Source organism: Serratia sp. M24T3 (genome assembly GCF_000257645.1).
Lineage (GTDB): Bacteria > Pseudomonadota > Gammaproteobacteria > Enterobacterales > Enterobacteriaceae > Rouxiella.
Window position 1 is genome coordinate 1 of sequence record NZ_AJHJ01000032.1, and the last position, 53,410, is coordinate 53,410.

Sequence of the window (53,410 nt, forward strand, 5' to 3'; positions counted from 1 at the left end):
TGCCTTTACTTACCCCAGTCACTGACTTATGTCGCTTCTGGGGATGCGCGCAGGTGCCGCCTACCTGTAACTCGAATGCCTTTAGATTTACTCGTTTGTTCTAGCCCTCGCTCGTGCGGGCGAGGCTGTGATAACATAACGCTACAGACCCCTCGACTTCTCCGGTATTAATGAGCTATCAGGTTCTTGCCCGTAAGTGGCGCCCCCAAACTTTCACTGACGTTGTTGGTCAGGAACATGTGCTGACGGCACTGGCTAATGGCCTGTCGCTGGGGCGGATCCATCACGCCTATCTTTTCTCTGGTACTCGTGGCGTGGGTAAAACTTCCATTGCCCGCCTGTTGGCCAAAGGCCTGAACTGCGAAACCGGCATTACTTCTACGCCGTGCGGCGTTTGCGATAACTGCCGTGAAATCGAGCAAGGGCGCTTTGTTGACCTGATCGAGATAGACGCCGCCTCGCGAACCAAAGTCGAAGATACCCGTGAATTGCTCGACAATGTGCAGTACGCCCCGGCTCGTGGGCGTTTCAAAGTTTATCTGATTGACGAAGTGCACATGCTTTCGCGCCACAGCTTTAACGCGCTGTTGAAAACGCTTGAAGAACCGCCTTCGCACGTCAAATTCCTGCTGGCAACCACCGATCCGCAAAAGCTGCCGGTGACAATTCTGTCGCGCTGTCTGCAATTTCATCTTAAGGCGCTGGACGTCGAACAGATCCGCAAACAGCTTGATAAGGTGTTGAACGCCGAGCAGATCACCAGTGAAGCGCGAGCACTGCAATTGCTGGCCCGTGCTGCCGATGGCAGTATGCGCGATGCGCTGAGTCTGACCGATCAGGCGATCGCCATGGGGCAGGGGCAGGTTACTACCGAAACCGTATCGCAGATGCTCGGAACGCTCGACGACGAGCAGCCGCTGGCGATTCTTGAAGCACTGGTCAGTGCAGATGGCGCAACGGTAATGGCGCAGGTTGAACACGCTGCTTCACGGGGTGTTGACTGGGAAACCTTGCTGGTGGAAACGCTGGCACTGCTGCACCGCATCGCCATGGTTCAGCTTTTGCCGTCGGTTCTCGACAACCATTACGCTTCAATTGAACAACGTTTGCGTGAGTTGGCGCGAGTTATTCCGCCAACCGACGTGCAGCTGTATTATCAAACTTTGCTGATTGGCCGCAAAGAGCTGCCGTTTGCGCCAGACAAACGCATGGGGGTCGAAATGACTCTGCTGCGCGCGCTGGCTTTTCATCCAAAAGTGTTGATCGCAGAACCGGAAATCACTACACCACGCGCGTCCGCTGCGCAACAGCAGCCAGTGCAAAACAGCGCGCCGCCGTCCGCCGTAGCGCCGTCTCGCCATGCTCCGCCACAGTCAGAAGCTGCCATCCCGGATTCCACCGCGCAGCTGCTACAGGCGCGAACACAGCTACATCGGCAGCAGGGAAGCTCTTCCCCAAAAAAAGCTGAGCCGGCCGCGCCTGGAAAAGCGCAGCCGGCAAATACGGTGCTGGAGCGACTGGCTTCAGTTACCGAGCGTTCGCTAGAGCGCAAGGGCGCGACTGCTCAGAAGAAAGCACCGGCAGTACCGGTCAAGGAAGAAGCCTATCGCTGGAAAACGGTTAACGAGCCGGAGGCTGCGCCTGAACCTGTTGCGACTCCCAAGGCTCTGCGCGCCGCGTTAGAACATGAAAAATCGCCTGAGCTGGCCTCGCGTCTGGCTGAGGAAGCCATTGAACGCGACGAGTGGGCGGCGATTATCCAGCAGCTGACTATTCCGAAACTGGTTCAGCAATTAGCGCTTAACGCTTTCCTTGAACGCCCTGATTCGGCTACCCTCTGTCTACATTTGCGTTCGGCGCAGCGTCATTTAAACTCGCCGACGGCACATAAAACGTTGGCAGACGCACTGGCAGCGCTTTATGAGCAACAAATTACGCTAAGCGTGGTTGAAGACGACAATCTGGCGACCCGCACGCCGCTGGAATGGCGGCAGGCAATTTATGAAGAAAAACTGGCGCAGGCGCGTCAGTCGATTATCGCGGATAATAATATCCAGACTCTGCGTCGTTTCTTTGATGCCGAGCTGGACGAAGAAAGTATTCGCCCCATTTAACCGCCGCAGTAGGAGCATGGTGCACATACGCGGCCCGACGCAAAGAGAGAAGATTATGTTTGGAAAAGGCGGCATTGGTAACCTGATGAAACAGGCCCAGCAAATGCAGGAAAAAATGCAGCAGGCACAAGCTGAGATAGCGACCATTGAAGTTACCGGCGAATCTGGCGCAGGTCTGGTTAAAATTACTATCAACGGAGCGCACAACGTTCGTCGCGTTGAGATCGATCCAAGCCTGTTTGAAGATGACAAAGACATGCTGGAAGACCTGATCGCTGCAGCATTCAACGATGCGGCTCGTCGTATCGATGAAACGCAGAAAGAGAAAATGGCAGCAGTTTCTGGCGGCATGCAGTTGCCACCGGGCTTTAAGATGCCATTCTGATGCAAACCAGCCCACTCCTTGAATCATTAATGGAGGCGTTACGCTGCCTGCCGGGCGTTGGTCCGAAGTCAGCGCAACGTATGGCATTCCAGCTGCTGCAGCGCGATCGCAGTGGCGGAATGCGGCTGGCGCAGTCTCTGACCCGGGCAATGTCCGAAATTGGCCACTGTGCCGATTGCCGGACCTTTACCGAGCAGGATATTTGCACCATTTGTGCCAACCCAAGGCGCAAGGAAAATGGTCAGATTTGTGTGGTAGAAAGTCCGGCGGACATTCACGCTATCGAGCAAACTGGTCAGTTTTCAGGGCGTTATTTTGTGCTGATGGGGCATTTATCCCCGCTGGACGGCATTGGTCCTGATGACATTGGTTTGGGCAGGCTTGAACAACGTCTTGAAAGCGAAAGCATTCAGGAAGTGATCCTCGCGACTAACCCGACAGTCGAAGGGGACGCGACCGCAAACTATATCGCCGAAATGTGTGGTCAGTACGGCGTTGTTGCCAGCCGCATCGCTCATGGTGTGCCGGTCGGCGGAGAGTTGGAGATGGTCGACGGCACTACGCTAGCCCACTCTCTTGCTGGGCGTCATCTGTTTAAGTATTGATCCGTCGTCGTATTTAAAGCTGTAGCTGCGTTGGCTTCACTCGCTTACCCCGGTCACTGACTTCAGTCAGCTCTCGGGGCTAAACTTACTTGCCGCCTTGCTACAGCAGCAACTACTTAGACGGTCTGTTTTTTAAACCCGACCCAGTGCCGACAATACGTTCTGTTTTTTAAATCCCTCCTACTGTTCAAAGCATTTAACTAGCTGGCCTATTCGATTCTTAAATAATCAAATAGCGCTTGTTTTTATCTTTCCTTGTCCTTTCCTCTTGAATATTTCCCTTTAGCACCCCATTTCATTCTCAGTCTGTTTTGAACACAGTTTCGTTTTAACCACTCAAACGGTTTGATTGAGGTATTTGATGAGTATGAAAGGACAAGAGACCCGCGGATTCCAGTCGGAAGTAAAACAGTTACTCCACCTGATGATCCACTCGCTATATTCGAATAAAGAAATTTTCTTGCGTGAGTTGATCTCCAACGCCTCGGATGCGGCGGACAAACTGCGTTTCTGCGCGCTGTCAAAACCTGATCTCTATGAAGGCGACGCCGATCTTCACGTCCGCCTGGCGTTTGACAAAGAAAAACGTACCCTGACACTCAGCGATAACGGCATCGGCATGACCCGCGACGAGGTGATTGATAATCTCGGGACTATCGCCAAATCAGGCACCAAGGCTTTCCTGCAGTCCGTAGGCTCCGAGCAGGCCAAGGATAGCCAACTGATTGGTCAGTTCGGCGTGGGCTTCTATTCAGCGTTTATCGTGGCTGATAAAGTCACCGTTCGGACCCGTGCAGCAGGCGTAAGCGCCTCAGAGGGCGTATTCTGGGAATCTGCCGGTGAAGGCGAATACACTCTGGCAGATATCGAGAAAGCCGATCGCGGCACTGAAATCACCCTGCATCTGCGCGAAGATCAGGACGAGTTTCTGGATGACTGGCGTGTGCGTTCGATCATCAGCAAATATTCCGACCACATTGCGCTGCCGGTTGAAATTGAAACCCGCAACGAAGAAGACGACACCACTACCTGGGACCAAATCAACAAGGCTCAAGCCCTGTGGACCCGCAGTCGCTCTGAAGTCACCGACGAAGAATACACTGAGTTTTACAAGCATATCTCCCATGATTTCAGCGATCCGCTGAGCTGGAGCCACAACCGCGTCGAGGGTAAGCAAGAATATACCAGCCTGCTGTATATTCCTTCGCAGGCGCCGTGGGACATGTGGAACCGTGACCACAAGCATGGCCTGAAACTGTACGTGCAGCGCGTCTTTATCATGGACGAAGCCGAGCAGTTTATGCCGAACTACCTGCGCTTTGTGCGCGGCCTGATAGATTCCAACGATCTTCCGCTGAACGTTTCGCGTGAAATTCTGCAAGATAGCCGCGTAACCCAGAATCTGCGCAGTGCCCTGAGCAAGCGCGCCTTGCAAATGCTGGAAAAACTGGCCAAAGACGACGCAGAAAAATATCTACAGTTCTGGAAACAGTTTGGTCTGGTATTGAAAGAAGGCCCTGCAGAAGACAGCAGCAACAAAGAAACCATTGCCAAACTGCTGCGCTTTGCCAGCACTCGTAACGACTCTTCCGAGCAAACACTGTCTCTGGAAGATTACGTTGCCAGCATGGTGGAAGGTCAGGACAAGATTTATTACATCACTGCCGACAGCTATGCTGCAGCCAAGAACAGCCCGCACCTTGAGTTATTCCGTAAAAAGGGTATCGAGGTTCTGCTGCTTTCCGACCGCATTGATGAATGGATGATGAGCTATCTGACTGAATTCGATGGTAAGTCGTTGCAGTCTGTCAGCAAAGCCGACGAGTCTCTGGACAAGCTGGCCGATGAGAAGAGTGAAGAGCAGCAAGATGCTGACAAGGCACTTGAGCCATTCGTCGAGCGCGTGAAAACGCTGTTGGGAGATCGCGTCAAAGAAGTCCGCCTGACGCACCGTTTGACCGATACTCCGGCAATTGTCACCACCGGTGCCGATGAAATGAGCACGCAGATGGCCAAGCTCTTTGCCGCAGCGGGTCAGGATGCGCCAGAGGTGAAATACATCTTCGAACTGAACCCTGAACACGCGCTGGTTAAACGTGCCGCTGATGAAATTCAGGAAGATCAGTTCTCTGAATGGGTAGAGCTGTTGCTCGATCAGGCACTGTTCGCCGAGCGCGGTACGCTGGAAGATCCTAACCAGTTTATTCGCCGCATGAATACCCTGCTGCAGGCTTAAAGTCTTCTTTCAGGCAGTTATTAAGGCAGGCGTTGATTAGCGCCTGCCAACATCAGAGGCCAGTCGCTAACCCCGGCTGGCCTCTTCTAATAACCAGTGTCGAAACAATGTTATCTCACGTTCATGGCTGCGCACACGCTTAACCAGCATATAAGTGGCTCTGTCGACCTCGGTGAAGCCTAGCGGTGCAATCAAACTCCCTTCCTGAATTTCTTTTTTCACCAAAATCTGCGGCGTCATAATAATCCCTAAACCGTTTTTAGCGGCCTGGATTGCTAACGTAAGATTGTCGAAATGCTTACCGGAAATAAAGTCTCCCCGTGTATTGGTTTTACGCGCCCATTCCTGCCAGGCATTGATTTTAGTATCAGCATGCAGCAGCGGTTGGGTCGTAAAATCGGTCTCATAAGTGAAGCGGTGGCGAAATTCTGGCGAACACACCGGGCCGATATAATCGACAGTAATAAGCGTCGCTTCAATTTCCTCTGGCAATAATGTTTCATTACTTTTGATTAAAATATCAGTCCTCTCATCCTGAACATTTTCAATGTTTACATGGGTCTGAAAGGTGAGGGCAATATTTTCATGCAGCTGTGAGAAACGATTGATTCGCGGAATTAACCACTGTGACAAAAAACTTGGTGCACAGGAAATAATAAGGCTGTTTTCTTCTCGAGTTTTAATTTCTTTGCAGGTCGCCTCTATATTTCTAAATACCTGTTCGCAGCATTTTTTTAATGTCTCGCCATCCTGAGTTAAATAAACCCGTCCGGCAGTACGTTTAAATAAAGGCGTGCCTAACCAGGTTTCCAGATTCTTTATTTGGTGGCTGATTGCGCTGTGGGTGACATTCAAAGATTCTGCTGCTGCGCTGAAGCTTTCGAACATCGCGGCTTGTTTAAAGTAGTGCAATGCGCGCAGTGAAGGGAGATCTGACATAGCGCCACCTTGTTAGTTAATTTCAACTCGTCTGTCTGTTTATATCATTTTCTAAGCTAAAAAAAACCCTTTAGTCTCGACCTTGTCCCGACACGAAGCGCCAGGATGGCGAAGTTAATCTCCAGGTTGGCGTGGCGGGACAACCTTACACAGCAGCCATGAGTGCCTTGCACCCGAGTATCCCAGTAAATATTAAGGATCAATATGAAAAATACTTACGTAAAAACTCAACTTGTGATGTTTACCGGTGGTCGTGACAGTACCTTAGCAGCCTGTTATCTGATGTTACAGGGTATACCGGTTCACCTGTATTCAGCGAACAGCGGATGTTCCCTACATCGTGGCATTCTTTCTCATCGTGTTGATGAACTTAAAACCCGTTTTGGGGATTTGGTAGTAGAACACACAGTCGAAGATATTAGTGGAACCTTCCGTAGCATCGCTATCGAAAATATCGAAGGCGATATTTTAAAGTATAGAAAGAATTTAGTATTGCTTGGCGAAAAATTAGCAATTCACGCACATCTAATTGATTTCTGTCGCCGTCATGACATTGACGTCATCAATGACGGGATCACCCATTATCAGCAAGAGTTCCCTGAGCAACGTCAGGTTGCCAAAGATTATCTCGTCGATTTAATGAAAGAGTTTGGTATTCAATATCACTCACCAATATATGAATTTGCCCAGTCATCCGATGATGTGAAATATCGCCTGCTACAACTGGGTATTTCTACCAAGTCACTGGAAGGCGTGAGTATTTTTGGCGACAGTTTCTCTACTCCGAGTGACGATACCATTATGGCCTACCTGCGTGAAAAAACGCCGTTGGCTCTGAACATCGTCAAATTCCTGTCTGGTGAATCCCTGAGCCTGGCGAAAAAAGTTGCCACCTCTCCTGCTGAAGCTGCCTGAGTGGAGCCTGTGATGAAAACCATCATCAAGTGTTCGGCCATTATTATCCGTAACCGTTCGCTGCTGTTGACGCGCAAAGAAGGCACGGACGTGTTCATCTCCCCGGGCGGTAAGCCGTTGCAGGGGGAGGACCATCTGTCCTGCCTGCGTCGCGAGCTCAAGGAGGAGCTCAACGTTGAAGCGGCGGAGATTAAGCCTTTTGGCCTGTTTCACGGCATCGCCGAGTTTGAATCCGTGGCGATAGAAAATCACGTGTATCAGGTTGAGGTCGTGGGCCAACCGGTAGCCAGCTCTGAAATCGCCGAGATTGCCTGGGTTAACTACCGCAAGCCTCCTTGCGAAGTCGGTGTCGGTTCTGTGTTTCGCGACAACGTCTTGCCACTGCTTTATCAGAAGGAGTTAATCGACTAATGGACCCTTCAGCATTGTCACCCCAACTCCAGATGCAGCACGGTGGTGGACACTTTTACAAGAAAGTGAACCAGTTACGTGAAGCAGTCAGGGAGAGACTTACCGAGGTTTACCGTCTCGAGCAGTATGATGTGTTTATGGTCCAGTCGGTCAGCGTCGGGTTGGCGATGCTGTCCCACTTGCTACATAAGCAGAATATTTCTTTGAGCCTGGCAAACCATCAGCATTATGAGCCGATCGATATGCTATTTCGGCCTTTTGTTGCCGAAGGTACGGAAAACAGCGGCGTACAGATTGTCACTCACGTCAATCCCTACACCGGCCAATTGAACAGTCTGCCAAGGTCGCAAAACCGTTTTGTTGTCGATGCGTCGCACAGTTTTGCTACCAATATGCACGATGACTTGATCGAACACGGCTCGCTGTTTTTGGCACCGCTGCACAAGCACGCCTCGGTGGCAGTTGGACTGACGCTTATTGCTGTGCGCCCGGAAGACTACAGCATGCTGCTGCGAAGCGAGCTGCGTTTGTTCGAGCACTCTACGGTCTCGGAAGCGCCATTGGAAAGGGCGCTGGAAACGATTAATGCGCCAGGATGGCAGCCGTTTAACGTTGCCAGTGTCGATCCCATCGATATCTGGTTGCCTGACGGCCAGCATTTGCAGTCTTTGGGTGAACCAGGATTGCCTTTCAGCTGCTTCCACGTGCCGTCATTTACCGAGCAGCAGCGTCAGACCACCAAAGAGCTTAACGGCAGTTATTTTGAACACAGTAATACCCTTCGCCTGTCCCGCTGGACGCGCGGACAGAATGGACGTCCGGTCAACTGTACCGGTAGCGTTTTTGAAGATATTTCAAAACTATGGAATATAAGATGAGTAAATCAAGCGCAGTTAACGGCAACCTGATCGGCATTCTAGGTGGCGTCATTCTCAGTTCAGATTCGGTGTTTATCCGTTTGATGGCAGTGGAAGACTCCTGGCTTATTGTGGTTTTACGTGGATTATTGATGTGGGCGGTAGTCTTTGCCATCTGGCTATTGGTGCCGAAAAGCCGTTCGGTGCTGGGTGTGCCGTGGATTACTCGCCAAAATCTGCTGTCGGTGCTGTTTTTTTGCGCTTCATCGGCCTGCTTCGTGAATGCGCTTAACCGCGGCAATATTGCGACGGTATTAGTGATTATTTCTTCGACGCCGTTTGTTTCCGCCATCATCTCACGGCTGTTTTTCAGTACTAAAATCGATCGTTCTTTGATGGTTGCGGCAGTGATTGGCATGCTCGGCGTGGTGATTGTCATGTCAGGGCGACAGGCGGGCGTTGATGGAACAGCGAACTACTTCGCATTGGCAACCGCGGTATTTATGGCATTGGCCTTTATTTTCGCCTCACGGGTCGAAAACGGAACTCTGGCTTTGCCATCGTTGGGCGGCGTGCTGGCGTCAGTGATTGTGCCAATGTTCGCCGGGGCAGGGATGGTTTCGACACTTAGTGAGCTGCACGCGCAGCAGTGGTTGTGGCTGGTTATTGAAGGGGCGATGATTATGCCGTTGGCAATGGGGCTGATTTCCTTGTCAACACGCTACGTTGCACCGGCCAACGCAGGTCTGTTTTTATTGCTCGAAACGGCGCTGGCCCCGCTGTGGATCTATCTGTTCTTGCATGAAGCTCCCACTGCAAATGCAGTGATTGGCGGCTGTATCATCATTGTTGCTGTTGTCTCACAAACCTTGCAGGCGAAAAAACAGGCAGCCATCGCTTTGTAGTTATTCTTAAATAGCTAACTAGCCGTCCCCCTTTCTTGAGGAAGGGGGCGCAGAATGGTATGGTTGACCGTTTTCGACTTTTAATAAAATTACAATGCAAGGGGATTTACGCAATGCGTATCATTCTGCTGGGCGCTCCGGGCGCAGGTAAGGGTACTCAGGCTCAATTCATCATGGAGAATTACGGTATTCCGCAAATCTCTACTGGTGATATGTTGCGCGCAGCTGTTAAGGCCGGAAGTGATCTTGGCAAGAAAGCTAAAGAGATTATGGACGCCGGTAAACTGGTTACCGACGAACTGGTTATTGCCCTGGTTAAAGAACGTATTACTCAGGAAGATTGCCGTAACGGTTTCCTGCTGGATGGTTTCCCACGCACCATTCCACAGGCAGACGCCATGAAAGAAGCTGGCATCAGCGTTGATTTCGTTTTGGAATTTGACGTTCCTGATGAACTGATCGTTGACCGTATCGTTGGCCGTCGCGTTCACGCACCATCGGGTCGCGTTTACCACATTAAATTTAACCCACCTAAGGTTGAAGGCAAAGACGACGCCACTGGCGAAGAGTTGACTACCCGTAAAGACGATCAGGAAGAAACTGTTCGTAAACGTCTGGTGGAATACCACGAGCTGACCGAGCCGCTGGTTTCTTACTACGGTAAAGAAGCCGAAGCCGGTAACACCAAATATGTTAAAATTGACGGCACCAAGAAAGTGAGCGAAGTTCGCGAAGAACTGGCTGCTATTCTGGGCTAATTGCCGTGAAGTGAATTAACGTTATCAGGGCGGCTTCGGTCGCCTTGGTTTTACCTGCAACTCCCCCGTTTCCCCCTCATAAATCGCATTGATTGTTAATCCCATTTGCTGTTATCGGTTCCGATTTGCCTGAGTTTGGTTACAATAAGGGCGCATTCAGACAGGTCATTTGCCCTGTGTTAAAAAATTAGTAATATTATTTAGGGAATTCAGCATGATGCAGACGAAATTCGGTGTGTTACTGGTTAACCTGGGAACCCCGGAGGCTCCAACCACGGCGGCGGTAAAACGTTTTCTGGCTGAGTTTTTAAGTGATATTCGCGTGGTTGATACCAATCGGCTGATCTGGTGGCCTATTTTGCAAGGCGTGATCCTGCCTTTCCGCTCCCCTCGCGTGGCCAAGCTTTATAAATCCGTGTGGATGGATGAAGGCTCACCTTTGATGGTTTACAGCCTGCGTCAGCAAAAAGCACTCGCCGCGCGTTTCCCTGACACACCGGTCGAACTGGCGATGAGTTACGGTAAACCCAGCCTGGAAGACGGCATTGGTCGCCTGTTGGAACAGGGTGTGACCAAAATGGTCGTTCTGCCGATGTATCCACAGTATTCCTGCTCGACCAGCGCTTCAGTGTTTGACGGCGTCGCGCGCGTATTGAAAGAACAGCGCCGTTTGCCATCGGTAAGCTTTATCCGCGATTACGCCGAACATCCGGCCTATATTTCGGCACTTAAGGCCAGCATTCTGGAATCTTTCGCCAAACACGGCGAGCCGGATAGACTGGTTCTGTCTTTCCACGGCATTCCAAAACGTTTCGTCGCACTGGGTGATGACTATCAGCAGCGTTGCCAGGCTACCACTCAGGCGCTGACTACCGCGCTGCAACTGGCTCCCGGTAAAATCATGTTGACCTTCCAGTCACGTTTTGGTCGTGAGCCTTGGCTGACGCCATACACCGATGCCACCATGGAAAGCCTGCCGGGCCAGGGCGTGAAACATATTCAGATTGTGTGCCCGGGCTTCTCTGCCGACTGCCTGGAAACCATCGAGGAAATAAACGGAGAAAACCGTGAACTATTCCTTCACGCAGGTGGTGAGAAGTTTGAATACATCGAAGCATTAAACGATCGCGACGATCACATCGATATGCTGCAACAGCTGGTGTCGCAACACTTCTAATACCGCAAGACCCCTGTTTTGGCTGGTGCCGGTCGCCAGCCCAAATAATAACTGCCCTATATCAATTGTTCTCCTGTGATAACATCCCCGCATGTTTCACTGCCTAAACCAAATCCCATGAAATTTCCCGGTAAACGTAAGTCAAAACACTATTTTCCCGTAAGCGCGCGCGATCCATTGCTGCGTGATTCAATGCTGCTTAACGCCCAGCCTGATGCGAGCGCCTCTTATATTGTCGGGATTGATCAGACTTTGGTGGATATCGAGGCCAAGGTCGATGACGAGGTTATCGCTCGCTATGGACTGGTCGCCGGGCAGTCGAGCCTGATTGACGACGAGCGGGCCGAGCTGCTTTATCAAGAATTAACCAGTCAGACGTTGATTACTCACGAGTTTGCCGGAGGCACTATCGGCAATACTCTGCACAACTATTCAGTGTTGGCCGATGACCGTTCGGTGCTGCTCGGCGTGATGTGTAGCAACATTAAAATTGGCAGCTATGCCTATCGCTATCTGTGTAATACCTCCAGCCGCACCGATCTGGATTATCTACAGGGGGTAGATGGCGCGATTGGCCGCTGTTTTACGCTAATTAACGAAAGCGGCGAGCGCACTTTTGCCATCAGCCCCGGACAGATGAACCAGCTGCGGGCAGAAAGTATTCCCGAAGAGGTGATAGCCGGAGCTTCGGCGCTGGTACTGACTTCTTACCTGCTGCGTGGGGAAGCCGAAGATCCGATGCCCGATGCAACCCGTCAGGCGATCGCTTATGCCAAAAAATATAACGTGCCAGTGGTATTAACCCTCGGTACACAGTACGTGATCGCCGAAGATCCGCAGGCATGGCGCGATTTTATCCGTGAAAACGTGACTATTCTGGCAATGAATGAGGACGAAGCTTTTGCCCTTACCGGCCTCAGCGATCCTTTGATGGCGACCAATCAGGCGCTGGAATGGGCCGATCTGGTGTTATGTACTGCAGGACCGAGTGGCCTCTACATGGGCAGCTATACCGAGGACGCCAACAAACGAGCCACCAACCATCCGTTGCTGCCCGGCGCGATTGCCGAGTTCAATCAATATGAATTCAGCCGCGCGATGCGCCGTGAGAACTGCACCCAACCTCTGCGCATTTTCTCTCACATCGCTCCTTATATGGGCGGTCCCGAGAAAATAATGAATACCAACGGGGCGGGGGACGGCGCGCTTTCCGCACTGCTACACGATATTGCAGCCAATGGTTTTCACCGTTCCTCAGTGCCAAACTCCAGCAAACATGCCCTTGAATACCTGACTTATTCTTCGCTGGCGCAGGTCTGCAAATACGCTAATCGAGTCAGTTATCAAGTATTGAACCAGCATTCCCCGCGACTAATGCGAGGCCTGCCGGAGCGAGAGGACAGTCTTGAAGAGTCCTACTGGGAAAGATAAATCCTCGTCGCCCTGCACACCGTAACGGCGTTATTCGGCCCATCCATAGGCCTCACCCCTACGGGGCCGCCGCAAGCTGCGTTTAAATCTGCTCCCGGCAGATTTATGGCTTCTTTCGCGCACCCGAATCACTGACGAGTGTCAGCTCATCGGGATTTGCTCGATTGCCGCCTTGCTACGATGCGCATGGCTTAGAGGATTACGTTTAATTGGCCCCTGCACACCGTAACGGCGTTGGCTTCTTTCGCGCACCCGAATCACTGACTAATGTCAGCTCATCGGGATTTGCTCAATTGCCGCCTTGCTACGATGCGCATGGCTTAGAGGATTACGTTTAATTTGCCCCTGCACACCGTAACGGCGTTGGCTTCTTTCGCGCACCCAAATCACTGACGAGTGTCAGCTCATCGGGATTTGCTCGATTGCCGCCTTGCTACGATGCGCATGGCTTAGAGGATTACGTGTAATTGGCCCCTGCGCACCGTAACGGCGTTATTCGGCCCAGGGATTAATGGAAATATCTTTCCCTAAGTTAATTGAGTTGAGCATATTGTTGGCAATTTCGCGCTCGCCCATCACGACTTTATCTGCGCCGCGAGCCATGATGTAGGAGACTTCATCATCGTAGTGGGCGCGGGCAATAATCTCGATGGTGGGGCGCTTGGCACGGGCGGAGGCGATGATTTCACCTGATTCGTAGCCGTTTGGAATGGTCAGCAGCAGCCAGCGCGCGCAGTCGAGGCCTGCCAGTTCCATGATTTCTTGATTCGCCGCGTTGCCCAATACCGCACTGATGCCTTGCTCACGCAGGGCTTCAACCCTTGGACGCGAGTTTTCAATCACCACTAGCGGAACACCTTGCTCAATAAGCTTGGCGCCGAGCAGGCTTCCCACTCGTCCATAGCCAACAATTAAAACGTGATCGCAAAACGTAACCTGTGTCTGGGCCTCGTCTTCAATTACCTCCTCCAGGCTCTGATCTTCAATAATCTCGGTCTTGATTAGGTAACTTTCCAGCAGAGAAAAAAGCAGTGGATTCAGCATGATCGACAAGATAGACCCTGCGAGTACCAAATTACGCGCGTGTTCGGTGAGCATGCCGAAAGAAATCCCGAGTCCTGCCAGAATAAACGCGAACTCGCCGATTTGTGCCAGACTGACGGAAATCGTTAACGCAGTGCGCTGCGAGTGGCCAAACATTCTGACCAGTGCGAAGGCGGCGGCAGATTTTCCAAACAGAATAATCGCCAGAGTTGCCAGGACGGCAAGCGGCTCATGAATCAGAATCATTGGGTCAAACAACATGCCGACCGACACAAAAAACAGCACGGCAAATGCATCGCGCAACGGCAGAGTATCGTGCGCCGCACGCTGGCTAAGCTCCGAGCCGTTAAGCACCATTCCTGCAAAGAAAGCCCCCAGTGCAAATGAGGCATCAAAAAACTCTACCGCTCCAAAAGCTATGCCAAGAGCCAGAGCCAGCACCGCCAAAGTGAATAACTCGCGTGAACCTGTGGCGGCTGACTTTGCCAGAATCCACGGGACTAAACGGCGACCGACCACAATCATCAATATAATGAAGGCGATAACTTTACCCAGGGTGATAGCTAACTCAGTGAGCAAATTTCCTGCGCTAACTTCCTGACTACCCATCATATTGCTGATAGCAGGCAGCAGAACCAGCGTTAACACCATTGCCAGGTCTTCGACAATCAGCCAGCCGATGGCGATTTGCCCTCGTTGACTATCAATTAACTGCCGTTCCTCTAGCGCGCGTAGCAAGACCACGGTGCTGGCGGTCGACAGACTTAACCCGAACACCAGCCCGCTGGTCAGGTTCCAGCCCATTAAATGCGAAAGCCCCATGCCGAGTATGGTAGCCACGGTAATCTGTAAAATGGCTCCCGGAATGGCAATCGATTTAACTGCCAGTAAATCTTTCAGAGAAAAATGCAGCCCCACACCGAACATCAGCAAAATGATACCAATCTCTGCCAGCTCGGGAGCCAGTGAGGTATCGGCAACGAATCCGGGGGTGAAAGGGCCAGCCAACACGCCAGCGGCAAGATAACCGACCAGCGGCGAAATACGCAAACGATTCGCCAGCATGCCCAGCAAAAAAGCGAGAACGAGTCCGCCTACGATGGTGGTAATCAGGGGGGTAGAATTATGCATCAAGATTCCCTCTCGTTATGCACGCAACAGCGTAAATCTGGTAGTACTGAGTTTAAGTTATTAACTAGCCAATGTGTAAGAAAATGTTTATTTTATTGGCATAAATGCGACAAAAGAGAGGGTTAACTGATGAAGCGTTCATTAATGTTGCATTAGCTTTTAAATGGCTTATAAAACACGGCATTCCGTTTAATTATGAAAATTTTACACATAATGAAAACGAAAGATATAAAACTCAGAAATGCTCCCAGACCATACAATAATTCGAATGCGGCTGATCTTTTAACTTCAACCCGATTGTCGCCTTTTGACGCATTATAATAAAGATAACCATCAATGATATTTCTCTTACCATCAAGGGTCACGGAGTTGTAGGCCATAACCGGGATAATGCATTTTCCATCAATTTTACTGTTAAATTCAAACACGGGCATGCCGTGGGTGTTTCTTTTTTCTGTGAAATCGATCTGTGTTTCACTGTTTTGGCTATCTAGGCAAATTATTTTACCTTCCGGTAAAACAATTTTTTTGGCGCTAGTTAAAGCGTAATCACTAAAAATAGTCGAGCCATAATTGTCTTTAGTTATGTTATACGAGCTGGTTTTTTCGACTGACATCCAGGTAGTCATCAGGCTGGTCAAAAACAGGCATGTTAAAAGATGTTTATTGGTTACTTTACTGCTTTCGGCTATCTGGACCAAAACAAGTAACAGCAAATAAGGCACGAGTCTCCAGGCAAACTGTAGCAGACTTAATTCTTGCAGAAATTTTGGCAAAAATGAATAGTTAGCTCCGCTAATGACTATAAATGTTAAAACTAATAGGATAAGAAAATTTAATTTTTTAAAGTTATTGTATAGCGCCAGTAATAGCAGCAAGAAAATAGGCCAGCCAACACCTAAAGACATGTCCCTTAAACTGCCTGTTTTTATTTTTTCACCCGAGACGAGATCGTAAAGACTTAAGCTTTTTTCGCTCATCGTTGGAAAAAAATTAAAGCTAATCAAGTTAAAGCTCTGCCCATGCAAAGAATAAAATAGTGGCAGAATATAGAATGCGCTTAGTAAAAAACAGACAGTAAAACCCTTAATAAAGAATGGGATAGATTCTTTTCTAAAAGCTGCGAAGACCAGCGCTACTATAGCGCAAGCTATGAATGATGGTATGTTTGACAAGAGAATGCCGGCACTGGCTACCCCCATTACGAGGAAAGACTTGGGTTCTGTTCTTTTGAGTAAACTGCAGATGAATAGTGGTGCGAAACAAATAGCTAAAGATTCAGGTATCGCTCCTCGGATAAAAATATTATCAACCATGTATATTGAGCATGAGAACATTAATGACAAGGAGAGTGATTTATCTCGGATAATACCTAAACTATTAAAGGAAAAAAATGAAATTAGAGTTGAAAACATTAAAATTACTAATGATGTAAGTTTGAGTGTATTGTTTAAGTTGTCTTGAATATATTGAAAGAACGACATGATAAAGTTAGCAAGTGGCGGGTAAAATATATTCCATGAATAGCCAGGGTAGTGATGATAATTGAAATCAAAATAAGGTGGGAACTGCCCCTGCCTGAGTTCTCCAACGGTAGATAATGTTCTTGAAATATGAGCGCCTAAATCCCATGATATCCAGGAAATTGAGTGAAACAATGGCATCCATGACATGTATATACAAAGAAAATATAAAGCAATAACGGGTAATAACCTCAAGTGATCTTCTCCTAAATAAAAAAATCAATCTATTAAAACTAATTTATATTTTTAAATAGATGTCGTGTGGAAAAGTATCTAAACTTTGGACTGATAATTTAGCGTAATTTCTTTTTTACGCTAAGTCCAGATAGGAAATAACCCTCGTATTTAAGAGGGCTACCCGTCAGTCAGTATATGCACTAGTAATTTTACTATAGCACTTAATCTGGTAATTAATTTGCTTTATGTTCTATATTTGGGAGGAAGGCCGTGAATATTCCCAGCAGTGGCAGGAAAGCACAAATTTGGTAAACCAACTCGATGCTGGTTTTGTCGGCAACATAGCCCAAAATGGCTGCGCCTAATCCACCCATGCCAAAGGCAAGTCCAAAGAACAAACCAGAAACCATGCCGACTTTTCCCGGGATCAGTTCCTGCGCATAAACCAGAATTGCGGAAAATGCCGAGGCCAGAATTAAACCGATGATGATGCTTAGTGTGCTGGTCCAAAACAGATTGGCATGTGGCAGTAAGAGGGTAAAAGGCGCGACGCCGAGGATTGATACCCAGATAACATATTTACGCCCAATCTTGTCGCCAATCGGCCCGCCAAGAATTGTGCCTGCCGCTACAGCCAGCAGGAAGGCAAACAGATGGAACTGTGCGTTCTGAATCGACACGCCAAATTTGTGGATCAGGTAGAAAGTGTAATAGCTGCTCAGGCTGGTCAGATAAAAATATTTAGAGAATACCAGCATCAATAAAATACCTAACGAAAGCATGACGGTGCGTTTCGGCAGGTGACTCACTGCTATTGGGGCCGGGCCGCGTTTTTTTGCCAACTGCTGCTGATGGCTATACCAGCGGCTGACTTGCAATAGCACAACCATACCCAGCAGTGCAGCCAGAGCAAACCAGGCGACATTGCCTTTGCCATAAGGAGCAATAATAATCGCGGCAAGCAGTGGGCCTAGCGCGCTACCAAAGTTGCCGCCAACCTGGAACAGGGATTGGGCTAATCCATGACGACCACCGGAGGCCATTCGTGCAACGCGTGAGGACTCTGGGTGGAACACTGAGGATCCGGTTCCGACCAGCGCGGCCGCAATCAAGATTACGCCATAGGTTTGTGCGATAGCCAGCAACAATAGACCGGCCAGAGTAAAGCCCATGCCCACGGGGAGCGAGTAAGGTTTAGGATGCTTGTCGGTATAATGGCCAATCAGTGGCTGTAATAGTGAAGCCGTAATTTGATAGGTCAGGGTAATAATGCCGATCTGCGTAAAGCTGAGGGTAAACTCTTTTTGCAGCAGCGGGTAGATCGCCAAAATCAGTGACTGCAGCATGTCGTTAATAAGGTGAGAAGCGCTAATAGCCGTCAGCACCTTATAAGCGGTGCCCTTCAATGCGCTCTCCTTGCTCTGAGTTTGAGGTTCTGTTCTATCGGTCATAATTTTTATTTTCGTTTAGGTAAGAGGAGAGGGCAGATTTAATCGCGTTTTGCTATATCCGCAAAGCGACCATTGAGTAAGCGGCTGAGATCGCCTGCCTCCAGCTCGAGATCGAGCCCACGTTTGCCACCCGAGACAAAAATAGTCGCAAATTGCTCGGCTGAACTATCGATAACTGTCGGCAGCAGTTTCTTCTGGCCCAACGGACTGATACCACCAACCAGATAACCCGTCACGCGCTGCGCCAGCTGAGGATCGGCCATATCAGCTTTCTTGGCTCCCAGCGCTTTGGCTACTTTTTTAAGATCGAGTTGAGTTGCAACCGGTGTCACGGCAACGGCAAGATTTTTGGCTTCGCCATTAAGGGCAACCAGGAGTGTTTTATAGACTTGCGCAGCATCCAGCCCCAGTTTTTTTACCGCTTCATCACCGAAATTTGTTTCATCGCTGCTGTGTTCATAGGGGTGAAGGGTAAACTTGATCTTATTTTTTTCTAAAAGCTTAACGGCAGGCGTCATTTTCATTTCCATTTAATGAAGTCGGCTCTATAGGTGAACTAACCTGAGAAGCCAAAAAATAATCACGTGGCACAATGTTTTGAAACATAAGAACAAAGTATGAAACTTGCTCGTGTAGTGCGAAATTTAATCAGATTGAGAGTTGCCAGACGCCGCACTCGTTGCTAACCTACGCGCGCCGGCATGGATTCCTCAAGAACTCCATGCTGCCGCGATAATTAATAAAAATGAAATTCCTCTTTGACTGGCCAATAGAAATATTGGCCATTTTTTTTACTAAATTAAAGAGGGGGGATGGTTTAATTTTTATTATTTAATAGGTTAGGGAGGTTCCCTTCACCATAAAGATGTAAAGCGCCTACGGCTACAACATAATTCCCAGCAGGCATGTTCTCTAGCTGCTGCTTCCAGCGTTGATTACGCTGATGCATCAGCACATCATACAGCGCGTTGCCAAAAGTTGAGGGCAACTGGTCAATTCCAACCGATGGGCGACTGTCGAGCCACCAGCTGATCATGGTTTGTAATAATCTTGCATTAGTGTGCCAGTGGGTCAGGGTGTCATCAAGCAGGCTGCGCCCATCTTCAGGCAATTGTTTTAGCAATTCGAGCTGTTGATCTGCCCCTTCTAGCTCAATGACTTTCTTATCCTGCGCTTTGGCCCAATTCAGCAGTTGAAAATCAATGCCATATTCCCCACGCAGCCCCAGGCGTTGAGCCTGCGTGGCCTGTAGCATCAGGGCAATCTGCCAGCAGGGTAAACGGCTTAACGACCAAAGAGGGGTGCCGAGTTCTTCGCATAATTGCTCGATTTCCCGATACTGCTGTTCATCGATACGCTCACTTAACGGGGCTAGATCCTCAGGTTCTCCAAAAGGAGATTCACTGCTGCTGATATCTGCCTCAACAATCAGCGCATCCGCTTGAGTAACTTTACGGGTCAATTGACGAGGTAGGGGGGCCATATTTTGCGTGCCCATATGGATACTGCCTACCAGATGGAAATTGCGTCCACCGGAAAGCGCGATATCAATCGCCGGATAAGAATATTGCGTGGGGGATAGCAGGCCGGTCCAGCGAGCTACTTGAATTAATAGATCCCGTATCATGTGTGGTCTCCCTGTTCCAATTGCTTTTCATGCTAGCGCCAACCAGCAATTGGTAACAGGGGTAAAACTCTTGAAGGGCTATTTATTTGTTATCAATTACTTTTTAACTGCCGAGACATTTCCTGGTTTGAAATGCAACAGGCGGTTAGCGTTAGCGACAACGGTAATTGAAGACAGCGCCATAGCTGCTCCGGCGACAATAGGGCTCAGTAATGTTCCTGTCAGCGGGAACAGTACTCCGGCAGCAATGGGAATGCCGATGATGTTATAGATAAATGCGCCGAGCAGGTTCTGTTTCATATTACGCAGTGTGCCTTTTGACAAAGCCAGCGCATCGGCAACGCCGTGCAGGCTAGGGCGCATCAGGGTAATCGCAGCGGTTTCAATCGCTACATCGCTGCCGCCGCCCATGGCAATCCCCACGTCGGACTGAGCTAGCGCAGGGGCATCGTTGATACCATCGCCAATCATTGCCACCTTCTCGCCCCGTGCCTGCAAGGCTTTAATCGCTTCGGCTTTTCCATCAGGTCGCACACCGGCTATTACGTCGCCAATACCCGCCAGTTTCGCTATTGCATTCGCCGTGACCGGATTATCACCCGTTAACATAACCAGCTTGAAACCTTGCTGATGCAGCCTCTGTAGTGCCTCGATACTGTCTTCGCGCAGCGAATCGCGGATTGAAAAAAGCGCGACTATTTTGCCATTGGCCGCCAATAACACGGGAGTGAAGCCTTCCGCTGATTGCCTGGCGAGCAGCGTATCGACCTCAGTACAGTCCACCTGCTGTTGCTCAAGCAAGTCGCGATTGCCCAACAATAGCGTAGTTGTATCAGTATTTCCGCTGACGCCAAGACCGCCAAGCGTGCGGAAGTTTTCAACATTGACTGTTGGCAGCCCGGCAGCTTTCTCGGATATTGCCTGTGCCAGCGGATGATGAGAACCTTGTTCCAGTGAAGCAGCCCAGCTTAAGGCCTGATTTACATCGGTTTGATTAAATAGCTGAATATCAACGACCTGCGGCTTACCTTCAGTCAACGTTCCAGTTTTATCAAACACCAGAGTGGTCAGCGTGCTGGCCCTTTGCAGTGCATCGGCATCTTTTACCAAAACGCCAAATTCTGCGGCTCTACCGACACCTGCGGTTATTGACATCGGCGTGGCTAGCCCCAGCGCACAAGGGCAGGCGATAATCAATACCGTAGTCACGATGACCAGCGTGTACATAAGCTGAGGTTGTGGCCCAAAAAAATACCAGATAGCGCCACTAAATAGGGCAATCAGCACGACTGCCGGGACGAACACTGCCGAGATTCTGTCTGCCAATTTACCTATTTCGGGTTTACTGCTTTGTGCTTCGCGCACCAGCTTGATAATGCGCGACAGTTGAGTCTGACCGCCAATTGCCATCGCAGTAAACTGCACGCTGCCGTCTTTGACTTGTGTACCGGCGCTAATTTTTTCGCCTCGAGTACGGTATTGTGCAATGGGCTCACCCGTCAGCATCGCCTCATCCATCCAGGCTTCACCCTGATGAATTTCACCGTCGACCGGCACCCGATCTCCAGTTGTGAGGCGCAGAAGCATGCCCTGTTTTACCTCGGCCAGAGGCACAGTCTGCTCTCCCTGCTCAGTGATAACGCGCGCCGTGGGCGGGGTTAGGTCCAGTAAACGCTCAAGCGCCCTGGAAGATCGCTGACGTCCGCGTTGCTCAAGTGCGTGACCAAGGTTGATGAGGCCAATAATCATTACGCTAGCTTCAAAATATAAATGCCGCGCCTGCATCGGGAACGCGTCTGGCCATAACGAGACAAGAAATGAAAAGATCCATGCCGCGCCAGTGCCCAGGGAAACCAGTGTGTCCATGTTGGCGCTGCCGTGCATCAGGCTTTTCCAGGCGCTGCGATAAAAATGACCGCCGGCGACGATCATAATCACCAGTGTCAAAATGCCAACGATAAGCCAGCCTGTTTGGTTACCGGCGTTCACCATCATGTTGCCGCCAAATAACCCCCATGCCATCAGCGGGATGCCTGCCGCCAGACCCAATGCCGCCTGCCAGCTAAAGCGGATCATGCTGCTGCGAGCAGTTTGCTGCTGACGTTCTCGGCGTAGGGTTTCATCAATGATGATTTCTGCGCCGTAACCTGCTTTTTCAACAGCGGCTATCAACGCCTGGGCGTCGTTGGCGCCCTGAACCAGTGCGCTGCGTTCAGCCAAATTAACCCTGGCTCGTTTAACGCCGCTTACGCCTTCTAAAGCACGCTGTACCTTGTTGACACAGCTGGCGCAGCTCATACCGCTAAGCAGGAGCTGCACGCTATGTTCTTCCATTGAAGGAGGTCTAGCTGCTTCCGATGCCGGAAAATTAGGGATTGCCGCTGACTGAGGTTCCGGCAAGGAAATTTCAGATGGAGTCAGCGGCTCAATTTTGGGGATGATTCATCCGCCAGCAACTCGGCGTGATATCCCGCGTTTTCGACCGCATCAAGTAAACTCTGGTTACTGACATTACCGGTCACGATCGCTTTATCAATTGTCACTTCAACAACGTGTGCTCCACTTACCGCTTCCAGCGCTTTACGTGTTGAAGCCACGCAGTGTCCGCAAGACAACCCTTCCAGGGTCAATACAGTCGTGTTTGTCATAATGGATCCTCTGGGCAATTTGTGCCCTGTTAAACATCAAAAGATGGTCAATTTCTACTCGTGATATAGAATAAACCTTCCAGCAAGGGGAAGGTCAAGGAGCAAAAATGAACATTAGCGATGCGGCAAAAAAAACCGGTTTAACCAGTAAAGCGATTCGTTTTTATGAGGAAAAAGGCTTGGTGACAGCCCCCATGCGCAGTGAAAATGGCTACCGCAGCTATGCACCTAAGCAAATTGAAGAACTTACTTTACTGCGTCAGGCTCGCCAGGTCGGCTTCAACCTTGAGGAGTGCCAGGAATTGGTCGCGCTATTCAATAATCCGCAGCGACACAGTGCCGATGTAAAAGCGCGAACGCTAGAAAAAGCGGCTGAAATTGGAAGACACATCGAAGAACTAACAGATATGCGCCAGAGATTACTGGCGCTTGCAGACTCTTGCCCTGGTGATGAGGGAGCCTTTTGCCCAATCATTGATAATTTGAGTGGATGCTGCAAAAAGTAATGCTAATTTCGCTGCTTAAGGTCTATTAAATGAAAATTTCACATGTTTTTTTATCCAAATTGTTGAATTTATGGGGGGGCTAGCATTCTTGCAGTTGTTAATCCATGATTTTTAACGATGCCAAAGCCCTTGATGACATGAATTTTATTAAGGTGCAATTCGATTGCTAGATTTGTAAAATCCATAATTCTGTTTCTGAAGATTCTTGCTCACTACTAAATTCCTGTTCCACCTGTCGCAAGGTGAGTGTGTCGCTATTTTCGGGTAACTGGAAATAGCTGAAGGGAATAGGGTAGTGAGTGTTTTTTTGGATAAGGGAAACAACGTCAGGTAGAACATCTTCAGGAACGATTATGCTTTTTATCTCTTCGGGTGAAATTATATTTGATCGTGCGTTTGGAAGGTTTTGGTGATTTCTATCCATGATTATTATCAATGGGATGTGGATTTCGTCTTTATTTAGTCTTTCAGAGCCTACTATTCCCTGGTTAAATCGGCTAATTAATCCATTTGACTCGCTAATAAGGGGCGTTAATTCAATATCAGGTGCTAAATCGTTTTTATTAATTAAAGGATGATGCCCATCACTGATGGCCTCAAGTTCTTGATTGCGGGCAGTCTCTAATTCCGGGCTCCATAAAGCATCATTTTCGGCTTGCATGAATGCTTGATAAATATAGCTAATATTTGCGCTGGTTAATGTTTCTTGAGAATGATTGACTTTCGGAGCACTAAACTGAGTTATTGTGATTGAAGTGCCATTGATAATCAGCCCGCGAAGGTCAGTGCCTATAAACTCTAAATTGCTATCTATCAGCAAGTTACCGTCAGTTTCTAATTTGGATAAAAGTGTTTGGGAAGAGTTGCCATCATTCGTTGAACAATTGGTTATCCATTGACTTAAAGCTGTCTTTCCCCATAGATTACTGCCGATATTATAAAATGAATTGGGAAACCATTGGTTAATTATTTCTGAATTGCTAATTAATGCGAAATTTTGATTTTTGTCTTTTTTAAGCTTGCTAGCCCGTTTTACTAGTAACCTTTCGGATATTCTCCTTTTGGCTGCGATTTTCTCAAAGAGTAGAGTAGTATCATGAGGCAATCGTTTAGAAGCATAATTATCGATAAAGGGTAGGTCTATATCAACACCTATATCTAGTTTATTAACTGTTGGTTTCTTCTTCCCTAAAATTTCATTGATTCCTTTGCTAATTCTTTTTTTAACTTCAGGGGGGATCATATCATCCGATATTTTTATCTGAGGTAATGACTTTAGTACCTTGCTTAACGCCCAACCAATTCCCTCACTGCTCAAGGCAAGAAGAGCATCAACTAGAAATTCTTGTACTTTTTGTGGACGATCGGCTGTAGCAGACTGAATTAATTTAGGAATGATGGTACTGACAGAGGTAATAGCCAAACTGGTTATCACATGACTAAGTTTAGCGACGGCAAAATGAGATGAGCCACCCAACGATAATGGAATTGAGGCGATAGCAATTGAGGTGCCAATCGAGTCCATGGTTTCAAATATTGAGTTCCAATAAATTTCCGAGTCAGATAAGGCCAAATAATCCATGTCGGACTGAAGATTTTCAATAAATTTATTATAATGTAATTCACTGAGTCTTTCAGAAGCACCAAACGTTAGTCTCGGAGTATTTCTGACTGTGTCGCCTGCTTCAACCACTAACTTTCTATTTACTTTAACCTTTTCTAATAATGAGCCCATTGGTTGATAATTTTCTTGATCTTCTAAAGATAAATGACTGGCTAAAAATGAGTCAAAGTCTTCTCTAATTAAAAAAGAAACAGCATTTCCATTAGCTACAATATTATAAACACGCTGGTCAGTCGTAGAAAAGAGTAATCCCTTTGTTTCTATTTGTTGATCGTAAGAGGTGGTGATTATTTTTTCCGATGTTGGGATTAAAAATAAATTTCCAACGGCCTTGTTTTGCCAATAAACAGCACGAGGTTTTATTTTATTTTCTAAATAATTCTCAAGATAAGAGATTTCTTTTGAATAAAATATCGGCTTATTTGTTCTTATATGATTATAAACTCTGGCCTTCCACGCGATATCGAAATATTTTATCAGGTATTCTTTTATTTCTGGTTGTTTTAGGTGATTATTGAGTTCTTCAAAATATTCTTTTTGTATATCCGTGTTTTTGAATTTCTCTGCCATTGCTGGGGAAATATCCTCTGGCCACTCAAACTCTAAGTTAATGCCTTCATAAGTTCCACGCCGGTACTCTTTAGTTAGTATTTCAATTAATGTATGACTTTTAACTCTTTTAGATATATTCATCGAGGTATCAATTCTCCTCGCAGGCAGTCGAGTTTTTATTGCCAAATTGCTGTTAATAGAATTGTGGTCTCCACCTTCCTCTATAACAATTCTTTTAATTCGATCATTTATCCATGTTCCAAGATGAAGAACAGGGTGATCCAAGGCAGATAAGGATTTAGAGAATTCACTTACGGCCATATTGATGGCCTTATTAGCTACTAGATCAATGTTGGTTTTATTATTTTCTGAATTAAAAAGATCATTAATGATAGACGTTGTATTTTGAGTGGGAAGGGGAGCGGCAACAGAGGATCTCGTAACTTCTGAAGATGGTAAAGCTGTATTTATTCTACTTTTACCCTTTTTAGATTTTCTGGCTGGAAGTAGGTGATGTGGTAACTCAAAAAAACTCATCGACAGTATGGGCTTTGCCTCGGCTCCGTTAAATAATGCAGCCGGTCCCGTACTATGTGCTACTACACTTCTCACTGACTTTCCGAAGGATGTGATGGTACGATCAACATGCTGCAGTAAACCTTCGTGCGTTTCCTGAATAATGCCTGCTAAATTATGCGTTACTCCAACTATATGCGTTGCTCCAACTATATGCGTTGATCCAACTATGTCATTAGTTTCATTTTTCGTTAGAGGTGTCAGAGTGTTATGTAAATTAAACGTATTTGAAGACGGGGGTTTAATGTTATTTCTTATTGCTCTATGATTGCTTGCGAAATCTAAACCCATTGCACCTTGAGTATAAAGTAATAGCATTGCCTGTGCCCAGGGATCTGTTCTGAATTTTAACGCAGGATATTCAATGTTTGCAGGATTGTATTTTTGTTCTTTTTTGGCGTTAAATATTTCAGAGGACATGTTTTTATTAATGTACGAAACAGGCATGACTTTTTTCCTATTATAAAATCCGTTTAACTTTTCTATACAGAGCTGTTTTCGCGGACTTTATAAAGGGTCGGAAGCCAATGTGTCAAATAATTAAGAGTTTAGATGCAATGATTTTAAAAGATTTAATTAATACTTGAAGGAGCATTCAAACCTACAACCCGCAACGTATTTCCCTCAACGCCTGTTACAGCGACTTCCTCACCGATATTCAAATTATCGGCACAACTGACTCGCCAGGTGCTATCACCAATACTTATTCGGCTATAGCCGTTTTCTGGCTGCTCAAGCAAATGACCATGAAGGCCCACCATTTGCCTGCCGCGCTGATTCAGGCTTTCATTTGTAGTCGAGTTATCTGGTTTGCGCTTAAGCCAATTCGCCCACAGTAAGGCGGCAACAATAGTGAGCACCGCGAAGGCAATGCCTTGCCATTCCCAAGGCAGAGGCAAAACCCAGACCAGAAGGCCAACCAGCGCCGCCGCCACGCCGCTCCACAGCAAGTAACCGCTGGCACCGAGTAATTCGGCAGCCAGAAGCACGCCACCAAGTGACAGCCAAAACAGATGTGGACTTGCCATCAACTGCTGCAGCATTATTTTCCGCCTTTGGTTTCTTTAAGTAATTCGGCAATACCGCCAATTGAGCCCATCAGACTGGTGGCATCGAGCGGCATCATGATCACTTTACTGTTGTTGGCAGAACCAATTTTCGTCAATGCTTCAGTATATTTCTGCGCCACAAAGTAGTTGATCGCCCGCACATCTCCAGCAGCGATGGCGGCTGAAACCATCTGCGTAGCCTTTGCCTCTGCTTCGGCGCTACGTTCGCGCGCTTCTGCCTGCAAAAATGCTGACTGACGCTCCCCTTCTGCTTTCAATATTTGAGACTGCTTTTCGCCTTCGGCACGCAGGATGGCAGACTGGCGTACGCCTTCAGCCTCGAGAATATCGGCGCGCTTGGTTCGCTCGGCTTTCATCTGCGCATTCATGGCTGATACCAGCTCGGCCGGTGGGCGCACGTCGCGGATTTCAATTCGAGTGATTTTTATCCCCCACGGGCTGGTTGCTGCATCAACAATATGCAGGAGTCGGGCATTGATGTTGTCACGCTGCGAAAGCATTTCGTCTAACTCCATTGAACCCAGTACGGTACGGAAGTTAGTCATGGTGAGATTGACGATGGCCTGCTCAAGGTTGCTCACCTCATACGCAGCCCGCGCAGGGTCGATAACCTGAATAAAACACACAGCATCGATGGCCACGTTGGCATTGTCGCGGGAGATAATTTCCTGAGATGGAATGTCTAAAACCTGTTCCATCATATTGATTTTTCTACCTACGCGGTCCATGAACGGCACAACCAAATTAAGACCGGGCATCAGCGTCTTGGTATAACGACCAAAACGTTCAACCGTCCACTGAAAACCCTGAGGGACAATCTTGACCCCGGCAAAGACAATAATCAGCGCCAGAACCACCACAACGGGTATAAAAGTCAGCATGGCTAAAAACTCCTGTAATGAGATGTACCGAAATGTCGGATAAAACGTTCCCTGTGCGTACAAGCTATAGCAACAGTTAAATCATCGCATATTTAGAGTCGGAGAGTGATGAGTAAAAAGCATAATGCAGATGGGAGAGACTGTTTCGCGAGACGTCTCGCAGAAAACACACGCGGTACTCAAGAGAGTTAAATACCGCGTGCGCCAAAGGGGGATCAGGTGTAAAACCTTTCTCCGCAGAGAGTGCCGTTCAGCTTGCAGGCAGGCATCGCAGAGGATTTAACGAAGCCTTTTTTTAAACTAAATAATCAGTTAAGCCATTAATTAATTAATAAATAAAAGTCTAATAAAGCAAAAGGTTAATAAAGCAAAGAGTAAAGCTGTCGGCGGTATTTAGCAGCCAGCGCATCTCCGGTACCCAATGCAGCAAGGATATCCATCAATGTTTTGCGAGCAGAACCATTGCCTGCAGCCAAGTCTTTTTTCAGGTGACCTAGCAGCAACTCGAGGGCTTCTTCATTGCGACCAACCTGATGCAGCTGCAAAGAGAGTTGGACTGCCAGATCAACATTTTGCGGGTCTTGCTCAATCTGCTGCTGCAATTGCTGAATTTCAGGGGTATCAGCGGCCTGTTTTAGCAGCTCGATCTGAGCTATCAGCCCCTGATAACGGGTATCACGATCTTGCAGAGGAATTGTTGCCAGCACGGCTTCGGCATCTTCACTGCGGTTAAGCAGAATTTGCGCTTCTGCCAGCATCAGGCCGATATCACTGCGCTGATTACTGATTTGCCAGGCGTCTTTCAGCAGCGGCAATGCTTCGATAACCTTACCCTCTTGCATCAGTTCGGCAGCCTGAGTGGCTTTGATTTCTTCTTCTTTTGGCAGCACTTTACTCAGAAGTTCGCGGATCACTTCTTCCGGCTGCGGACCTTGGAAACCGTCAACCGGCTGGCCTTCCTGGAATAAATACACCGCCGGAATTGAGCGCAGGCCAAACTGGCTGGCAATCGCCTGCTGCACATCACAGTCAACTTTAGCGAGCACGAACTGACCGGCGTATTCGGCCGCCAGTTTATCAAGGATTGGGCCTAGGGTCAGGCAGTGCTGACTGCGTTCTGACCAGAAATAAAACATCACTGGCACCGTCATGGACTGGTCCAGGGTCTGATGCAAATTGGATTCGTTAATTTCAATCGATAAAGGTTGTGCAAGCATGAATTCTTTTCTCTCTCGTCCGTTCCGTTTAATTCTAAATGGGGGCGTTTTAAATCAGTTTCAACTATTACCGCGCACCAGAATATCTATCAGGCGGCCTGGCAGTAGGCGTTTTAGCACGGACACGACGTGCGCGATGAACGTAACGGGATAGCGCAATTTGGGACGTGGACTTTCCAAAGCATGGCGCAATTTTGGTAAAACTGCCTCAGAAGTCAGTGTAAATCTTTCCGTCATGGCCGAGTTGAATATCGGCTTATCGGACTGCGTCTGCTTCACGTTGTCGGCAAATTTGCTGCTAAGCGGGCCGGGCTCAATGATGCTGACCTTGATACCAGTACCGTGCAACTCCATGCGCAGCGCGTCGGACCAGGCTTCCAGCGCATATTTACTGGCACCATAAATGCCACGATTGGGCATGGTGATAAGCCCCAAAATGGAACTCGTCAAGATGATACGCCCTTCGGCATGGGCCAGCATGGCAGGCAGGAGAAGCTGTGTCAGCTGATGAGTGCCGAACAGATTAGTTGAAAATTGCTGTTCAAACTGCTCGCGACTGGTGGTGTGTAACGGCCCATAAACGCCATATCCGGCATTATTGAACAATCCGTAAAGCCGGTTGCCTGTTAACTCGATAACCTTTGCTGCTGCTCGGGCAACAGAGGTTTTATCATCCAGATCGAGTTCTATGGTCTCGAAACCGAGTTGTTGAAGGTGTTCTAAATCAGCGGCCTTACGACAGGCGGCAAGCACGCGATAACCCCGATTTTGGAGATCCTGTGCCGCCACCAGCCCGATTCCACTGGAACAACCGGTAATCAAAACAGCTTTTTGCATAACTTTACCTGTTGAAGGCCCCTAATATTTAAAGATTATGGTTTACTCAATGATGGAGCAACCAAAGGAGCGAGTTTGCCGGACATCCAGTTAGCAATAAAGTTTTGCGCCGCTTGATTTGGATGAAGCCCATCGTCTTGCATCCATTCGGGTTTAATCGCCACTTGTTCCATAAAGAATGGCACCAACGGAATATCGGCCTGCTTTGCCAGTGTCGGATAAATCGCATAAAACGCGTCGTTATAGCGTTTACCGTAGTTTGGCGGCAGGCGGATTTGCATCAGCAGCGGCTGAGCATGTGCCTGTTTAACCAAGGTGATGATTTGGCTCAGCGTCTGGCTAATGGTTTGCGGAGCAAAACCGCGCAGACCGTCGTTAGCTCCCAGCTCAACCAACACCCAGCGCGGATGATGCTGTTGCAAGAGGGCAGGCAGGCGAGCCAGGCCTTGTGCAGAGGTGTCACCGCTGATACTTGCGTTGACAATATCAGGCAGGCCGCTACGCTTTTTCCACTGATTATTCAGTAGCGTAGGCCACGAAGTGTTTGCCGGTAAACGGTAAACCGCACTCAAACTGTCGCCTACAATCAGCAGCGTATCAGCAGCAACGGCGCGAAAACTTAATATTCCCATCAACAGAAGGAAGGGAAGATGCCAGCGGAAAACGTACTTGAAGTTCATCATCTTAGTAAACACGTCGGTCAAGGGGAACATGAGCTATCCATCCTGTCCGGTGTTGAGCTGGTTGTCAAACCTGCTCAGACTATTGCGCTGATCGGCGAGTCGGGTTCGGGAAAGTCAACGTTATTAGGTATTCTTGCCGGTCTTGACGATGGCAGTAGCGGCGAAGTCACGCTGCTCGGCAAGCCTTTATCAGCACTCAATGAAGAAAAGCGTGCGGCGCTTAGAGCCAAAAACGTCGGCTTCGTTTTTCAGTCATTTATGCTGGTCCCCACGCTGAACGCCTTGGAAAATGTTCAGCTTCCCGCTTTGCTGCGCGGTGAAACCGATGCCAGCAGTCGTGAACAGGCAGTTCAATTGCTTAAACAGTTAGGACTTGGGGAGCGGTTACATCATTTGCCGGCCCAGCTTTCTGGTGGTGAGCAGCAGCGTGTTGCCCTGGCCCGCGCCTTCATCGGCAAACCTAAACTGCTTTTCGCCGATGAGCCGACGGGCAATCTCGATCGCCAGACCGGAGAGCGCATCGCCGATCTACTGTTCTCGTTTAATCGCGATAATCACACCACGCTGATTTTGGTCACCCATGATGAGCAACTTGCCGCGCGCTGTCAGAGACGCCTGCGATTGCGAGACGGAAAATTGTGGGAGGATGCATGATTTGGCGTTGGTTCTGGCGTGAGTGGCGTTCGCCGTCACTGCTGATAGTGTGGCTTTCACTGACGCTGGCCGTGGCTTGTGTGCTTGCGCTCGGCAGCATCAGCGATCGTATGGATAAAGGTTTGAGCGAGCAAAGCCGCGATTTTATAGCCGGTGATCGAGTGCTGCAGTCTGCTCGCCCAATTACTGAAGCCTGGATACAGGATGCTCGCCAGCAGGGGCTGAAAGTGAGTCGTCAGCTGTCGTTTATGACGATGACCTTTGCCGGAAATACGCCGCAGCTGGCCGATGTCAAAGCAACGGATTTGGCCTATCCGCTTTACGGCAAGCTGGATACGCAACCGGCGAATGTGAAACCGGCACCCGGAACCGTGCTGGTCGCGCCACGGCTATTGGCCCTGCTCAATCTTAAAGTCGGCGATAATCTCGACGTGGGTGATACCACGCTGCGCATCACGGCCGTTATTAATCAGGAGCCTGATTCGGGCTTTAACCCGTTCCAGACCGCGCCGCGCATCATCATGAATCTTGCTGACGTACCGAAAACCGGCGCGATTCAGCCAGGTAGTCGTTTAACCTATCGCTACATGTTTGCCGGGTCGGCGCAGAATATTGCGACCTATGGCGCGGCGGTAAAAGGGCTGCTCCGCCCCGACCAGCGCTGGTACGGTATGGAAGAGTCTGATGGCGCACTTAGCCGTTCGCTGCAACGTTCACAGCAGTTTCTGACTCTTTCTGCACTGCTCACTCTGATGTTGTCGATTGCGGCTGTAGCGGTGTCAATGAGCCATTATTGCCGCAGCCGCTACGATTTGGTGGCGGTGTTAAAAACGCTGGGCGCAGGGCGCAGGGCGCTGCAAAAACTAATTATCGGTCAGTGGCTTGCAGTGCTGGTGCTTGCAGCAGTAGTGGGTAGCATCATCGGTTTAGGTTTTGAGGCGTTGCTAATCAAAATGCTGGCACCGGTGCTGCCGGGTAAATTACCCGCAGCCGGAGTATGGCCCTGGGTATGGTCGATGGGCGCGTTGGTGGTCATTTCGCTGCTGGTCGGATTGCGGCCTTATCGCCAGTTGGTGGCCACCTTGCCGCTGCGAGTACTGCGTCAGGACGTGGTCGCCAATGTCTGGCCGTTACGCTATTTTCTGCCGGTAATCGCTCTGATAGTGATTGGCCTGCTGGTGGCTTTGGTCGGCAATAGTTCACTGCTGTGGGCGCTGCTTGCCGGTATAATCGTGCTTTCTCTGTTGTTGGGCGGCATTGGCTGGCTAAGCCTGCTAATACTGCGTCGCCTGACTGTGAGTCATCTGGGGCTGCGGCTGGCAATCAATCGCCTGCTGCGTCAGCCGTGGGTCACACTGAGCCAGCTGGCCGCGTTTTCAATGTCATTTATGTTGCTGGCTTTACTGTTGGTGCTGCGCGGTGATTTGCTTAGTCAGTGGCAGCAGCAATTGCCGCCAGACAGCCCGAACTATTTCCTGTTGAATATCACTAAAGAGCAGGTGCCACAGGTCACTGACTTCCTGCGCCAGCACAAGGTCGAGCCGGATACCTTTTACCCCATAGTTCGCGTCAGGCTGACCAAAATCAATCAGCATGAAGCCACCGATTTAATTAAACCGGGCGATTCAGGTCGCGAGGCTTTAGATAGGGAACTCAACCTGACCTGGATGCAAGGGTTGCCAGCCCACAACCAGATTCTTGAAGGCAGCGGGCCGCCAAAGGCGGGTGAGGTTTCAATTGATTCAGGGATTGCCGATCGCCTTGGGATAAAGCTGGGCGATACGGTAACCTTTACTGGCGATACGCAGGATTTCACTGCCAAAATCTCCAGCATTCGTAAAGTTGACTGGGACAGTCTGCGGCCAAACTTTTACTTTATCTTCCCGCCGGGCGCACTGGACGCGCAGCCACAGAGTTGGCTGACCAGTTTCCATTATCAGGAAAACGGTCAAATGCTGGTTGAATTGAATCGTCAGTTCCCAACGCTGAGCCTGTTGGATATTGGCTCGATTCTGCGTCAAATTGGCGATGTATTGCAGCAGGTTAGCCGTGCGCTGGAGGTTATGGTGATTCTGGTTATCCTGTGTGGCGGACTGCTGCTGTTGGCGCAAATTCAGGTTGGTATGCATCAGCGTCGACAGGAGCTGGTAGTTTATCGCACGCTGGGTGCCAGTAAAAAACTGCTGCGCAGTACTCTCTGGTGTGAGTTTGCGGTGCTTGGGCTGGTGGCGGGAATTGCCGCTGCGGTAGGTGCCGAAGCCGCTCTCTGGCTGTTGCAACGTAAAGTTTTCGACTTCCCGTGGCAGCCTAATATGGTGCTTTGGTGGTCGGTGCCGATTACCAGCGCGGTGCTGTTGTCGCTGTGTGGCGGCTGGTTAGGGATAAGGCTGCTAAGAGGGAAGGCGCTGTTTCGCAGCTATCAGGGGTAATCCCCTTTATCTTTCAAGCTGCAGATGCGTTGGCTGCCTTCGCTCACCCCGGTCACTTACTTATGTAAGCTCCCGGGATCCCCTTTATCTTTCAAGCTGCAGATGCGTTGGCTTCCTTCGCTCACCCCGGTCACTTACTTATGTAAGCTCCCGAGGATTTGCTTAGTTGCCGCCTTCCTGCAGCTCGAAATCTATTGGGGATTAAATTTGTTTTAGCTGGCGATTAAAGCTTATTTAAGGCCCAGGCAATTCCGCTGGCATATTCGGCTGGTAGCAATGGCACCAGCGCCTGAAGATTATCCTTCAACAGCAGTGGGTTAGCATCGTTGAGATTGAGGTGTCCGACTTTACGACCCGGACGTACTTCTTTTTCGTACCAATGCAGATTAACCAGCGGCTGGTTCAACCACTCGAGATTCACATCGGTGCCAATCAGGTTGACCATCACCGAAGGCGTGCTGACTACCGGCTTTGGTAGCGGTAGATTGAGAATGGCACGCAGGTGCAGTTCAAACTGGCTGATGGATGCGCCGTTCTGCGTCCAGTGTCCGCTGTTATGAACACGCGGCGCCAGTTCGTTTATCAGCAGACCTTCTGGAACAATAAAGCATTCCATCGCCATCACGCCGACGTAACCAAGCTCGTTCATGATTGCCGACAGCATCGATTCCGCCTGCTTTTGCTGGGCCGAGTCAGGGGTCGGTAATGCTACGCTGGTACGCAGGATCCCTTCCTGATGCAGGTTATGAGTCAACGGATAAAATACTGTCTTGCCGTCATGACCACGAGCACCGACCAGCGAAACTTCGCCAGAGAAATTGATGCCCTGCTCGACGATGCATTCGCCGTAGCAATCTTCAGGCAAAGTCGCCTCTTCACCCTGACGGAAACGCCATTGACCGCGTCCGTCATAGCCGCCTACGCGACGTTTGACGATCGCCAGTTCGCCCAGTTCAGAGTAAATATCTGCCCATTCAGAGGAATCAGCCAGCAGTTGCCATGGCGCAGTCGCCAGACCCAATTGGTCAAGCAGCTGCTTTTGCGTTAAGCGATCGGCCAGACGCGGGAAAATATCGCGGTTAACAAAGCCAGTATGAAGAGCTAGCTCGCGGGTTAACGCGGTTTCCGGCCAGCGTTCGATTTCTGCAGTGATTACACTATTTTGAAACGGCACAGCTTCAGGTTCGGCATCGATGCCTATTGGATATACGGCGATACCCAGTGGCTCACCGGCCTGACGCAGCATGCGGCCAAGCTGGCCATTTCCGAGTACGCAGACCGGCTTCATGCTTCCTCCCGCGGATCGGGGTTATTCAGCACTTCATCAGTTTGCTCTTTGCGCCAGGTTGCCAGAGCCTGAGCGATGCGTGTGTCGTGCAGCGCAAGGATTTGAGCAGCCAGCAGGGCGGCGTTGGCGGCACCCGCTTTACCAATCGCCAGCGTACCGACCGGGATCCCGCGTGGCATCTGAACGATAGAATAAAGACTGTCCACGCCGCTGAGAGCCGCGCTTTGTACTGGAACGCCCAGCACAGGAACCAGCGTTTTTGCCGCAATCATACCCGGCAGGTGCGCAGCGCCACCGGCACCGGCGATAATTACGTCCAGGCCATTTTCAGACGCCTGCTCTGCAAAGCTGAACAGTTTGTCCGGCGTGCGGTGAGCGGAGACAACTTCGACATGAAAAGGGATATTCAGCGTTGTGAGGACGTCTGCAGCGAACTGCATGGTAGCCCAGTCACTTTTAGACCCCATGACGATAGCGATTTTTGCCGGGGTAACGTTGGATGTCATGCCTGTAAAGCTCCTGTGATTATGCAAGCGTTGTCAGGTGGCGGTTCGAATAAATAAGTTTACCTGACAGAGAGGGCGCAAATAATAGCACGGCAAAACCGCTAGGAAAACGGTTGCGTCGCTGTAATCAGGTGAGAATCCTGCGATGACTTTGTATAATCAAAGGATAACGAATTTCACAGACTTTACTCGGAAACTACGCCATGAATCAGGATTTGCTGGCCCCTATCAATGACTTTCTACACTGTGAGACCCCAGGACGCTGGGTCGACGTAGCCTTGGTTAATCAGGATATTATGCTGATCGACCATGCCAACTGTGAGAAGAAAGCCGCTGCATCGGCCATGAGCTTGATGACGCGCTATCTCGATCGCACCGAATTGCTGTTTTGCGCGGCAAGATTGGCTCGCGAGGAGTTGCATCATTTTGAGCAGGTGGTAGAGATCATGCAAAAGAGAAATATCACTTATGAGGTGCTTACGCCTTCGCGCTATGCCAACGGGATGCTCAAGCATTCACGTCACGGTAATGAGCTAAATTTGCTGGTCGATAGACTAATTATTGGCGCTTACATTGAAGCTCGGTCGTGTGAACGCTTTGCAAAGATAGCGCCGTATCTCGACAAAACGCTGTCACGTTTCTACATTTCACTGCTGCGTTCCGAAGCGCGTCATTTTGAGGATTATCTTTCACTGGCGTCGCAGTACGCCGGTGAAGACATCAGCGATCGCGTGGAAGAGTTAGGAAGGGTAGAGGCGGAACTGATCCTGACGCCGGACGAGCAGTTCCGTTTTCACAGCGGAGTTCCGGTTTAAAGCGGGAAAGTGATCAGTTCGACGCCATCTGAGGTAACTTTTACCATTGAACCTTCTTCGTGCCATGCCCCAAGCACCGCGCGATAACCGAGGGTTTCGCCCAGCGGAACTTCATGGATTGCCGGTCGATGGGTGTGGCCGTGTATTAGCCATTCAACGCCGTGGTTTTGCATTTCCTGCACAACGGCTTTTTGATTCACATCCATGATGTTCAAGTCTTTATGACTATTGGATGCCTTACTTCCGGCACGCATTTTGGCGGCAATCGCCAGACGCCACTTGAGCGGTAGCAGCAAAAAGATTTTCTGAATCAGCGGGTTATGGACTTTTTTTCGAAACTTTTGATAGCCCACATCGTCAGTGCATAACGTATCGCCGTGTAAAATCAGCACTTTGCGTCCGTAAAGTTCGAGCACTTTGCTTTCAGGCAGCAAAGTCATCAGGCTTTCGCGAGCAAAACGGCGGCCCAGTAAAAAATCACGGTTACCGTGGATAAAAAAGCAGGGAACTCCCTGTTGATGCAATGCATTGAGTGCGCTGGATATTTTTGCATGCAGCGGTTGTGGATCGTCATCGCCAATCCAGGCTTCAAACAGATCGCCAAGAATATAAACAGCATCGGCTTTAGGTGCATCTTCGCGTAAAAAACGCAGAAAACCGGCAGTAATTGCCGGTTCCTGTTCGCAAAGATGGATATCTGCGATTAAAAGCGTTGTCATTCCTGAGCGCGTTATTCGCTAACGGTAACGCTTTTAATGATCACGTCTTCTACTGGTACGTCCTGGTGCATGCCGCTGCGGCCAGTTTTTACTGCTTTAATTTTTTCTACTACGTCCAGACCGCCGGTTACTTCTGCGAATACGCAGTAGCCCCAACCCTGAGCGTTCTCACGGCTGAAGTTCAGGAAATCATTGTCAGTTACGTTGATGAAGAACTGAGCAGTTGCAGAATGTGGATCGTTGGTACGAGCCATTGCCAGCGTGCCTTTGGTATTTTTCAGACCATTGTTCGCTTCGTTTTTGATAGGAGCATCAGTGTTTTTCTGGTTCATGCCAGGCTCAAAACCGCCGCCCTGCACCATGAAACCGTTAATCACACGGTGGAAAATAGTGTTGTCGTAGAACCCTTTACGGCAGTAGTTCAGGAAGTTTTCAACGGTTACTGGCGCTTTGTCAGCAAAAGTGTTGATAACGATGTCGCCGTGATTGGTGTGAAAAGTGACCATAATAATCATCCTGCTATTGTTAGTGTTTACTCATTAAGAGGCAGTACTATAGCCTTTTCTTATACCATAACTCAAAAGTAGCCGTCAGCTTCTGCATTGGAAGCATCACTTTCAGAGCAACTGATAGTCCTAAATATCGTCAAAATGTTATATTATAACGGTAATTATGCGAGCAATATTACGCCGAATTGGCTTATGCCGTTTCGATAGAATCTTTTTCGTTATATTATGACTGCTATTATCGGTATATTTCTGCCGTTTTAGTAATTTACCCACAACACAATTGGAATAGCTCGATGCTGAAGATTTTTAATACCCTGAGTCGCCAAAAAGAGGAATTTAAACCAATTCATGCCGGAAAAATCGGTATGTACGTGTGTGGGATTACTGTTTATGACCTTTGTCACATTGGACACGGGCGTACTTTTGTTTCTTTCGACGTCGTGGCGCGCTATTTGCGTTTTTTGGGTTATTCGCTGAACTATGTGTGTAACATCACCGATATCGATGACAAAATCATTAAACGTGCAGCGGAAAATGGCGAAGGATTTAACGATCTTAGCGATCGGATGATTGCCGAAATGCATGCTGATTTCGACTCTCTTGGCATTTTACGGCCAGATCTCGAGCCGCGTGCAACTCACCATATTCCTGAGATTGTCGAGATAGTCCAGCAGCTGATCGACCGCGATCACGCCTACGTTGCCGTTAATGGTGATGTGATGTTCTCGGTTGCAAGCGATCCTAATTATGGTTTGCTCTCACGTCAGGATCTCGACCAATTACAGGCCGGTGCGCGTGTTGAAGTTGCCGATGTGAAACGTAATCCGATGGATTTCGTCTTGTGGAAAATGTCGAAAGAAGGCGAGCCAAGCTGGAATTCACCTTGGGGTAATGGGCGTCCGGGCTGGCACATCGAATGTTCTGCAATGAACTGCAAACAGCTTGGGTCACATTTTGATATCCACGGCGGCGGCTCAGATCTGATGTTCCCGCATCATGAAAACGAGATTGCACAATCGACCTGCGCCCATGACGGCCCGTACGTTAACACCTGGATGCACTCGGGTATGGTGATGATCGACCGCGAAAAGATGTCTAAATCTTTGGATAATTTCTTCACCGTGCGTGATGTGCTGAAATATTACGACGCTGAAAGCGTGCGTTATTTCCTGATGTCAGGCCATTATCGCAGCCAGTTAAACTACAGTGAAGAAAACCTCAAGCTGGCGCGAACTTCAATGGAACGCCTTTATACCGCGCTGCGCGGCACCGATGCCAATGCGCAACCTGCGGGCGGTGAAGAGTTTGAGGCTCGTTTCCGTTCGGCAATGGACGACGATTTCAATACGCCAGAAGCCTATTCTGTGCTGTTCGATATGGCTCGCGATATCAACCGCTTGAAGAGTGAGAATCCGCAAGCTGCTAATGGTCTTGCTGCCGAATTGCGCCGTCTTGCGGGCATATTGGGCCTGCTGGCTCAGGATCCAGAGCAGTTCCTGCAATCTGGTGCGCAGGCTGACGATAACGACGAAGTTGCCGAAATTGAAACGCTGATTAAACAGCGTAAAGATGCTCGTGCCAGCAAAGACTGGGCGTTGGCGGATCAGGCGCGCGATCGTTTGAATGAAATGGGTATTGTTTTGGAAGATGGCGCTTCAGGCACCACCTGGCGTCGCAAATAAATAAATCGTTTCTTTCAAACCACAGTCTGGCTGGTACGCGATAAGCCTCGGTGACTTAGTTTGCTAAGCTATCGGGGACTTAACATTATCCGGCCTGGCTGCCCTGCTACTTGCCGGGAATTAAATCTACAAATTTATAAACCTGTAGATTTTTCCCGGGGTGTGCAGACAATCAGCCGCATCCCGGGGCATCCATCTACGCTTAGGCTCATGTATTCGAAAACCAACAGCCCTAACTCGGGATGTTGAATTCGTTTGATAGTCGACGGCTGATGGGTAACGTCATGCTGCGTCCACCAAGATGTAAACACCTCGCTCTCTGCTTTCAGCAGCCCAATCAGTCGTTCAAAGTCCTTATTTCCTGCATAAAAAGCGCAATCGGCCCTAAACATTGCCAGCGATACGGGTGCCAGCTGATCCCAGTCGACAAAAAGCTTTTGATGAGACTGGGAGGCGAACATCATATATATGAGATTGCGCTGGTCACCTTCGAGCTGACTAAAATCGCCAAACACCTCTGCTGCTGCGCTATTCCAGGCAAGAACGTCCCAGCGTCGGCCTAAGACGTAGGCCGGCTGATTTTCCATGCCATTGAGCATTCTGGTAATAGAATCAGGAACTTGTTCGGCACCTTCATACCTTTGCTCCTGAACGGGTATAGCGGCGAGAGTGAATAGATGTCGTTTTTCCGCTGGGTTAAGTTTCAGAGCCACAGCAATTGCATCAAGCACTTCAACGGAAGGGCGCACATCGCGGCCCTGTTCCAGCCACGTATACCAAGTGCCGCCAATACCGGCGAGTAAGGCAACTTCCTCGCGACGTAGCCCTGGCGTGCGGCGTCGAAAACCTGCCGGAAGGCCAACGTCTTTCGGGGCCAGTTTTTCACGTCGTGACCGCAGGAATTGTCCAAACTCTCTCAGCCTCAACTCTATTTCGACCGTGTTTTGATCCAGCATAATGGCTCACCGTAGCAGTACTGATACCAGGATAATACCAGAACTGTTTGCCGTGTGTGATGTGATTACACTCTTATTCAGCGTTTGAAAAATAGGCGCTATTGAAGAGTTATTTTCCCTTAAAGGAGTAATTTTATGTCACAGCAACACACGGTCATCATGGGTGGATCTTCAGGTATTGGCTTGGCAACGGCAAAGTTACTTCTCGACAGAGGCCATAGAGTGACAATAGCCGGGCGTAGCAGCGATCGCTTGCAAAAAGCAGCAGACACGCTGTCTGGAGAAATGAATACGCTGATTATCGACGCCACGCGCGAGCAGGATTTACAGCAGGCGTTTAGTCGTATAGAGAGTTTTGACCATCTGGTTGTGGCATTGGGTAGCACCAAGGGCGCGGGGGCGTTTGCATCAGTTGCGCTGAGCGATGTGAAGGCCGGGGTCGAGGAAAAATTTTACGCGCATTTTGCCTGTGCTCAGGCCGCGCTTCCTTATCTCCGTAAAGATGGCAGTATCACTTTTCTTTCAGCAGTAACTGCTCATGCGGCAATGCCCGGTACGGCAGGTATCGCGGCCGCCAACGCCGCTGTTGCCGCGCTGGTTCCTGTTCTAGCCTCGGAACTTCAACCTTTGCGAGTCAACGGTGTTTCGCCGGGAGTAATTGATACACCCTGGTGGGATTTTCTTTCAACAGAGGATAAAGCGGCAGTTTTCAGTGATTACGCCAAAAGTACTCCTGCAGGAAGGGTAGGGAATGCCGAAGATATTGCGCAGGCTGTGGGTTTTCTGATCGAAAATACTTATACGTCCGGACAGACTATTATTTGTGATGGCGGCCTGCGGCTCTGAACTCTATAAGCTTTTAAGTTGATATTTTGCCAATAAAAAAGCGACGGCTAATCGCTTAACCGTCGCTTTCTTTTTGCGTTACAGGCAGGCCTGATTACGCGGAGGCTTTAACCACCATTTTGCTGCTGGCGAATTCGACCTGTTGGTCAGCCAGGATTTTGCAACGTTTGCGGGTTTCAACCTTGCCGTTGACTTTAACCTGACCTTCGGCAATCACCGCTTTAGCTGCTGCACCGCTCTCACACCAGCCCATAAATTTGAGCAGGTCGCAGAGTTCTACGTGCGGGTGAGATTCGAGAAAAAAAGTTTCCATGCCATCCTGTCTTAGTGAGTATTCACGTCGTGATATTCCTCGCAAGCCTGCAAGGTATTTTGAATAAGTGTAGCAACAGTCATAGGACCAACGCCACCTGGAACCGGCGTAATGAAAGAAGCACGTTCAGACGCGGCTTCAAATTCTACATCGCCGACTACTTTACCACTTTCCAGACGGTTAATACCGACATCAATCACGATAGCGCCCGGTTTGATCCATTCGCCCGGAATAAAGCCTGGTTTACCCACGGCAACGACCACTAAATCAGCGTTCTCGACGTGGTGACGCAGATTCTTGGTGAAACGGTGAGTCACGGTAGTCGTGCAACCGGCCAGAAGAAGCTCCATGCTCATTGGGCGGCCCACGATATTTGACGCACCAATGACCACGGCATTCAGGCCGAAAGTGTCGATATCATAACGTTCGAGCAAGGTAACAATGCCGCGAGGAGTACAAGGACGCAGCTTCGGCGCACGCTGGCACAGGCGACCCACGTTATAAGGGTGGAAACCATCGACGTCTTTATCGGGATGGATATTTTCCAGCACCTTCACATTATCGATACCCGCAGGCAAAGGCAGCTGAACCAGAATGCCATCGATTGCGTCGTCATTATTTAGTTGATCGATAAGTGCCAGTAACTCACCTTCAGTGGTGGTAGCAGGCAAATCGTATGAACGGGAAAGAAAGCCGACCTCGTCACAGGCTTTGCGTTTGCTGGCAACATAAATTTGTGAAGCCGGGTTTTCACCGACCAGCACAACGGCCAATCCTGGAGCGCGTTTGCCATGCGCGATGCGTTGCTTAACTTTTTCAGCGACTTCGCTTCTGACCTGCTGCGCAATCGTTTTACCGTCAATAATCTTTGCTGCCATCTGGGGAAAAATCCATCAATTAATAAATGCGGGGGAATCCGTCTATTTTGTCAGAACCTGCGCTCGCTGTCAGGCGCAGAATCGCAATAAGATGAACGGATAATAACCAGATGGGCGCTATTTTTAACACTAAACCCTAAAAAACCGTGACAGTCGCGCAAGTTATGCGTTTTATAAGTGAATAAAACGTCACCACTCTTTTGTTATTTTTAACTCATATTTAAAAGGAAACTCAGCCATGACCAGTAAGGTGGGTATCATTGGAACGGGCCATGTCGGCGCTGACGTGGCATTTTCACTCGTAACACAGGGTCTGTGCGACGTCCTGGTATTAATTGATCAGGATGAAAAGAAAGCGGCTGCGCAGGCGCTGGAACTGCAGGATATGGCATCCCTTACTGCATCTCGAACTACAGTGATCGCCAATGATTACAGCGTATTAGCTGACGCTGACGTAGTGGTCATCGCCGTTGGCCCCAAAACCATGCTGAAAGAGGATCGTCTTGAGGAGTTGGCCGAGACCTGCTCCGCCGTGCGTGAAGCAATTCCTAAACTAATTGCCAGTGGTTTTGGCGGCGTGATTATTAATATCACCAATCCGTGCGACGTAATAACTCAGATTGTGCAGCATACCAGCGGGCTACCCAAGGCACAGGTGTTCGGCACCGGCACTTCATTGGACACTGCACGCATGAAGCGTGTTATTGGAGAATTCTTTAACGTCGACCCAAAAAGCGTTAACGGCTACGTGATGGGCGAGCACGGCGAATCACAGTTTGTTGCCTGGAGCACGGTGAATATCGGCGGATGCCCGGTCAGCGAACTTGCCGGAGAAGAACAACCAGATTGGACGGCGCTAGAATCTTCAGTTCGTGGCGGCGGATGGGCGATTTTGCAGGGCAAAGGCTGGACTAGTTTTGGTATCGCCACGGCGACCGCGCAACTGGTTGACGCCGTTTTGTCTAATGCACAAAGCGTTTACCCTGTGGCCGTGTGGGACGAGACTCAGCAGGTTTACATTGGTCAGCCGGCGATAATTGGCCGCAATGGCATTGTAAAAGTGCTTAAACCTGTTCTCGAAAGTCGCGAGCAGGCATTATTCGATGCTTCAGCCAGAGTGATTTCAAACGCATTCAATAGCACACTGTAATTTGATTGGAACCGTCCACCGTTTATAAATGACCGTGCTATTAAAGGCGGCATTCCGCTGGAGTTTGACGGGGCATAGCAAGAATCGCTGACAGCGGTGAGGTTAAAGTTATCACCGCTGAGTAAAGCCTAAGTATTGAAATTTATTTAATTTCAGAGGGCCTGGCGGTGTTTTAATGATAAAAATTGGCAAAACTGCTCAGGCATTAAGCAGTAAGCGCGAAAGCCATTGACTCGACCTCGATGGCCCGTATAATCCGAGTCCGCTGTACTGCCTTTTAGCAGTCTAATGCGCCCTTAGCTCAGTTGGATAGAGCAACGGCCTTCTAAGCCGTAGGTCACAGGTTCGAGCCCTGTAGGGCGTACCATTTTCACTTCTCCGTACGTATCCTAAAGTCTACAAAACCCCTTATAACAAGCATACATAGCCATGCCTCCCTCTACCGACGTCTACCTACATCTATTGAAATCTACACCCAAGTGGGGGTATCTTTGGGGGTACACGCCCGTTCAATGAAATGAGATACCCCCAAGTGAAGCTAAATGCCCGCCAGGTTGAAACCTCCAAAGGTAAAGAGAAGCCTTATAAACTCGCTGACGGTGGCGGCCTGTACCTATTGGTCAATCCTAATGCGACCAAGTACTGGCGTTTAAAATACCGTGTCAGCGGTAAAGAGAAGCTGTTATCCGTGGGGGTATATCCTGACGTGTCGCTGGCTGCTGCCAGGGGCAAGCGTGACGAGGCTAAAAAGATACTGGCAGCTGGTGGTGATCCGAGCGAAGAAAAGAGAACGGAGAAGCTGGCAAAGAAAACCAGTGTTGAAAACACCTTCGAGGCTCTCGCCAGAGAGTGGCATGCTTATAAAGAGCCAAATTGGTCTAAGGGCTATGCCGAGGATCTGATGGAGTCCTTCGAAAACGACATTTTTCCGTATATCGGTAAGAAGCCCATAGACGATATCAAACCTCTCCATGTACTCGATGCGCTCAGGAAGTTAGAGAAGCGCGGCGTTATCGATAAGATGCGCAAAATCCGCCAGGCATGCAGCCAGACATTCCGCTATGCCATTGTCACCGGTAGAGCCGAAAATAATCCTGCTAGTGAATTAGCCGGTGCTCTAGTCGTTCAGAAGCACAAACATTACCCGCACCTGGTCGCCTCTGAATTCCCCGAATTCCTGCAATCCCTTAATGACTATTCTGGAAGCATCGTCACGCAGATAGCTACGCGCTTGCTGATGCTTACCGGCGTTCGCACCATTGAGCTGCGCGCCGCTGAGTGGGCAGAGTTTGATTTAGACAAGGGTGTCTGGGAAGTGCCACAAAGCCGAATGAAGATGCGCCGGCCACACTTAGTGCCGCTCTCTGAACAGGTGCTGTTATTGCTCCACCAGCTGCAGGAGATAACAGGGCGCTTTAAGTTCGTTTTCCCTGGCCGCAATGACAGTACCAAACCAATGAGTGAAGCCAGCATTAACCAGGTGATTAAGCGGATCGGTTATGGTGGCCGAGCAACCGGGCATGGGTTCCGCCACACCATGAGTACCATCCTGCATGAGCAGGGCTACAACACAGCCTGGATTGAAACCCAGCTGGCACACGTCGATAAGAACTCAATTCGCGGCACCTATAACCATGCTCAATATCTGGATGGCCGCCGTGAGATGCTTCAATGGTATGCCGACTATATGGACCGCCTCGAGCGTGGTGAGAATGTTGTGCATGGGAAGTTTGGGAAGAGTGCGTAACTGGATAAAAAAACAGTGCTGGTAGACACTCAATGTAGACCACAGTAGACTACATTGGAAAACTAAAAACTTATAAACCGAGCTCATAATAACCCGAAAACTAGTATTCCTATACGGTTAGTTATGGTTCTTACTCTACAGAAAGCTCGAGGTGACATGTGCCAATAATTGAAAATATCCCAGACTTATCACATTGGCGAACAATTCAAGAATTCACGGTTGAGCAAGCCTCTATGCTATTGGCTGCTATTGACCCATATGATTATGATGATGGGTTGATATCTATAAAGCGCATCAGGCATGAGCGCTGGAAAATGGCTTGGGGTTTTTCAGAGGGGATTGTTAGTGCTATCAGACGAGGTGTTTTAACCCCCGTAGTCTGTATGGGGGAAATTACAAGTTTTAATAGTTATGACAATGAATACTATATAAATAATGAAACAATTAAGCCTACCGATAGAACAAAAGATATTAGTAAAAGTAAAACAATAATTACAAGGGATTCACTATATGCTTGGGTTGAAGCTGAGAATGTAGACTTTGTTAGAAAGCCACCTGCTACAAAATTAAAAAACGTATCTGAATGGAGTGGGGAATTACCAAGTACAGAGTATTTTGTCGATTCCACTTCAGACCCAGCAATAGAAGAAAAGCTATTATTGCCAAGGTTTGAACATCAAAGTGAAGGTCTTGAGTATATTGAAGAAGCAGTGAGGCAATTTTGGTCAACTTATGATCCTGATGATAAATCAACAGCTCCTAGCCGTGAGGACGTTCGTGGCTATCTAATCAGCAAGGGGGCAGGGGTTAATTTAGCTAAGGCTGTTGATGAGGTTTTAAGGCCTTTTGAACTTAAGAAAGGAGGAAGAAAGCCTTTAAAATGAAACCGTTAAACCTAACTTCCCTTTTTCGTAAAACAGTGGTTAGGTTGAAAAAATGAAGGGTATTTCTCAAGTAATTAGCCATTAATGACAATTTAAACAGTGATTCGGTTATAGCTTAAACAGCGGTAACCTTGTTTAAACCTGCCTGCTATTTTAATTTATTTGTGTCTGAGATTATCTCCCCAGTTATCGCAAAGTCTATCAAATATAATCTGAATATAGCAGGGGTATGTATGTCAAAGTCATTAATACGTTTACCTGAAGTTCAACGCCGAACTGGTTATAGTAAGGCCTGGATTTATCGTCTTATCAGCCAGAGTCGCTTCCCTGCATCAATTAAAATTGGTTCTCGTGCTATTGCTTTTATCGAGAGTGAAATTGATGATTGGATCAATCAGCGTATTGCTGAATCACGCGGGGAGGCTGCATAAATGCAAAAGAAAACCCGCACAGAGGCGGGCATTATCGAACAGGTTAGCGCCAACGATAATACCGCCATTCTCACTATCAAGCCAGCACCAAAGAAACACCGCGCACGCTGCTACATGATGCGTACCGGGGTTGAGGGCTGGACGGAGAATGACATTCTCCGTTACTGCCGATTATCATCCGGGCGTAATTACGCTACAGAGTTGGAACGTCGTCTTGATATTCATCTTGAACGTATCGAGGAGAAAAACCCTGACGGCATTGGCTCACATCTGCGCTATCGCTTCTCCTGCCGTGCTGACGTGATGCTAGTAATCCAATTGGTCAGCCGCAACGCTGCTACTGGTGGTTATCGTGGGCTATCACAGCCGGAAATCAGCGACATTCTCACCCTCTATCCAGACGCCTTCACCGCCGCCTAACGGAGCCTGACAAATGAAAATCGAAAAAAGCAGATTAAATTCTGAGGCCGCCCCTCAGCCTTCCACCAGCCTGGGCGGTATTTTCAATGCTGATGAAGCTGATATTTCGGTAATTAAATTCGAAGGTCAATCCGTCCGCATCGTGAATGTTTACGGTGAGCCGTGGTTCATTGCTAAAGATGTTTGTAAGGCTCTGGAAATGGCGGATCACTTAGTCGCACTGCGCCGCCTTGATAATGATGAAAAGGGGGAGTGTTCAATACCTACCCTTGGTGGCAATCAGATTATGCGCACGGTATGTGAATCAGGTTTTTATAAACTGATTGCCCGCAGCCGCAAAGCCTCCACACCTGGAACATCTGCTCACCGGTTCACTAACTGGGTATTCCGAGACGTGATCCCATCCATTCGCAAAACTGGCTCATACGGCGTGCCGTTCGCCTTCCTGAATGACCACAGTAAACGCAAAGCCTTGTACACAGCTAAGGCCAGTAAACGTGGTTCAGCGCTTCAATCGTGCAAAGCGGAAAAAGCACGCCTGAACGCCGAAGAAGCTGCGCTATGGCGCAAGTTTCAGCCTCAGCTGCCGGAGGTTCACTAATGACTACCGCCCACAACGCAGCCTTTTCGCTGGCTGGGAACTTAACAATACTTAACACCCAGAACCTAACAAAACCTGACATTGAATTTAATTTTGGCACCAGGGTGAGGGAGGGACTTTTTGCAACAGTACGAGCGAGCGCACGAGGGCGGGAAGGTTTTTCGGGGATCACTACGCGAGGCGGTGAGCTTTCGGACTCCATAAAAAAGGGCAGCACACATTGTGCGATCCTCTGTGATGGCATGATGTTGAATCAATCTTCTGACGAATCAGCAATAGGTTTCCGACGCTGTAATTCTTCACGGGCAATGCTGACAAGTTGCTGGATTTCCTCACCCACTTTCGTACCGATTTCCTCAAGTCTGCTCAGCGCATCTAGAGAGGATAACAGTAGATTTTCCTCGCTACCTTCAAGCTGGCGGCGAGTGATTTCGCTTCGCATTGCCGTAACGATGAAACCAGCCGTTGATTCTCCATTCAGCTTAACAGATTCCATATCATGCAAAACATCGTGCGGAACGCGGACATTTTTGATCTGTGATTTGTTGTTGACGCTACCCGTAGCCATTGAGCCTCCTGGATTAAGTTTGAGTGTATTACATTACATTAGTGAGTGTGCATTTAAAAGCATTGACATGAATACACACTTGTCATTAAATGAAATGCACACCTTATCCACAGGTAAGGCACAGGCAGTACCAAAAACAGCGAAGCCCAGCAGTGGTGGAACACTAGCCGGGCTTCTCACCAAACAGTTATTAGAGGTAACAGTTATGGCTGAAGCACAGTCTACCCAAACTCGCCCCAAATTTCAGTATCGCTTTCTGGCAATCGATCGCGCTAATCGTAAAGCGACACCGTGTCGTTTGACTGTCGAAGCGCATACGGAGCATGAAGCACGCTTAATTCTCTGTGCCCACTTCATCCTTTCACTCGCTGCCCGCCTGCCAACGCAGGAGGCCCGCCATGCTTAAACACTTCACGGTATACGGTTACGGCATAAACAAGCGCGGCCTGACGCTGGGTATTAACTACAAAACTCACTCAGACACCTCAGAAAGCGCAAAGGCAGCCGCAATGCTAAAAGCCCAGCATGACGGCCTGACTGATATCCGCATTACCCGTGTTCAGGGGGTAGCAGTATGAAAGCCATTACCGTTCATGATGCAAAAATGCCTTTGGTTGAGTATCAGGGCCAGCGCGTTGTCACCTTCGCCATGATTGACGAGGCTCACCAGCGCCCGAAAGAAACCGCCCGAAAAGCGTTTAACCGAAATCGCCGCCACTTCATCGAAGGTAAAGATTATTTTGTGGTTAACGCTACCGATGTTGATTGGTTAGAGGGGGGCATTAAACGCCCAGGCAAAAAAATAACCAATCACATTCATGGCAAGGTCACGGTGTTTACGGAGTTTGGTTATCTGTTACTGACAAAGCCCTTTACCGATGATCTAGCTTGGCAAGTACAACGCGAGTTGGTTGATGGCTATTTTCGGCATACCCCTCACTTCTCAGACATTCGCCCTGTGCTTATTCCTTCACTGGATGAGCTGGAATCTATGCCATTACAGCAGGCACAAGACATTCTCACCGCCGCAGATCACCGTTCTCACTGGCGACACGGCAAGCACGGTAGCGCTGAGATGAGTCAGCGTAAGCGCGAGCTTAAAGCAATCCGCCCAGCCATTGCCCGCATTACCGCACTGGTTCAGCTAACCATTCCTGGACTGGAGAAAGCCAAATGACTCGCACTAATGCTCACTTCAAAAACGATGCGATAGACGCACTGGAAAAAATCCGCGTGATACTGCAGGCGGCACTTTTCCTGACAGCGACTGATAGTGAGCGTGATGCCTCAATCGAGCTGATGGGTTTGGCCGAAGAAGTTGCCATTCGCGTATTGGAGGCCAGCCGATGAATCATGAAATTTCTCTCTGCGATGTGATGAGCCGCATACAGCAGGCGCAGACCGTGCTGTCTGTTTGGCTTCAAACCTTAACCACTGACGATGGCAAGGTACCTGACATGGTTGATTCGGTATTAACCATTCTTGACGGATTACCTGATGCGGTAGCGGTAGCAATGGAGGGCTGCGAATGAGTCATGAAATAACTCTTCAGCAGGCCGCCGATAAAGCGGTTTTGGCTGAAACCATAGCTTTGCTGCTTGAGGAGTATCCAGGCGAGCTCCCGCCCACTCAGGCGGGAATGACTATCAATTTAATTCGTCGTCTATGTGGTGAGGCGGCGTGTTGGCTCCTTGAAGAACAGATGCTAAGGGAGGCGAAACAATGAGCTATAAACTCGACGCAGACGACGCGCGTTGTCAGGTCATGCAGGCACAGGCGGTATTGTCTTTGTGGCTCAACACTATGACCAATAGCGATGGAAATTTACCTGACATGATTGGCGCAGTCATTACCCTGCTTGAAGGCGTGCCAGAGGTAATGGAAGCCTTATTTTTGGAACATTCAGATCTACAAATTGCAGCCATGCGGGGAAGAAAATCATGACACAAGAAACCTGCTTTGAGGCGACTCCTGCCGGTATTAACTTCATGGCCCGCAACGACGACGGGGGATTTCAGCACCTCAAGCTGGTGGGTTACTCAGCGGTGATTCGTCAACTAGATAGCGGAAGATTTGATAGCAAGCTATCTGAAGGGTTGCGTGTAATGGCTGAAATCTACCAAGGCAAAGCGAGCGGTTGGTTCAGGCAGTCTGATGAACAAGATATGACGTGCTGGCGATGGATTGTGGCCGCTCTGTTTATTAATGAGCAGCTAGCACAGCACGGCACCATTGAAACGTTGAAAGAGGACGGCACAACCGAACGCACCGCTGTCTATCGGGGCGCCGTTGGTGGGATCTCCATCTATCCGGCGACTGAACGTTTCGCGCTGGCTAACAACGTCGAGGGGATCGCCTTCGAAAAGTTTGGGATGGATGCCCATAAGAGGGCTGTCATGATTTACCAGTCAATGACAGAGGCCGATCCTGACGGCGGCAACCTTCGGCTTTCCCAGTGGGGCCGTGACTCAATGGCGCTGCTTCACGATGGATTTATAGAAATGCTCAATACCGAAGGTTTACCACCATTACCAACAGCTCACTAAGGGGATAAAAATGAAAAAAATCACAAGCCAGACCGGTCGCTTTATCGCCTCAGAACGCCGTTGGGGTGGGGATGTTGAAATCGTTGAAGTGGTAAATGGCGAGCAAGCCCGCCGCTATAAATCTATCGAGCCAAAAGAGATACCAGGCCTGCTGTGTTCAGGGGAACTCCTGGACGAACTGGAGCTTTCATTCCTGTTACTCAACGTTTGGCAGGAGAAGGTCAAAACGCCAACCATTGGAGAAGGCTTGTTGAGCCTCCGGTGGTTAGTCCTAACGCTGTTTATTATTCAGCAGGTTGAGGAGCATGGGAAACCTGTCAGCGTGGTTGAGGGGCAGACGTTCCCGATAAATTATTACGACCTCAGCAATGGTGTTGATTTCTTTCTCACAGCACAGGCCGTAGAGGAACGCGGTGCTTTGTTCGGCGGTGTTCATGCTGCCGGCTGGCTCAGTTGCATGATTGAGCCGGGTTACTTCGCAGGAGAGCCAGGTAAATATCTGACTGAAGCGGGTGCGGAAACAATGTGCGGCATGGTTAAGCAGCTTCACCTCATGCAGGAGGAGCAGGATGCGTAACATTGACCTCATTCATGAAGTGACGGCCGCCGCAGCAGGGCGCTGGCCTGACGTATTGTCACTGGCTGGCATCTCTGTGCCCCAATCACCACGCCAGCATGCATCCTGCCCGGCTTGTGGCGGTAATGACCGCTTTCGATTCGATGACAAAGGGCGCGGTAATCATTTCTGCAACCAATGCGGGGCAGGCGATGGCCTCGACCTGGTAAAAAAGGTAAATCACTGCGATACCACCGAAGCGGCGCAGATACTGGCGGGGGTGATGGGTATTGATTACCGGGTGACAGAAATTGACCACAAAGCCGCCAGCCAGAGGCGTGAACAGTTGGAATCTGAACGCCAGCAGCGGGAGCAGGAACGCCACCAGCAATCCGCAGCCGATGAAACACGCCGTCGGGAAAGCTTCCAGCAGAAGTATCAGGCATTGGCCGCACAGGCGCAGCCAGGTGAAAGCACGTATCTCACCGCCAAGGGGCTGACGGGCTTCTCGTTCCCTATTATGGCTGACGGCACGTTATTGCTGATGCTGATCGATGCGTCCGGCGCCGTGGCCGCCGCGCAGACCATTACCGTTGATGGCGCGAAAAAAATGGTATTCGGTTCAGCCAAGCACGGGGCATACCACGCCGTGAACGTGCCTGAGCACCCGCAGGACATCATCATCACCGAAGGGCTGGCAACGGCCCTCACGTTGAGCCTGATGCGTCCGGAGGCGCTGACCGTAGCCGCCATTGATGCCGGTAATCAGTTGCCCGTGGCCGAGCTAATGCGTCGCCAGCATCCGAATGCGCGGATCATCATCGCGGCAGATAACGATTGGCATTATCCAGGCGAGCTGGACAAGTGTGGGAAGCCAAAAGTAAACACCGGCCGTATTCAGGCAGAGAAGGCCGCATTAGCCGTGGACGGCTTAATCTCAAGCCCACCAACTGACCATAAGGCCGACTGGAACGACTACCACCAGCAGAACGGCATAGAAGCCGCCACGGCCACATTTAACGATTCAATATATCAACCGCAGGGCGAAGAGATGAAACCACAGCTACAGGCCATCGACGGCGGTAAAAAGCCCGGGCAAAGAGATGACATTCTCAAACCTCATGTTGAAAGCCGTAAGGATGGTGTGTTCTGGATCTCGCCTAAGGCAGATAAGGAAACCGGCGAAGTGATTAACAGCGAAAGCTGGCTGTGCTCACCGCTGGAAGTCGTCGGAACCGGTAAAGATGACAAAGACCAGTTTTTGATTATCCGCTGGTTGCCGGTGGGTGAGCATTCATCTCATACCGCGGCGATCCCGCTGGCTGATATTGGAGAACGTGAAGGCTGGCGCGTACTTAAATCGGGTGGCGTGAACATCACCACTAAACCTGCCATGAGGGCTACGCTGGCCGACTGGTTACAACGAAGCGGTTCTCGTGAGATATGGCGAGTGGCTCAGGCTACGGGCTGGCAGCGCGGTGCTTACATCATGCCAGATGGTGAAATCATCGGTACGCCGGATATGCCGGTGCTGTTCAACGGTCGCAGCTCAGCAGCGGCGGGCTACACCAACAAAGGGTCGGTAAAAAGCTGGCGCGAAAGTGTGGCACGGCTGGTGGGCGGTAACTATTCGATGATGACGGGGATCGGTGCTGCCCTCGCAGCCCCACTTATCGGCCTGACCGGCGCTGATGGGTTTGGCATTCATTTCTATGAGCAGTCGAGCGCAGGGAAAACCACTACCGCGAACGTGGCCAGCAGCCTTTATGGTAATCCTGACATGCTGCGCCTCACTTGGTACGGCACTGCGCTGGGGTTGGCAAACGAGGCAGCCGCACACAATGACGCGCTGATGCCACTGGATGAAGTAGGCCAAGGCGCTGATCCGCGCAGCGTGGCGCAGTCTGCCTATGCACTGTTTAATGGTGTGGGCAAGCTGCAGGGAGCCAAAGAGGGTGGCAACCGTGATTTAAAGCGCTGGCGTACCGTGGCAATCAGCACAGGCGAGATGGATTTAGAAACCTTTATCGCCAGTAGCGGGCAAAAGATAAAGGCCGGCCAGCTGGTGCGGTTGCTCAATATCCCGCTTAGCAAGGCAATGAGGTTTCATGAGCACAAGAATGGCAAAGAGCACGCCGACGCGCTTAAAGACGCTTTCCAGAACAACCACGGCACTGCCGGCAGGGAGTGGATTAAATACCTCGCTGACCACCAGCAGCAGGCCATTGAAACTGTGAGAGAGGCTGAGAGCCGCTGGCGCTCACTGATACCGGCAGACTATGGTGAGCAGGTTCACCGCGTAGGCGCACGCTTCGCCGTTCTGGAGGCAGCGCTAATCCTTGGCAAAGTTATCACTGGGTGGGATGAGCAAACGTGTCGTGATGCGGTTCAGCACAGCTATAACGCCTGGGTACGCGAATTCGGCACAGGCAACAAAGAGCATCAGCAAATCATCGAACAGTGCGAGGCTTTTCTGAATGCTTATGGGCTTAGCCGTTATGCCCCGATCCCCTATGACCCAACGTCGCTGCCGATATCGAATCTTGCTGGATACCGTGCTAGGGGAGCTCATGACGCTGACATGATGACGTTCTATACCTTCCCTGCGGCTTTTGAAAACGAGATAGCGAAG

General features: G+C 49.5%; 54 protein-coding genes, 1 tRNA gene and 1 pseudogene. 35 read left to right on the forward strand and 21 right to left on the reverse strand.

Features of this window, described 5'->3' with window-relative positions:
• Positions 1 to 170 precede the first annotated feature (170 nt).
• The 4 genes from dnaX to htpG all read left to right on the forward strand — a co-directional run bounded on the left by dnaX (position 171) and on the right by htpG (position 5,340).
• On the forward strand, positions 171 to 2,114 hold the full coding sequence (gene dnaX, locus SPM24T3_RS19010; protein WP_009638433.1) for a DNA polymerase III subunit gamma/tau: 1,944 nt from the start codon (positions 171 to 173) through the stop codon (positions 2,112 to 2,114).
• 55 nt (positions 2,115 to 2,169) lie between these two features.
• Positions 2,170 to 2,499 carry a YbaB/EbfC family nucleoid-associated protein gene (locus SPM24T3_RS19015; protein ID WP_009638434.1) on the forward strand — a complete coding sequence of 110 codons (330 nt, stop codon included), beginning with the start codon at positions 2,170 to 2,172 and terminating at the stop codon, positions 2,497 to 2,499.
• Positions 2,499 to 3,104 (forward strand): recombination mediator RecR, encoded by a 606-nt coding sequence (gene recR, locus SPM24T3_RS19020; RefSeq protein WP_009638435.1) that lies wholly within the window; start codon positions 2,499 to 2,501, stop codon positions 3,102 to 3,104. Before SPM24T3_RS19015 ends, recR begins: the two co-directional genes overlap by 1 nt.
• A 367-nt stretch (positions 3,105 to 3,471) precedes the next feature.
• Positions 3,472 to 5,340, forward strand: coding sequence for a molecular chaperone HtpG (htpG, locus tag SPM24T3_RS19025; RefSeq protein WP_009638436.1), 1,869 nt, complete (start codon positions 3,472 to 3,474; stop codon positions 5,338 to 5,340).
• Between the two features lie 66 nt (positions 5,341 to 5,406).
• Here htpG and SPM24T3_RS19030 read toward each other — a convergent pair whose 3' ends face one another.
• Positions 5,407 to 6,279, reverse strand: a complete 873-nt coding sequence (locus tag SPM24T3_RS19030) for a LysR substrate-binding domain-containing protein (protein WP_009638437.1) — start codon at positions 6,277 to 6,279, stop codon at positions 5,407 to 5,409.
• A 204-nt stretch (positions 6,280 to 6,483) separates the two neighbouring features.
• Here SPM24T3_RS19030 and SPM24T3_RS19035 point away from each other — a divergent pair, with 204 nt between their 5' ends.
• From SPM24T3_RS19035 to SPM24T3_RS19065, 7 genes are all read left to right on the forward strand, one after another.
• Positions 6,484 to 7,194: a hypothetical protein gene (locus SPM24T3_RS19035; protein ID WP_009638438.1), complete on the forward strand. Its 711-nt coding sequence runs from the start codon at positions 6,484 to 6,486 to the stop codon at positions 7,192 to 7,194.
• 12 nt (positions 7,195 to 7,206) lie between these two features.
• Positions 7,207 to 7,605 (forward strand): NUDIX domain-containing protein, encoded by a 399-nt coding sequence (locus SPM24T3_RS19040; protein ID WP_009638439.1) that lies wholly within the window; start codon positions 7,207 to 7,209, stop codon positions 7,603 to 7,605.
• Complete coding sequence (locus SPM24T3_RS19045; RefSeq protein ID WP_009638440.1) at positions 7,605 to 8,483, forward strand: DUF6024 family protein; 879 nt, start codon at positions 7,605 to 7,607, stop codon at positions 8,481 to 8,483. The genes SPM24T3_RS19040 and SPM24T3_RS19045 overlap by 1 nt, the downstream gene beginning before the upstream one ends.
• Positions 8,480 to 9,367, forward strand: a complete 888-nt coding sequence (locus SPM24T3_RS19050; RefSeq protein ID WP_009638441.1) for a DMT family transporter — start codon at positions 8,480 to 8,482, stop codon at positions 9,365 to 9,367. The genes SPM24T3_RS19045 and SPM24T3_RS19050 overlap by 4 nt, the downstream gene beginning before the upstream one ends.
• A gap of 113 nt (positions 9,368 to 9,480) precedes the next feature.
• Positions 9,481 to 10,125, forward strand: coding sequence for an adenylate kinase (gene adk / locus SPM24T3_RS19055; protein ID WP_009638442.1), 645 nt, complete (start codon positions 9,481 to 9,483; stop codon positions 10,123 to 10,125).
• 214 nt (positions 10,126 to 10,339) lie between these two features.
• A complete protein-coding gene (hemH, locus tag SPM24T3_RS19060; protein ID WP_009638443.1) occupies positions 10,340 to 11,302 on the forward strand; it encodes a ferrochelatase in 963 nt (320 codons plus the stop codon).
• 117 nt (positions 11,303 to 11,419) lie between these two features.
• A complete protein-coding gene (locus tag SPM24T3_RS19065; protein WP_009638444.1) occupies positions 11,420 to 12,733 on the forward strand; it encodes an inosine/guanosine kinase in 1,314 nt (437 codons plus the stop codon).
• A 492-nt stretch (positions 12,734 to 13,225) separates the two neighbouring features.
• Here the strand turns inward: SPM24T3_RS19065 and ybaL are convergent, their stop codons facing one another.
• The gene (ybaL, locus tag SPM24T3_RS19070; RefSeq protein WP_009638445.1) at positions 13,226 to 14,908 is read right to left on the reverse strand and encodes a YbaL family putative K(+) efflux transporter; all 1,683 of its coding nucleotides are present in this window, start codon (positions 14,906 to 14,908) and stop codon (positions 13,226 to 13,228) included.
• Positions 14,909 to 15,060: 152 nt separating this feature from the next.
• On the reverse strand, positions 15,061 to 16,083 hold the full coding sequence (locus SPM24T3_RS25595; protein ID WP_237713119.1) for a hypothetical protein: 1,023 nt from the start codon (positions 16,081 to 16,083) through the stop codon (positions 15,061 to 15,063).
• On the opposite strand from SPM24T3_RS25595, the gene SPM24T3_RS25970 reads away from it, so the two are divergent.
• The gene (locus SPM24T3_RS25970) at positions 16,061 to 16,372 is read left to right on the forward strand and encodes a hypothetical protein (RefSeq protein WP_237713120.1); all 312 of its coding nucleotides are present in this window, start codon (positions 16,061 to 16,063) and stop codon (positions 16,370 to 16,372) included. The genes SPM24T3_RS25595 and SPM24T3_RS25970 overlap by 23 nt on opposite strands.
• Before the next feature lie 469 nt (positions 16,373 to 16,841).
• Here the strand turns inward: SPM24T3_RS25970 and SPM24T3_RS19085 are convergent, their stop codons facing one another.
• From SPM24T3_RS19085 to copA, 4 genes and pseudogenes are all read right to left on the reverse strand, one after another.
• On the reverse strand, positions 16,842 to 18,059 hold the full coding sequence (locus tag SPM24T3_RS19085) for an MFS transporter (RefSeq protein WP_037379179.1): 1,218 nt from the start codon (positions 18,057 to 18,059) through the stop codon (positions 16,842 to 16,844).
• Between the two features lie 38 nt (positions 18,060 to 18,097).
• Entirely contained in the window at positions 18,098 to 18,577 is a 480-nt protein-coding gene (gene ybaK, locus SPM24T3_RS19090; protein WP_009638449.1) for a Cys-tRNA(Pro)/Cys-tRNA(Cys) deacylase YbaK, read from the reverse strand.
• A gap of 299 nt (positions 18,578 to 18,876) precedes the next feature.
• Positions 18,877 to 19,686: a TraB/GumN family protein gene (locus SPM24T3_RS19095; RefSeq protein WP_009638450.1), complete on the reverse strand. Its 810-nt coding sequence runs from the start codon at positions 19,684 to 19,686 to the stop codon at positions 18,877 to 18,879.
• A gap of 96 nt (positions 19,687 to 19,782) precedes the next feature.
• A pseudogene (gene copA / locus SPM24T3_RS19100) lies at positions 19,783 to 22,334 on the reverse strand (copper-exporting P-type ATPase CopA).
• A gap of 107 nt (positions 22,335 to 22,441) precedes the next feature.
• Here copA and cueR point away from each other — a divergent pair.
• A complete protein-coding gene (cueR, locus tag SPM24T3_RS19105; RefSeq protein WP_009638451.1) occupies positions 22,442 to 22,840 on the forward strand; it encodes a Cu(I)-responsive transcriptional regulator in 399 nt (132 codons plus the stop codon).
• Between the two features lie 166 nt (positions 22,841 to 23,006).
• Here cueR and SPM24T3_RS19110 read toward each other — a convergent pair whose 3' ends face one another.
• From SPM24T3_RS19110 to tesA, 6 genes are all read right to left on the reverse strand, one after another.
• On the reverse strand, positions 23,007 to 26,039 hold the full coding sequence (locus SPM24T3_RS19110) for a hypothetical protein (RefSeq protein WP_009638453.1): 3,033 nt from the start codon (positions 26,037 to 26,039) through the stop codon (positions 23,007 to 23,009).
• A gap of 125 nt (positions 26,040 to 26,164) precedes the next feature.
• On the reverse strand, positions 26,165 to 26,635 hold the full coding sequence (locus SPM24T3_RS19115; RefSeq protein ID WP_009638455.1) for an NfeD family protein: 471 nt from the start codon (positions 26,633 to 26,635) through the stop codon (positions 26,165 to 26,167).
• On the reverse strand, positions 26,635 to 27,543 hold the full coding sequence (locus SPM24T3_RS19120; RefSeq protein ID WP_009638456.1) for an SPFH domain-containing protein: 909 nt from the start codon (positions 27,541 to 27,543) through the stop codon (positions 26,635 to 26,637). Before SPM24T3_RS19120 ends, SPM24T3_RS19115 begins: the two co-directional genes overlap by 1 nt.
• 359 nt (positions 27,544 to 27,902) lie before the next feature.
• Positions 27,903 to 28,760, reverse strand: a complete 858-nt coding sequence (locus SPM24T3_RS19125; RefSeq protein WP_009638457.1) for a co-chaperone YbbN — start codon at positions 28,758 to 28,760, stop codon at positions 27,903 to 27,905.
• A 60-nt stretch (positions 28,761 to 28,820) separates the two neighbouring features.
• Entirely contained in the window at positions 28,821 to 29,597 is a 777-nt protein-coding gene (locus SPM24T3_RS19130) for an SDR family oxidoreductase (RefSeq protein ID WP_009638458.1), read from the reverse strand.
• Positions 29,598 to 29,632: 35 nt separating this feature from the next.
• Positions 29,633 to 30,277 (reverse strand): multifunctional acyl-CoA thioesterase I/protease I/lysophospholipase L1, encoded by a 645-nt coding sequence (tesA, locus tag SPM24T3_RS19135; RefSeq protein ID WP_237713121.1) that lies wholly within the window; start codon positions 30,275 to 30,277, stop codon positions 29,633 to 29,635.
• Between tesA and ybbA the strand changes: the two genes are divergently transcribed.
• Positions 30,248 to 30,934, forward strand: coding sequence for a putative ABC transporter ATP-binding protein YbbA (gene ybbA / locus SPM24T3_RS19140; protein ID WP_009638460.1), 687 nt, complete (start codon positions 30,248 to 30,250; stop codon positions 30,932 to 30,934). The two genes, tesA and ybbA, sit on opposite strands and share 30 nt — an antisense overlap.
• Entirely contained in the window at positions 30,931 to 33,363 is a 2,433-nt protein-coding gene (gene ybbP / locus SPM24T3_RS19145) for a putative ABC transporter permease subunit YbbP (protein WP_009638461.1), read from the forward strand. Before ybbA ends, ybbP begins: the two co-directional genes overlap by 4 nt.
• A 223-nt stretch (positions 33,364 to 33,586) precedes the next feature.
• Here ybbP and purK read toward each other — a convergent pair whose 3' ends face one another.
• Together purK and purE are read right to left on the reverse strand one after the other, a co-directional pair.
• Positions 33,587 to 34,651, reverse strand: a complete 1,065-nt coding sequence (gene purK / locus SPM24T3_RS19150; protein WP_009638462.1) for a 5-(carboxyamino)imidazole ribonucleotide synthase — start codon at positions 34,649 to 34,651, stop codon at positions 33,587 to 33,589.
• The gene (purE, locus tag SPM24T3_RS19155) at positions 34,648 to 35,157 is read right to left on the reverse strand and encodes a 5-(carboxyamino)imidazole ribonucleotide mutase (RefSeq protein ID WP_009638463.1); all 510 of its coding nucleotides are present in this window, start codon (positions 35,155 to 35,157) and stop codon (positions 34,648 to 34,650) included. Before purE ends, purK begins: the two co-directional genes overlap by 4 nt.
• A 203-nt stretch (positions 35,158 to 35,360) precedes the next feature.
• Here purE and SPM24T3_RS19160 point away from each other — a divergent pair, with 203 nt between their 5' ends.
• Positions 35,361 to 35,972, forward strand: a complete 612-nt coding sequence (locus SPM24T3_RS19160; protein WP_009638464.1) for a tRNA-(ms[2]io[6]A)-hydroxylase — start codon at positions 35,361 to 35,363, stop codon at positions 35,970 to 35,972.
• Here the strand turns inward: SPM24T3_RS19160 and lpxH are convergent.
• Positions 35,969 to 36,691: a UDP-2,3-diacylglucosamine diphosphatase gene (lpxH, locus tag SPM24T3_RS19165; protein WP_009638465.1), complete on the reverse strand. Its 723-nt coding sequence runs from the start codon at positions 36,689 to 36,691 to the stop codon at positions 35,969 to 35,971. The two genes, SPM24T3_RS19160 and lpxH, sit on opposite strands and share 4 nt — an antisense overlap.
• 11 nt (positions 36,692 to 36,702) lie before the next feature.
• Complete coding sequence (gene ppiB / locus SPM24T3_RS19170) at positions 36,703 to 37,197, reverse strand: peptidylprolyl isomerase B (protein ID WP_009638466.1); 495 nt, start codon at positions 37,195 to 37,197, stop codon at positions 36,703 to 36,705.
• A gap of 296 nt (positions 37,198 to 37,493) precedes the next feature.
• Between ppiB and cysS the strand changes: the two genes are divergently transcribed.
• A complete protein-coding gene (gene cysS, locus SPM24T3_RS19175; protein ID WP_009638467.1) occupies positions 37,494 to 38,882 on the forward strand; it encodes a cysteine--tRNA ligase in 1,389 nt (462 codons plus the stop codon).
• 134 nt (positions 38,883 to 39,016) lie between these two features.
• Here cysS and SPM24T3_RS19180 read toward each other — a convergent pair whose 3' ends face one another.
• Entirely contained in the window at positions 39,017 to 39,838 is an 822-nt protein-coding gene (locus tag SPM24T3_RS19180) for a helix-turn-helix transcriptional regulator (RefSeq protein WP_009638468.1), read from the reverse strand.
• Positions 39,839 to 39,973: 135 nt separating this feature from the next.
• On the opposite strand from SPM24T3_RS19180, the gene SPM24T3_RS19185 reads away from it, so the two are divergent.
• Complete coding sequence (locus tag SPM24T3_RS19185) at positions 39,974 to 40,684, forward strand: SDR family oxidoreductase (RefSeq protein ID WP_009638469.1); 711 nt, start codon at positions 39,974 to 39,976, stop codon at positions 40,682 to 40,684.
• 94 nt (positions 40,685 to 40,778) lie between these two features.
• On the opposite strand, the gene ybcJ is transcribed toward SPM24T3_RS19185, so the two are convergent.
• The gene (gene ybcJ, locus SPM24T3_RS19190; RefSeq protein WP_009638470.1) at positions 40,779 to 40,997 is read right to left on the reverse strand and encodes a ribosome-associated protein YbcJ; all 219 of its coding nucleotides are present in this window, start codon (positions 40,995 to 40,997) and stop codon (positions 40,779 to 40,781) included.
• An 11-nt stretch (positions 40,998 to 41,008) separates the two neighbouring features.
• A complete protein-coding gene (gene folD, locus SPM24T3_RS19195) occupies positions 41,009 to 41,875 on the reverse strand; it encodes a bifunctional methylenetetrahydrofolate dehydrogenase/methenyltetrahydrofolate cyclohydrolase FolD (RefSeq protein WP_009638471.1) in 867 nt (288 codons plus the stop codon).
• Positions 41,876 to 42,113: 238 nt separating this feature from the next.
• On the opposite strand from folD, the gene SPM24T3_RS19200 reads away from it, so the two are divergent.
• From SPM24T3_RS19200 to SPM24T3_RS19230, 7 genes are all read left to right on the forward strand, one after another.
• Complete coding sequence (locus tag SPM24T3_RS19200; protein WP_009638472.1) at positions 42,114 to 43,025, forward strand: L-lactate dehydrogenase; 912 nt, start codon at positions 42,114 to 42,116, stop codon at positions 43,023 to 43,025.
• Positions 43,026 to 43,315: 290 nt separating this feature from the next.
• Positions 43,316 to 43,392: transfer RNA gene (locus SPM24T3_RS19205), tRNA-Arg, on the forward strand.
• A 165-nt stretch (positions 43,393 to 43,557) separates the two neighbouring features.
• The gene (locus SPM24T3_RS19210; protein ID WP_009638473.1) at positions 43,558 to 44,772 is read left to right on the forward strand and encodes a tyrosine-type recombinase/integrase; all 1,215 of its coding nucleotides are present in this window, start codon (positions 43,558 to 43,560) and stop codon (positions 44,770 to 44,772) included.
• A 158-nt stretch (positions 44,773 to 44,930) separates the two neighbouring features.
• On the forward strand, positions 44,931 to 45,656 hold the full coding sequence (locus tag SPM24T3_RS19215) for a hypothetical protein (RefSeq protein WP_037379181.1): 726 nt from the start codon (positions 44,931 to 44,933) through the stop codon (positions 45,654 to 45,656).
• Positions 45,657 to 45,889: 233 nt separating this feature from the next.
• Positions 45,890 to 46,087 carry an AlpA family transcriptional regulator gene (locus tag SPM24T3_RS19220; RefSeq protein ID WP_009638475.1) on the forward strand — a complete coding sequence of 66 codons (198 nt, stop codon included), beginning with the start codon at positions 45,890 to 45,892 and terminating at the stop codon, positions 46,085 to 46,087.
• Positions 46,088 to 46,507 (forward strand): hypothetical protein, encoded by a 420-nt coding sequence (locus SPM24T3_RS19225; RefSeq protein ID WP_009638476.1) that lies wholly within the window; start codon positions 46,088 to 46,090, stop codon positions 46,505 to 46,507.
• A gap of 13 nt (positions 46,508 to 46,520) precedes the next feature.
• A complete protein-coding gene (locus SPM24T3_RS19230) occupies positions 46,521 to 47,108 on the forward strand; it encodes a BRO family protein (protein WP_009638477.1) in 588 nt (195 codons plus the stop codon).
• 253 nt (positions 47,109 to 47,361) lie between these two features.
• Here SPM24T3_RS19230 and SPM24T3_RS19235 read toward each other — a convergent pair whose 3' ends face one another.
• Complete coding sequence (locus SPM24T3_RS19235) at positions 47,362 to 47,676, reverse strand: YlcI/YnfO family protein (protein WP_009638478.1); 315 nt, start codon at positions 47,674 to 47,676, stop codon at positions 47,362 to 47,364.
• 205 nt (positions 47,677 to 47,881) lie between these two features.
• Between SPM24T3_RS19235 and SPM24T3_RS19240 the strand changes: the two genes are divergently transcribed.
• The 10 genes from SPM24T3_RS19240 to SPM24T3_RS19280 form a co-directional block, all read left to right on the forward strand.
• Positions 47,882 to 48,082, forward strand: coding sequence for a host cell division inhibitor Icd-like protein (locus SPM24T3_RS19240; protein ID WP_009638479.1), 201 nt, complete (start codon positions 47,882 to 47,884; stop codon positions 48,080 to 48,082).
• Positions 48,075 to 48,254 carry a hypothetical protein gene (locus SPM24T3_RS19245; protein WP_009638480.1) on the forward strand — a complete coding sequence of 60 codons (180 nt, stop codon included), beginning with the start codon at positions 48,075 to 48,077 and terminating at the stop codon, positions 48,252 to 48,254. The genes SPM24T3_RS19240 and SPM24T3_RS19245 overlap by 8 nt, the downstream gene beginning before the upstream one ends.
• Positions 48,251 to 48,853 carry an ORF6N domain-containing protein gene (locus SPM24T3_RS19250; RefSeq protein ID WP_009638481.1) on the forward strand — a complete coding sequence of 201 codons (603 nt, stop codon included), beginning with the start codon at positions 48,251 to 48,253 and terminating at the stop codon, positions 48,851 to 48,853. The genes SPM24T3_RS19245 and SPM24T3_RS19250 overlap by 4 nt, the downstream gene beginning before the upstream one ends.
• Positions 48,850 to 49,026: a hypothetical protein gene (locus tag SPM24T3_RS25600; protein WP_157135342.1), complete on the forward strand. Its 177-nt coding sequence runs from the start codon at positions 48,850 to 48,852 to the stop codon at positions 49,024 to 49,026. The genes SPM24T3_RS19250 and SPM24T3_RS25600 overlap by 4 nt, the downstream gene beginning before the upstream one ends.
• Positions 49,023 to 49,208, forward strand: a complete 186-nt coding sequence (locus SPM24T3_RS19255; protein ID WP_009638482.1) for a hypothetical protein — start codon at positions 49,023 to 49,025, stop codon at positions 49,206 to 49,208. The genes SPM24T3_RS25600 and SPM24T3_RS19255 overlap by 4 nt, the downstream gene beginning before the upstream one ends.
• Entirely contained in the window at positions 49,205 to 49,402 is a 198-nt protein-coding gene (locus SPM24T3_RS19260; protein ID WP_009638483.1) for a hypothetical protein, read from the forward strand. The genes SPM24T3_RS19255 and SPM24T3_RS19260 overlap by 4 nt, the downstream gene beginning before the upstream one ends.
• Complete coding sequence (locus SPM24T3_RS19265) at positions 49,399 to 49,620, forward strand: hypothetical protein (protein WP_009638484.1); 222 nt, start codon at positions 49,399 to 49,401, stop codon at positions 49,618 to 49,620. Before SPM24T3_RS19260 ends, SPM24T3_RS19265 begins: the two co-directional genes overlap by 4 nt.
• The gene (locus SPM24T3_RS19270) at positions 49,617 to 50,222 is read left to right on the forward strand and encodes a hypothetical protein (RefSeq protein ID WP_009638485.1); all 606 of its coding nucleotides are present in this window, start codon (positions 49,617 to 49,619) and stop codon (positions 50,220 to 50,222) included. Before SPM24T3_RS19265 ends, SPM24T3_RS19270 begins: the two co-directional genes overlap by 4 nt.
• Positions 50,223 to 50,232: 10 nt before the next feature.
• Positions 50,233 to 50,799 (forward strand): hypothetical protein, encoded by a 567-nt coding sequence (locus tag SPM24T3_RS19275; RefSeq protein ID WP_009638486.1) that lies wholly within the window; start codon positions 50,233 to 50,235, stop codon positions 50,797 to 50,799.
• Positions 50,792 to 53,410, forward strand: a 2,619-nt coding sequence (locus tag SPM24T3_RS19280) for a TOPRIM and DUF927 domain-containing protein (RefSeq protein ID WP_009638487.1), incomplete at its 3' end; no start/stop codon positions are given. The genes SPM24T3_RS19275 and SPM24T3_RS19280, both read left to right, overlap by 8 nt.

What these genes read in the sequence shown, in the direction of transcription:
- ybaK (WP_009638449.1), bottom strand. Translation starts at nt 18,577, where the DNA reads ATGACGCCTGCCGTTAAGCTTTTAGAAAAAAATAAGATCAAGTTTACC.
- SPM24T3_RS19265 (WP_009638484.1), top strand. Translation starts at nt 49,399, where the DNA reads ATGAGCTATAAACTCGACGCAGACGACGCGCGTTGTCAGGTCATGCAG.
- purK (WP_009638462.1), bottom strand. Translation starts at nt 34,651, where the DNA reads ATGAAGCCGGTCTGCGTACTCGGAAATGGCCAGCTTGGCCGCATGCTG.
- SPM24T3_RS19120 (WP_009638456.1), bottom strand. Translation starts at nt 27,543, where the DNA reads ATGCTGACTTTTATACCCGTTGTGGTGGTTCTGGCGCTGATTATTGTC.
- SPM24T3_RS19260 (WP_009638483.1), top strand. Translation starts at nt 49,205, where the DNA reads ATGAGTCATGAAATAACTCTTCAGCAGGCCGCCGATAAAGCGGTTTTG.
- SPM24T3_RS19065 (WP_009638444.1), top strand. Translation starts at nt 11,420, where the DNA reads ATGAAATTTCCCGGTAAACGTAAGTCAAAACACTATTTTCCCGTAAGC.
- SPM24T3_RS19245 (WP_009638480.1), top strand. Translation starts at nt 48,075, where the DNA reads ATGCTTAAACACTTCACGGTATACGGTTACGGCATAAACAAGCGCGGC.
- tesA (WP_237713121.1), bottom strand. Translation starts at nt 30,277, where the DNA reads ATGAACTTCAAGTACGTTTTCCGCTGGCATCTTCCCTTCCTTCTGTTG.
- SPM24T3_RS19250 (WP_009638481.1), top strand. Translation starts at nt 48,251, where the DNA reads ATGAAAGCCATTACCGTTCATGATGCAAAAATGCCTTTGGTTGAGTAT.
- ybaL (WP_009638445.1), bottom strand. Translation starts at nt 14,908, where the DNA reads ATGCATAATTCTACCCCCCTGATTACCACCATCGTAGGCGGACTCGTT.
- cysS (WP_009638467.1), top strand. Translation starts at nt 37,494, where the DNA reads ATGCTGAAGATTTTTAATACCCTGAGTCGCCAAAAAGAGGAATTTAAA.
- SPM24T3_RS19240 (WP_009638479.1), top strand. Translation starts at nt 47,882, where the DNA reads ATGGCTGAAGCACAGTCTACCCAAACTCGCCCCAAATTTCAGTATCGC.
- ybbA (WP_009638460.1), top strand. Translation starts at nt 30,248, where the DNA reads ATGCCAGCGGAAAACGTACTTGAAGTTCATCATCTTAGTAAACACGTC.
- cueR (WP_009638451.1), top strand. Translation starts at nt 22,442, where the DNA reads ATGAACATTAGCGATGCGGCAAAAAAAACCGGTTTAACCAGTAAAGCG.
- SPM24T3_RS19130 (WP_009638458.1), bottom strand. Translation starts at nt 29,597, where the DNA reads ATGCAAAAAGCTGTTTTGATTACCGGTTGTTCCAGTGGAATCGGGCTG.
- SPM24T3_RS25970 (WP_237713120.1), top strand. Translation starts at nt 16,061, where the DNA reads ATGAATGATGGTATGTTTGACAAGAGAATGCCGGCACTGGCTACCCCC.
- ybbP (WP_009638461.1), top strand. Translation starts at nt 30,931, where the DNA reads ATGATTTGGCGTTGGTTCTGGCGTGAGTGGCGTTCGCCGTCACTGCTG.
- SPM24T3_RS19040 (WP_009638439.1), top strand. Translation starts at nt 7,207, where the DNA reads ATGAAAACCATCATCAAGTGTTCGGCCATTATTATCCGTAACCGTTCG.
- SPM24T3_RS19160 (WP_009638464.1), top strand. Translation starts at nt 35,361, where the DNA reads ATGAATCAGGATTTGCTGGCCCCTATCAATGACTTTCTACACTGTGAG.
- hemH (WP_009638443.1), top strand. Translation starts at nt 10,340, where the DNA reads ATGATGCAGACGAAATTCGGTGTGTTACTGGTTAACCTGGGAACCCCG.
- lpxH (WP_009638465.1), bottom strand. Translation starts at nt 36,691, where the DNA reads ATGACAACGCTTTTAATCGCAGATATCCATCTTTGCGAACAGGAACCG.
- recR (WP_009638435.1), top strand. Translation starts at nt 2,499, where the DNA reads ATGCAAACCAGCCCACTCCTTGAATCATTAATGGAGGCGTTACGCTGC.
- SPM24T3_RS19015 (WP_009638434.1), top strand. Translation starts at nt 2,170, where the DNA reads ATGTTTGGAAAAGGCGGCATTGGTAACCTGATGAAACAGGCCCAGCAA.
- SPM24T3_RS19110 (WP_009638453.1), bottom strand. Translation starts at nt 26,039, where the DNA reads ATGCCTGTTTCGTACATTAATAAAAACATGTCCTCTGAAATATTTAAC.
- SPM24T3_RS19125 (WP_009638457.1), bottom strand. Translation starts at nt 28,760, where the DNA reads ATGCTTGCACAACCTTTATCGATTGAAATTAACGAATCCAATTTGCAT.
- adk (WP_009638442.1), top strand. Translation starts at nt 9,481, where the DNA reads ATGCGTATCATTCTGCTGGGCGCTCCGGGCGCAGGTAAGGGTACTCAG.
- purE (WP_009638463.1), bottom strand. Translation starts at nt 35,157, where the DNA reads ATGACATCCAACGTTACCCCGGCAAAAATCGCTATCGTCATGGGGTCT.
- SPM24T3_RS19045 (WP_009638440.1), top strand. Translation starts at nt 7,605, where the DNA reads ATGGACCCTTCAGCATTGTCACCCCAACTCCAGATGCAGCACGGTGGT.
- ybcJ (WP_009638470.1), bottom strand. Translation starts at nt 40,997, where the DNA reads ATGGAAACTTTTTTTCTCGAATCTCACCCGCACGTAGAACTCTGCGAC.
- SPM24T3_RS19275 (WP_009638486.1), top strand. Translation starts at nt 50,233, where the DNA reads ATGAAAAAAATCACAAGCCAGACCGGTCGCTTTATCGCCTCAGAACGC.
- SPM24T3_RS19115 (WP_009638455.1), bottom strand. Translation starts at nt 26,635, where the DNA reads ATGCTGCAGCAGTTGATGGCAAGTCCACATCTGTTTTGGCTGTCACTT.
- htpG (WP_009638436.1), top strand. Translation starts at nt 3,472, where the DNA reads ATGAAAGGACAAGAGACCCGCGGATTCCAGTCGGAAGTAAAACAGTTA.
- SPM24T3_RS19225 (WP_009638476.1), top strand. Translation starts at nt 46,088, where the DNA reads ATGCAAAAGAAAACCCGCACAGAGGCGGGCATTATCGAACAGGTTAGC.
- SPM24T3_RS19270 (WP_009638485.1), top strand. Translation starts at nt 49,617, where the DNA reads ATGACACAAGAAACCTGCTTTGAGGCGACTCCTGCCGGTATTAACTTC.
- ppiB (WP_009638466.1), bottom strand. Translation starts at nt 37,197, where the DNA reads ATGGTCACTTTTCACACCAATCACGGCGACATCGTTATCAACACTTTT.
- SPM24T3_RS19185 (WP_009638469.1), top strand. Translation starts at nt 39,974, where the DNA reads ATGTCACAGCAACACACGGTCATCATGGGTGGATCTTCAGGTATTGGC.
- SPM24T3_RS25600 (WP_157135342.1), top strand. Translation starts at nt 48,850, where the DNA reads ATGACTCGCACTAATGCTCACTTCAAAAACGATGCGATAGACGCACTG.
- SPM24T3_RS19035 (WP_009638438.1), top strand. Translation starts at nt 6,484, where the DNA reads ATGAAAAATACTTACGTAAAAACTCAACTTGTGATGTTTACCGGTGGT.
- SPM24T3_RS19085 (WP_037379179.1), bottom strand. Translation starts at nt 18,059, where the DNA reads ATGACCGATAGAACAGAACCTCAAACTCAGAGCAAGGAGAGCGCATTG.
- SPM24T3_RS19255 (WP_009638482.1), top strand. Translation starts at nt 49,023, where the DNA reads ATGAATCATGAAATTTCTCTCTGCGATGTGATGAGCCGCATACAGCAG.
- SPM24T3_RS19095 (WP_009638450.1), bottom strand. Translation starts at nt 19,686, where the DNA reads ATGATACGGGATCTATTAATTCAAGTAGCTCGCTGGACCGGCCTGCTA.
- dnaX (WP_009638433.1), top strand. Translation starts at nt 171, where the DNA reads ATGAGCTATCAGGTTCTTGCCCGTAAGTGGCGCCCCCAAACTTTCACT.
- SPM24T3_RS19030 (WP_009638437.1), bottom strand. Translation starts at nt 6,279, where the DNA reads ATGTCAGATCTCCCTTCACTGCGCGCATTGCACTACTTTAAACAAGCC.
- folD (WP_009638471.1), bottom strand. Translation starts at nt 41,875, where the DNA reads ATGGCAGCAAAGATTATTGACGGTAAAACGATTGCGCAGCAGGTCAGA.
- SPM24T3_RS19050 (WP_009638441.1), top strand. Translation starts at nt 8,480, where the DNA reads ATGAGTAAATCAAGCGCAGTTAACGGCAACCTGATCGGCATTCTAGGT.
- SPM24T3_RS19200 (WP_009638472.1), top strand. Translation starts at nt 42,114, where the DNA reads ATGACCAGTAAGGTGGGTATCATTGGAACGGGCCATGTCGGCGCTGAC.
- SPM24T3_RS19230 (WP_009638477.1), top strand. Translation starts at nt 46,521, where the DNA reads ATGAAAATCGAAAAAAGCAGATTAAATTCTGAGGCCGCCCCTCAGCCT.
- SPM24T3_RS19235 (WP_009638478.1), bottom strand. Translation starts at nt 47,676, where the DNA reads ATGGCTACGGGTAGCGTCAACAACAAATCACAGATCAAAAATGTCCGC.
- SPM24T3_RS19180 (WP_009638468.1), bottom strand. Translation starts at nt 39,838, where the DNA reads ATGCTGGATCAAAACACGGTCGAAATAGAGTTGAGGCTGAGAGAGTTT.
- SPM24T3_RS19220 (WP_009638475.1), top strand. Translation starts at nt 45,890, where the DNA reads ATGTCAAAGTCATTAATACGTTTACCTGAAGTTCAACGCCGAACTGGT.